The 57,671-nt window shown below is 37.7% G+C and carries 55 protein-coding genes (2 of these 55 cut by a window edge); 35 read left to right on the top strand and 20 right to left on the bottom strand.

What is annotated here, in order from left to right; all coding sequences use genetic code 11:
* From AAV97_RS16465 to AAV97_RS16455, 3 genes are all read right to left on the bottom strand, one after another.
* Positions 1–370, bottom strand: the beginning of a protein-coding gene (locus AAV97_RS16465) for an AMP-binding protein (protein WP_046761124.1). The gene continues 1,277 nt to the left of window position 1, outside the view; the window shows 370 of its 1,647 coding nt (coding positions 1–370); the start codon lies at positions 368–370; its stop codon lies beyond the left edge, outside the window.
* A gap of 264 nt (positions 371–634) precedes the next feature.
* The gene (locus AAV97_RS16460) at positions 635–1,768 is read right to left on the bottom strand and encodes an acyl-CoA dehydrogenase (protein WP_046761123.1); all 1,134 of its coding nucleotides are present in this window, start codon (positions 1,766–1,768) and stop codon (positions 635–637) included.
* A gap of 212 nt (positions 1,769–1,980) precedes the next feature.
* The gene (locus tag AAV97_RS16455) at positions 1,981–2,751 is read right to left on the bottom strand and encodes a 3-hydroxyacyl-CoA dehydrogenase (protein WP_004824374.1); all 771 of its coding nucleotides are present in this window, start codon (positions 2,749–2,751) and stop codon (positions 1,981–1,983) included.
* 190 nt (positions 2,752–2,941) lie between these two features.
* Here AAV97_RS16455 and AAV97_RS16450 point away from each other — a divergent pair, with 190 nt between their 5' ends.
* The 5 genes from AAV97_RS16450 (at position 2,942) to AAV97_RS16430 (ending at position 7,652) form a co-directional block, all read left to right on the top strand.
* Complete coding sequence (locus AAV97_RS16450) at positions 2,942–3,979, top strand: AraC family transcriptional regulator (RefSeq protein ID WP_046761122.1); 1,038 nt, start codon at positions 2,942–2,944, stop codon at positions 3,977–3,979.
* A gap of 237 nt (positions 3,980–4,216) precedes the next feature.
* Complete coding sequence (locus tag AAV97_RS16445) at positions 4,217–4,564, top strand: hypothetical protein (protein WP_004824377.1); 348 nt, start codon at positions 4,217–4,219, stop codon at positions 4,562–4,564.
* Between the two features lie 279 nt (positions 4,565–4,843).
* Positions 4,844–5,815, top strand: coding sequence for an aliphatic sulfonate ABC transporter substrate-binding protein (locus tag AAV97_RS16440; RefSeq protein ID WP_046761121.1), 972 nt, complete (start codon positions 4,844–4,846; stop codon positions 5,813–5,815).
* On the top strand, positions 5,815–6,630 hold the full coding sequence (locus AAV97_RS16435) for an ABC transporter permease (RefSeq protein ID WP_005032182.1): 816 nt from the start codon (positions 5,815–5,817) through the stop codon (positions 6,628–6,630). The genes AAV97_RS16440 and AAV97_RS16435 overlap by 1 nt, the downstream gene beginning before the upstream one ends.
* A gap of 110 nt (positions 6,631–6,740) precedes the next feature.
* Positions 6,741–7,652 carry a bestrophin family protein gene (locus AAV97_RS16430; protein ID WP_046761120.1) on the top strand — a complete coding sequence of 304 codons (912 nt, stop codon included), beginning with the start codon at positions 6,741–6,743 and terminating at the stop codon, positions 7,650–7,652.
* Positions 7,653–8,216: 564 nt separating this feature from the next.
* On the opposite strand, the gene prmC is transcribed toward AAV97_RS16430, so the two are convergent.
* Together prmC and prfA are read right to left on the bottom strand one after the other, a co-directional pair.
* A complete protein-coding gene (gene prmC, locus AAV97_RS16425) occupies positions 8,217–9,035 on the bottom strand; it encodes a peptide chain release factor N(5)-glutamine methyltransferase (RefSeq protein WP_046761119.1) in 819 nt (272 codons plus the stop codon).
* Positions 9,035–10,123 (bottom strand): peptide chain release factor 1, encoded by a 1,089-nt coding sequence (gene prfA / locus AAV97_RS16420; protein ID WP_005032188.1) that lies wholly within the window; start codon positions 10,121–10,123, stop codon positions 9,035–9,037. Before prfA ends, prmC begins: the two co-directional genes overlap by 1 nt.
* A gap of 391 nt (positions 10,124–10,514) precedes the next feature.
* Between prfA and AAV97_RS16410 the strand changes: the two genes are divergently transcribed.
* The 5 genes from AAV97_RS16410 (at position 10,515) to AAV97_RS16390 (ending at position 15,510) form a co-directional block, all read left to right on the top strand.
* The gene (locus AAV97_RS16410; RefSeq protein WP_004824395.1) at positions 10,515–10,946 is read left to right on the top strand and encodes a hypothetical protein; all 432 of its coding nucleotides are present in this window, start codon (positions 10,515–10,517) and stop codon (positions 10,944–10,946) included.
* 606 nt (positions 10,947–11,552) lie between these two features.
* On the top strand, positions 11,553–12,071 hold the full coding sequence (locus tag AAV97_RS16405) for a glycine zipper domain-containing protein (protein WP_004824397.1): 519 nt from the start codon (positions 11,553–11,555) through the stop codon (positions 12,069–12,071).
* A 176-nt stretch (positions 12,072–12,247) separates the two neighbouring features.
* A complete protein-coding gene (locus tag AAV97_RS16400) occupies positions 12,248–13,261 on the top strand; it encodes an LLM class flavin-dependent oxidoreductase (RefSeq protein ID WP_046761117.1) in 1,014 nt (337 codons plus the stop codon).
* A gap of 227 nt (positions 13,262–13,488) precedes the next feature.
* Positions 13,489–13,968: an inner membrane protein YiaA gene (gene yiaA, locus AAV97_RS16395; protein ID WP_042089671.1), complete on the top strand. Its 480-nt coding sequence runs from the start codon at positions 13,489–13,491 to the stop codon at positions 13,966–13,968.
* Positions 13,969–14,949: 981 nt separating this feature from the next.
* A complete protein-coding gene (locus AAV97_RS16390; RefSeq protein ID WP_046761116.1) occupies positions 14,950–15,510 on the top strand; it encodes a hypothetical protein in 561 nt (186 codons plus the stop codon).
* Between the two features lie 43 nt (positions 15,511–15,553).
* Here AAV97_RS16390 and AAV97_RS16385 read toward each other — a convergent pair whose 3' ends face one another.
* Together AAV97_RS16385 and AAV97_RS16380 are read right to left on the bottom strand one after the other, a co-directional pair.
* Positions 15,554–16,306, bottom strand: a complete 753-nt coding sequence (locus tag AAV97_RS16385) for a hypothetical protein (RefSeq protein WP_046761115.1) — start codon at positions 16,304–16,306, stop codon at positions 15,554–15,556.
* Between the two features lie 112 nt (positions 16,307–16,418).
* A complete protein-coding gene (locus AAV97_RS16380; protein ID WP_004824407.1) occupies positions 16,419–17,255 on the bottom strand; it encodes a pyruvate, water dikinase regulatory protein in 837 nt (278 codons plus the stop codon).
* Between the two features lie 154 nt (positions 17,256–17,409).
* Between AAV97_RS16380 and ppsA the strand changes: the two genes are divergently transcribed.
* The 7 genes from ppsA (at position 17,410) to cyoE (ending at position 26,090) form a co-directional block, all read left to right on the top strand.
* Positions 17,410–19,788, top strand: coding sequence for a phosphoenolpyruvate synthase (gene ppsA, locus AAV97_RS16375; RefSeq protein ID WP_046761114.1), 2,379 nt, complete (start codon positions 17,410–17,412; stop codon positions 19,786–19,788).
* Between the two features lie 338 nt (positions 19,789–20,126).
* Complete coding sequence (locus tag AAV97_RS16370; RefSeq protein ID WP_005032196.1) at positions 20,127–20,903, top strand: RDD family protein; 777 nt, start codon at positions 20,127–20,129, stop codon at positions 20,901–20,903.
* 294 nt (positions 20,904–21,197) lie between these two features.
* The gene (gene cyoA, locus AAV97_RS16365) at positions 21,198–22,262 is read left to right on the top strand and encodes a ubiquinol oxidase subunit II (RefSeq protein WP_004824413.1); all 1,065 of its coding nucleotides are present in this window, start codon (positions 21,198–21,200) and stop codon (positions 22,260–22,262) included.
* A gap of 3 nt (positions 22,263–22,265) precedes the next feature.
* Entirely contained in the window at positions 22,266–24,257 is a 1,992-nt protein-coding gene (cyoB, locus tag AAV97_RS16360; protein WP_004824415.1) for a cytochrome o ubiquinol oxidase subunit I, read from the top strand.
* Between the two features lie 4 nt (positions 24,258–24,261).
* Positions 24,262–24,882: a cytochrome o ubiquinol oxidase subunit III gene (gene cyoC, locus AAV97_RS16355; RefSeq protein ID WP_004824417.1), complete on the top strand. Its 621-nt coding sequence runs from the start codon at positions 24,262–24,264 to the stop codon at positions 24,880–24,882.
* Positions 24,879–25,205, top strand: a complete 327-nt coding sequence (gene cyoD / locus AAV97_RS16350; RefSeq protein ID WP_026040388.1) for a cytochrome o ubiquinol oxidase subunit IV — start codon at positions 24,879–24,881, stop codon at positions 25,203–25,205. The genes cyoC and cyoD overlap by 4 nt, the downstream gene beginning before the upstream one ends.
* A gap of 6 nt (positions 25,206–25,211) precedes the next feature.
* A complete protein-coding gene (cyoE, locus tag AAV97_RS16345) occupies positions 25,212–26,090 on the top strand; it encodes a heme o synthase (protein WP_046761113.1) in 879 nt (292 codons plus the stop codon).
* A 225-nt stretch (positions 26,091–26,315) separates the two neighbouring features.
* On the opposite strand, the gene AAV97_RS16340 is transcribed toward cyoE, so the two are convergent.
* On the bottom strand, positions 26,316–26,954 hold the full coding sequence (locus tag AAV97_RS16340; RefSeq protein ID WP_046761112.1) for an HD domain-containing protein: 639 nt from the start codon (positions 26,952–26,954) through the stop codon (positions 26,316–26,318).
* A 109-nt stretch (positions 26,955–27,063) separates the two neighbouring features.
* Between AAV97_RS16340 and AAV97_RS16335 the strand changes: the two genes are divergently transcribed.
* Positions 27,064–28,029, top strand: a complete 966-nt coding sequence (locus tag AAV97_RS16335; RefSeq protein ID WP_046761111.1) for a GlxA family transcriptional regulator — start codon at positions 27,064–27,066, stop codon at positions 28,027–28,029.
* A 419-nt stretch (positions 28,030–28,448) separates the two neighbouring features.
* On the opposite strand, the gene AAV97_RS16330 is transcribed toward AAV97_RS16335, so the two are convergent.
* Complete coding sequence (locus tag AAV97_RS16330; RefSeq protein ID WP_046761110.1) at positions 28,449–28,934, bottom strand: hypothetical protein; 486 nt, start codon at positions 28,932–28,934, stop codon at positions 28,449–28,451.
* Positions 28,935–29,192: 258 nt separating this feature from the next.
* Here AAV97_RS16330 and rpsF point away from each other — a divergent pair, with 258 nt between their 5' ends.
* The 4 genes from rpsF (at position 29,193) to dnaB (ending at position 31,940) form a co-directional block, all read left to right on the top strand.
* Entirely contained in the window at positions 29,193–29,579 is a 387-nt protein-coding gene (rpsF, locus tag AAV97_RS16325; protein WP_004824425.1) for a 30S ribosomal protein S6, read from the top strand.
* A gap of 11 nt (positions 29,580–29,590) precedes the next feature.
* Positions 29,591–29,818: a 30S ribosomal protein S18 gene (rpsR, locus tag AAV97_RS16320; RefSeq protein ID WP_004719336.1), complete on the top strand. Its 228-nt coding sequence runs from the start codon at positions 29,591–29,593 to the stop codon at positions 29,816–29,818.
* A gap of 9 nt (positions 29,819–29,827) precedes the next feature.
* Positions 29,828–30,274, top strand: coding sequence for a 50S ribosomal protein L9 (gene rplI, locus AAV97_RS16315; protein ID WP_004824427.1), 447 nt, complete (start codon positions 29,828–29,830; stop codon positions 30,272–30,274).
* A 220-nt stretch (positions 30,275–30,494) separates the two neighbouring features.
* Entirely contained in the window at positions 30,495–31,940 is a 1,446-nt protein-coding gene (gene dnaB / locus AAV97_RS16310; RefSeq protein WP_004824429.1) for a replicative DNA helicase, read from the top strand.
* 36 nt (positions 31,941–31,976) lie between these two features.
* Here the strand turns inward: dnaB and AAV97_RS16305 are convergent, their stop codons facing one another.
* Entirely contained in the window at positions 31,977–32,399 is a 423-nt protein-coding gene (locus tag AAV97_RS16305) for a DUF4259 domain-containing protein (protein ID WP_004824431.1), read from the bottom strand.
* Positions 32,400–32,692: 293 nt separating this feature from the next.
* Between AAV97_RS16305 and alr the strand changes: the two genes are divergently transcribed.
* Entirely contained in the window at positions 32,693–33,766 is a 1,074-nt protein-coding gene (gene alr, locus AAV97_RS16300; protein ID WP_046761109.1) for an alanine racemase, read from the top strand.
* Positions 33,767–34,033: 267 nt separating this feature from the next.
* Here the strand turns inward: alr and AAV97_RS16295 are convergent, their stop codons facing one another.
* From AAV97_RS16295 to AAV97_RS16270, 6 genes are all read right to left on the bottom strand, one after another.
* Positions 34,034–34,474 carry a BLUF domain-containing protein gene (locus AAV97_RS16295; RefSeq protein ID WP_046761108.1) on the bottom strand — a complete coding sequence of 147 codons (441 nt, stop codon included), beginning with the start codon at positions 34,472–34,474 and terminating at the stop codon, positions 34,034–34,036.
* Between the two features lie 89 nt (positions 34,475–34,563).
* On the bottom strand, positions 34,564–34,983 hold the full coding sequence (locus AAV97_RS16290; protein ID WP_046761107.1) for a BLUF domain-containing protein: 420 nt from the start codon (positions 34,981–34,983) through the stop codon (positions 34,564–34,566).
* A 90-nt stretch (positions 34,984–35,073) separates the two neighbouring features.
* The gene (locus AAV97_RS16285; RefSeq protein WP_004824440.1) at positions 35,074–35,808 is read right to left on the bottom strand and encodes a proteasome-type protease; all 735 of its coding nucleotides are present in this window, start codon (positions 35,806–35,808) and stop codon (positions 35,074–35,076) included.
* A gap of 70 nt (positions 35,809–35,878) precedes the next feature.
* Entirely contained in the window at positions 35,879–36,658 is a 780-nt protein-coding gene (locus AAV97_RS16280) for a transglutaminase family protein (RefSeq protein ID WP_046761106.1), read from the bottom strand.
* Entirely contained in the window at positions 36,655–37,263 is a 609-nt protein-coding gene (locus AAV97_RS16275; protein ID WP_046761105.1) for an alpha-E domain-containing protein, read from the bottom strand. The genes AAV97_RS16280 and AAV97_RS16275 overlap by 4 nt, the downstream gene beginning before the upstream one ends.
* A gap of 36 nt (positions 37,264–37,299) precedes the next feature.
* On the bottom strand, positions 37,300–38,901 hold the full coding sequence (locus tag AAV97_RS16270) for a circularly permuted type 2 ATP-grasp protein (RefSeq protein ID WP_046761104.1): 1,602 nt from the start codon (positions 38,899–38,901) through the stop codon (positions 37,300–37,302).
* A 304-nt stretch (positions 38,902–39,205) separates the two neighbouring features.
* Here AAV97_RS16270 and AAV97_RS16265 point away from each other — a divergent pair, with 304 nt between their 5' ends.
* Positions 39,206–40,201 (top strand): helix-turn-helix transcriptional regulator, encoded by a 996-nt coding sequence (locus AAV97_RS16265; protein ID WP_004824446.1) that lies wholly within the window; start codon positions 39,206–39,208, stop codon positions 40,199–40,201.
* Between the two features lie 499 nt (positions 40,202–40,700).
* Here AAV97_RS16265 and AAV97_RS16260 read toward each other — a convergent pair whose 3' ends face one another.
* The 3 genes from AAV97_RS16260 to mnmG form a co-directional block, all read right to left on the bottom strand.
* Positions 40,701–41,645, bottom strand: a complete 945-nt coding sequence (locus AAV97_RS16260) for an ADP-ribosylglycohydrolase family protein (protein ID WP_046761103.1) — start codon at positions 41,643–41,645, stop codon at positions 40,701–40,703.
* 275 nt (positions 41,646–41,920) lie between these two features.
* Positions 41,921–42,367, bottom strand: coding sequence for a ribbon-helix-helix domain-containing protein (locus AAV97_RS16255; RefSeq protein WP_151780070.1), 447 nt, complete (start codon positions 42,365–42,367; stop codon positions 41,921–41,923).
* 668 nt (positions 42,368–43,035) lie between these two features.
* Positions 43,036–44,916, bottom strand: a complete 1,881-nt coding sequence (gene mnmG / locus AAV97_RS16250) for a tRNA uridine-5-carboxymethylaminomethyl(34) synthesis enzyme MnmG (RefSeq protein ID WP_004824451.1) — start codon at positions 44,914–44,916, stop codon at positions 43,036–43,038.
* 255 nt (positions 44,917–45,171) lie between these two features.
* On the opposite strand from mnmG, the gene AAV97_RS16245 reads away from it, so the two are divergent.
* The 7 genes from AAV97_RS16245 (at position 45,172) to purD (ending at position 52,609) form a co-directional block, all read left to right on the top strand.
* Positions 45,172–45,597 (top strand): hypothetical protein, encoded by a 426-nt coding sequence (locus tag AAV97_RS16245; RefSeq protein ID WP_046761101.1) that lies wholly within the window; start codon positions 45,172–45,174, stop codon positions 45,595–45,597.
* Between the two features lie 493 nt (positions 45,598–46,090).
* Positions 46,091–46,969, top strand: a complete 879-nt coding sequence (locus tag AAV97_RS16240; RefSeq protein ID WP_046761100.1) for a bile acid:sodium symporter family protein — start codon at positions 46,091–46,093, stop codon at positions 46,967–46,969.
* Between the two features lie 125 nt (positions 46,970–47,094).
* Entirely contained in the window at positions 47,095–47,997 is a 903-nt protein-coding gene (prmA, locus tag AAV97_RS16235) for a 50S ribosomal protein L11 methyltransferase (RefSeq protein ID WP_004824454.1), read from the top strand.
* Between the two features lie 21 nt (positions 47,998–48,018).
* Positions 48,019–48,876: a zinc-ribbon and DUF3426 domain-containing protein gene (locus AAV97_RS16230; protein ID WP_046761099.1), complete on the top strand. Its 858-nt coding sequence runs from the start codon at positions 48,019–48,021 to the stop codon at positions 48,874–48,876.
* 374 nt (positions 48,877–49,250) lie between these two features.
* A complete protein-coding gene (fis, locus tag AAV97_RS16225; protein ID WP_001086304.1) occupies positions 49,251–49,520 on the top strand; it encodes a DNA-binding transcriptional regulator Fis in 270 nt (89 codons plus the stop codon).
* A 94-nt stretch (positions 49,521–49,614) separates the two neighbouring features.
* Positions 49,615–51,189 (top strand): bifunctional phosphoribosylaminoimidazolecarboxamide formyltransferase/IMP cyclohydrolase, encoded by a 1,575-nt coding sequence (gene purH, locus AAV97_RS16220; RefSeq protein WP_004824458.1) that lies wholly within the window; start codon positions 49,615–49,617, stop codon positions 51,187–51,189.
* A 136-nt stretch (positions 51,190–51,325) separates the two neighbouring features.
* Positions 51,326–52,609, top strand: a complete 1,284-nt coding sequence (gene purD, locus AAV97_RS16215; RefSeq protein ID WP_005032218.1) for a phosphoribosylamine--glycine ligase — start codon at positions 51,326–51,328, stop codon at positions 52,607–52,609.
* A gap of 156 nt (positions 52,610–52,765) precedes the next feature.
* On the opposite strand, the gene AAV97_RS16210 is transcribed toward purD, so the two are convergent.
* On the bottom strand, positions 52,766–53,386 hold the full coding sequence (locus AAV97_RS16210) for an RBBP9/YdeN family alpha/beta hydrolase (RefSeq protein ID WP_046761174.1): 621 nt from the start codon (positions 53,384–53,386) through the stop codon (positions 52,766–52,768).
* 1,034 nt (positions 53,387–54,420) lie between these two features.
* Here AAV97_RS16210 and AAV97_RS16205 point away from each other — a divergent pair.
* The 4 genes from AAV97_RS16205 to AAV97_RS16190 all read left to right on the top strand — a co-directional run.
* A complete protein-coding gene (locus tag AAV97_RS16205) occupies positions 54,421–55,293 on the top strand; it encodes a MetQ/NlpA family ABC transporter substrate-binding protein (protein ID WP_004824470.1) in 873 nt (290 codons plus the stop codon).
* A gap of 75 nt (positions 55,294–55,368) precedes the next feature.
* Positions 55,369–56,394 carry a methionine ABC transporter ATP-binding protein gene (locus tag AAV97_RS16200; RefSeq protein WP_004824471.1) on the top strand — a complete coding sequence of 342 codons (1,026 nt, stop codon included), beginning with the start codon at positions 55,369–55,371 and terminating at the stop codon, positions 56,392–56,394.
* Positions 56,391–57,086 carry a methionine ABC transporter permease gene (locus AAV97_RS16195; protein WP_004824474.1) on the top strand — a complete coding sequence of 232 codons (696 nt, stop codon included), beginning with the start codon at positions 56,391–56,393 and terminating at the stop codon, positions 57,084–57,086. Before AAV97_RS16200 ends, AAV97_RS16195 begins: the two co-directional genes overlap by 4 nt.
* A 159-nt stretch (positions 57,087–57,245) precedes the next feature.
* Positions 57,246–57,671: the 5' portion of a hypothetical protein gene (locus AAV97_RS16190; protein WP_052945874.1), read on the top strand. Its footprint extends 207 nt past the window's final position; 426 of the gene's 633 nt are visible here — the first part of the coding sequence; it begins with the start codon at positions 57,246–57,248; its stop codon lies beyond the right edge, outside the window.

Below are 57,671 nucleotides of genomic sequence, written 5' to 3'. Positions count from 1 at the left end.
GATGTTCAATTGCCTTAGATTCAAATGCAGTAAATAAAGGTTGATAGATTGCACCAATTCGCCATGTTGCCAAAATAGTAATGAGTAATTCTGGTGTACGTGGCAATAATCCAGCAATACAATCTCCTGGTTTTAAACCAATCGATTGAAAATAATTTGCCAGCTGTCCAGAAGCTTCTGCAAGTTGCTCAAACGTCCATTGTGCTGATTCACCATTTTTTCCTTCCCAGATCAAAGCAACTTTATTTAAACCAACAAAGCGCCCACAACACTCTTCATAGGCATTGATTGATTGAGGGGTTCCAGCCAGTTGTTCGTCGATCAACTTTGCATAGTCGAATTCGAGATAAGCTTGTTGCAATGTTTTCATGGCAATATCCTTGTATTTGTTACACACATCATCTCGATGTGCAATTCCATATATCTGCGTTCTAGCTCTTATTAAAATGCCGAATCATTCAGCATTTGTTCCTATGCGTATAGATAAACATGATTAGAAATCATACACAATTTCCAAATACCTCAATCATTCTGCGGTGTTTGGACACTACTACTTGCGTTCCAAACAACAATAGAAAGACCAGCATTTAGCTGGTCTATATTTGCTTTTAAAAGGAGTTTTCTCAGTTGTGTGTTATTGAATCACAGCACGTGCAATGACCAAACGCTGGATATCTGATGCACCTTCATAAATCTGACTAACACGCACATCTCGATAAATCCGCTCAACAGGAAAGTCAGAAACATAGCCATAGCCACCATGTATCTGTATGGCATCTGAACAGACTTTTTCAGCGATTTCCGATGCAAAAAGTTTTGCCATCGATGCTTCTTTTAAACAAGGCAAGCCAGCATCTTTCAAACTTGCGGCATGGTAAATCAATTGACGTGCTGCCTCGATTTGAGTTGCCATGTCAGCCAGTCGGAATGCCACCGCTTGATGCTGAACCAGTTCCACACCGAAAGCTTTACGCGCATTGGCATATTCAACGGCGGCATCCAATGCTGCACGAGCCATACCTACACATTGCGATGCAATGCCAATTCGTCCTGACTCTAAATTGGATAAGGCAATTTTGTAGCCCTCACCCTCATTTCCCAATAAATTTTCAGCAGGAATCCGACAGTTTTCAAAAACAATCGTCGCAGTATCAGAACAATGTTGCCCCATTTTGTCTTCGATACGGGAAACAATATATCCCTCCGTATCAGTTGGAACAATAAAGCAAGAAATTCCCTTTTTTCCGGCTGTCTTATCCGTCATGGCGAATACAATTGCAACTTGGGCATTTTGTCCCGAAGTGATGAACTGCTTGGTGCCATTAATGACCCATGTATCTCCATCCCGTTCAGCTTTACATAATAGAGCATCAGCATCTGAACCTGCTTGTGGCTCTGTTAAACAAAAACAACCAAGCCATTGCCCTGTTGCCAAAGGGATTAAATAATCGTGTTTTTGCTGCTCTGAGCCATATTTTTGGATAATCCCACACGGTAATGAGTTTTGTACACTCACAATGGTAGAAATCGCACCATCACCAGCCGCAATCTCTTCAATTGCAACGACCAAGGACATATAGTCCAAACCTGCACCACCCCATTGTTCTGATACAGTCATTCCTAATGCACCCAAATCTCCCAATGCTGCTAATTGCTGTTTCGGAAATTGTGAATGCTTATCTCGTTCAGCAGCAGTTGGCTTGAGTTCATTTTGAGCATAATTCCGCATCATTTCTTGAACCATCTTTTGATCATCAGTGAGTATCATTGAGCTTCCCTTTTAGTTCGTTTTTAACAATTTTGAATATTTAAATTCCTATCTCAAAATCAAGCACAGGAACGGATCAATAAAATAAAGTCAAATTTGCCCAATACCGCCTTTTAAGCAGTATGGGACATTATTTTTCAGGTGTTTTGCTTTATAAATGGCATAATCAACAGTTGAAGCTAATCCCATCTAAAAGCATAAAGGGATGTGACTTACTTGGGTTGCATACGAATCGCGCCATCTAAACGAATTGTTTCTCCGTTTAAATAACTATTTTCACAAATATGCCCAACGAGTTGTGCAAATTCTTCAGGTTTAGCAAGACGCTTAGGAAAAGGCACCATTTCCCCTAAAGCATCTTGAACGTTTTGTGGCAAAGCTTTCAACATCGGTGTCTCCATAATGCCGGGAGCAATGGTCATGACACGAATTGCATGTTGCGACAACTCTCTTGCCAAAGGTAAAGTCATTGCGACAACAGCACCTTTGGACGCAGCGTATGCAGTTTGCCCAATTTGTCCATCAAAAGCCGCCACTGAAGCTGTGTTGATAATGACTCCACGATCTTCTTCACCAGCTGCAAGTTCATAACGTGAGATAACATCTGCCGCAAAACGAAGCATATTAAATGTACCTGATACATTAATATTTAAAACCTTCTGAAATGCATCCAAAGCATGGATACCGTTTTTCCCTAATACCTTTGCAGAAGGACCAATACCTGCACAGTTAATTAAACCGTTAAGTTGTCCATAATCTTGTTCGAGTTGTTTAAAGAATTGTTCTACCGCAATTTCATTGGTCACATCCAATGGTACAAATTTGGACTTCTCACCAAGACGTTTTTGCATTTCTTCACCCAGTTCATGGTTCATATCTACCATGATCACGCTTGCGCCTTGAGCCACCAAATGTGTTGCCGTTGCAGCACCGAGTCCAGATGCACCACCTGTTACCACAAAGACTTTTCCTTCAATTTTCATTTTTCTTCCTTAATTCAGTGTTTTAATAAATAACTATAGATTTTAAATTAAACCCATTTTCGACTTAAGATGAAGAGTAAACATAGTCAAGCTTGAGTACAATTTCCAAAAGTTGCATCCTGTATGATGGATTTGGACAATTTAGAATTTTTGGGTCACTTAACCACGTCTTAAATGCGCTCACAAGATAATGGAATATACTGTGAACAATCAACACTTCATTGAAAGTAAAGGAACCATCTCAATTGCACTCGTACATGAGGCGTTGATTGGTGCAAAAAACAAAGGCTTCGATATTGAAAAAATCTTAGTCAATGCCGAGATTCCGCTTGAACTTTTCAATGCGCCTAAAGCGAGAATTGCTGTTTCAAGCTATGCAAAACTTTGGACTGAAATTGCAGATCAAATGAATGATGAATTCTTTGGTATGGATTCTCATCAAATGCGCCGTGGCTGCTATAAATTACTCACGAAGATGGTGATGCAAGCCGATACACTTCACATTGCCATCGAACAAATCCTACAATTTTTTAATCTTGTTCTTGATGATTTTTCCAGTAAATTGGTAATTGATGAAAATTATGCCTACATTGTCATTACAGATAAATTACAAACCAAAGCCATGTTCTGTTATGCCACCTACATTATGCTGATTCATAGTTTGATTTGTTGGTTAGCTGATCAACGTATTCTACTCAAACAATTACAATTAAAATGCACAGCTCCAGAAGACGATCAAGATTATCGCGTTCGCTTTTGTGAACATATCACTTATCAAACAGACGAAAACTATCTGCAATTCGATGCAAATTACTTAAGTATCCCGATTAAACGTGACCAAAAATCTTGGTATACATTTATCAAAAACAGTCCTGAAAACTTGCTATTAAGGTTTAAAAATCCTTTGGCATTGAGCTCTATGGTACGAAAAAAATTACTTTCTCTTTCACCTTGTGTGTGGTTGGAGTTAGGTGATTTAGCTGAACAACTGAATATTTCTGAAGCAACAATTCAGCGTCGTTTAAAAAGCGAAGGTACAAGCTATCAACAGCTTAAAAATGATATTCGCTGTGATATGGCAATTGATCTTTTAACCAAAACAACGCATACCTTACAAGACATCAGCGAATTATTAAACTTTCAAGATGCAAGTGCATTTCACCGTGCTTTTAAAAAATGGACTGGTGTAAGCCCTGGTGCTTATCGCGAACATAAACATTTAGGTTAAAAGAATAAGCTTAAATGGCTTTGCAAAAATGATTTCATGTTCTTACTCAAGTATGTATTGAAGGTATTTTAATTTTATTCTTATAAATTTGAAAAGCTTGTATAAAGATTTACAGCTTATCTGAACATGGTTGCAAATTCGCCATTATTAGTATATTTTTCACTCAATTCAAAGCAGTCTTTCTGCTTACTTCCTGTGGTACCCTCCTCCCCTTTAATCAGCTTTCAGGTCACTAACATGATTAAGATGATTGATGTACTAGAGCAAAATCTAGTTCAAAATTTTATCCATTCCCTTTCTGCTCAAACTGAACATTTAGATGAGTTGATAGAAGGAATTTTAAAAGCTTCAGATCGTGATGTTGCAGATGCGATCAATGACTTTCTGAACATCAACAATGCTTCAGATCTTGCTCAAGCACTTGATATCCAGCAAGAGCGTATTGAAGCGATCCAATCTGGTTTGGCAATGAAAAAAGAAAATATTGCAGATACAGCGAAAATTGTAGCACTGTGTCTTGCACTTGAAACCAATGCCTTAGACCAAGTTGAAATTGCAGATAGCCTCGAAGATTATCCAATATAAAAGTAGTTCAATAAAAAACGGTTTGAAATCAAGCCGTTTTTTTATGTTTAAATCGCAAAAAGTGCTAAGAATTTTTTTTACTATCGCTTTCTACTAATCTACTAAATACATCAAAAACGGATTAGGATAATTATTGTATATAAAAATCAATTAATTAATCGCAAAAAAAATGATAATTCTGTTTTATTGAAGTGCTTATCTATTATTCTTTTTTGTACTGATGCCATAAAAACTATACATATCTACTCTGTTTTTCTCTTTGACTTTTATGGGGTATTTATGAAATCTTTTGGTCAAAAAATAACAGCTTTAGTGTCTGGCGTTGCTCTTAGCTTAACAGTTACAGCATCTTTCGCTGCTATCCCAACAATATTAAAACTCGACTATGCTTATTATGCTCCAACAAGTTTAGTCGTCAAAGAGCAAAAACTCTTAGAAAAAGCCTTGCCAAAAACAGAGATCAAATGGGTGTTCAGCCAAGGGAGTAACCGTTCGCTCGAATATCTAAACAGTGGCAGTATCGACTTTGCATCAACAGCTGGGCTGGCTGCAGTATTAAGTCGTGCCAATGGAAGCCCAATTAAAACTGTTTATATTCAAAGCCAACCTGAATGGACAGCGTTGGTGGTGGCTAAAAACTCAGCCATCAAATCACTAAAGGACTTAAAGGGTAAGAAAATAGCGGCAACCAAAGGGACTGATCCATTCCTTTTCACTCTCCAAGCACTTGAAACAGTTGGCTTAAGTAAACGCGATGTACAACTGGTACATTTACAACATCCAGATGGTAAAACTGCTTTAGAACGAGGACAGGTCGATGCTTGGGCTGGGCTTGATCCACTTATGGCTTCTGCACAGTTACAATCAGGTGCTAAGCTGCTTTATCGTAATATTTCATTTAATAGCTATAGTGTTTTGAGTGTTAAAGATCAGTTTGCAACACAAAACCCTGAGGCTATAGATGCCGTAATCAAAGCTTATGAACAAGCACGTAAATGGGCAAAAGCCAACCCTGACAAAGTTGCTGAACTGTTAGCACGTGAAGCAAAATTACCACTTGAAGTTGCTAAACTTCAACTTAGCCGAACCAATCTCGATCAAAATATTCCAACCACAAAACATTTGAATGCCTTAAAGAAGGCAGGAGCGATTTTGAATGAAGAGGAGTTAGTACGTAAAGGTACCAATGTTAACCAAGTCATCGATCAATTATTTGACAGTAAATACGCGCAAAAGGTTGTAGGGAAATAATGAACAAAATTTCTGCTTCAGCATCACATACAAATGTGCCTACTGTTGTTAAAAACCCTGTAATTAAAGCTCATTTATTGAAGTGGCTAAAAGCAATCACCCTCCCTGTTTTGATCATACTCCTATGCGAATACCTTGTTCGCACAGGGTGGATTGAACCCTATTTACTGCCAGCACCCAGCAGTTTACTCGCATCATTTCGAGATTTGGCACAGGGTGATTTATTCACGCATGTATATACCAGTACATGGCGAGTTTTCTTTGGCTTTTTTGTAGGAAGTGCACTTGGGCTTATCTTTGCAATCGCTGTTGGTTTAAACCAACATATTGAAGCATTTTTAGAACCGACATTTTCTGCAATTAAATCAATCCCGAGCCTTGCATGGATTCCACTACTGCTATTGTGGTTAGGAATTGATGAAGCTTCAAAAATTACTTTAATTGCCATCGGTGCATTCTTCCCCACCTATACCAATACAGTCTCAGCCATTCATAATGTAGATAAAAAATTATTTGAAGTCGCAAAAGTCTATCGACTAAGCCATATGCAAATAATTTTTCAAATCGTTCTTCCTGCAGCATCACCAGGAATTTTAGTGGGGCTAAGAAATAGTTTAAGCTTGGCTTGGATGTTTATGATTGCAGCCGAACTGATTGCAGCAACACAAGGGATTGGTTATTTACTCAGTGATGGTCGCGAAACGTCACGACCAGATATTGTAATTATCGCGATTATTTTATTGGCTGTTCTTGGTAAATTAACAGACACCATGATGAAATGGATTGAAAACTGGTTGTTACGTTGGCGGACGTAAATCAATCAAATACGGCTTTTCTAAGCCGTATTTTTTAATTTCCCTATCTGAAACTTGCATTTAGGGTTTTTCCTATGGAACACTGTTGCCGTTACATTTAGGTAGACAGTATGATCATTCGCGATAAAAGTAATAGCTTTGCCCTACTTTTTGCTTGGCATGGCACCATTCTTCCCAAAGTCTTGCCTGCATTGGCATTCGTTGTGCTGATCTCTACAATTTTAGTCTATTTATCTTCCCATCATTATTTTACCTTTCCTGCCGTACCCGCAATTGGATTTACTGTATTTGGTATTATCCTGTCTATCTTCTTAAGCTTTAGAAATACTGCTTGTTATGACCGCTGGTGGGAAGGTCGTAAATTGTGGGGTGCATTGATCGCCACATCTCGCCATATTTCACGAGACAGTCATGTTTTACCTGAACAGCAACGTCAAGTGCTGATGTATCGTGTCATGCTTTTTACTTGCTTGCTCAGAAATCGCCTACGCAATCAGAATCAAGCCATTGAGTTTTATAAAAACAAAGTTGCCTTAGATGATTCTATATTCGATCAACTGCCTCATCACATCAATGCCTCACAATATGTTTTAGAGCATATTCAAAAATCCTTAGTATCATCTCTTCATCAAGGTGAAATTTCAGATATTATTTACCAAGGTTTAAATCAACATATTGTTGCTTTGGGAAATATTCAGGCTGGTTGCGATCGTATTTTGAGTACGCCATTACCTTATTCTTACTCAGTCTTGCTACATCGTACGGTGTATTGCTTCTGCTTAATTCTACCTTTTAGTTTAGAAGCCAGTCTGGGTATCTGGACACCTGTGATTGTTAGCTTAATTGCGTATTTATTTTTAGGCTTGGATGCATTGAGTGCGCAACTTGAAGAACCTTTTGGCTTACAAGAAAATGATTTGCCATTAGATGCAATTACCCGTTTAATCGAAAGAGAAATGCTGAGTTCACTGGGCGAGGAATTGCTCGAACCGATCCAATTGGTTAAAAGTAATTTGACTTAATATGGATTTTTTAATTGATCCGATTTTTAACTTCATAGCATTTTAATATATGCAGATCATCAGTAATATAATTGGCTTGAACTTATCAAAATGAGTGTGCAAAACTTTTTAAGAAAAATAAAACTGCTTTTGGCACTCACTTTAATATTTATAGTCAAACCGCCTGATTATTCACATAAGTGATTTGGCTGATTCATTTATTTTGTACTTTTGAATCATAAACAGTCTTGCTATCACGAGGCGACATGGATGTCGCCATGTTGAGCGGGGGTACTAGGATGTACCCCTCGCTCAACGGAAGATTTTTGTTACTTTTCATCTCTGAAAAGTAAAGTATCGCCTACGCAAAACAATTTAAACTCTAGAGCTAAAGCGTGGCAGTGCAAGGCTTATATCATCGAACAATATATTGATCGCTTTAATTTTATTGATCAAGAGAAATGATATTCTACTGTATGAATTTTTCAACAGATTGACTATAGAATAAAAAACAAGAATAAATAAAAAGGCTTTACCATCTGTCTACCCAAACACCTAGTAAAGCCTTATTGATACAGCAAGAAATTAATTGGGCCACTGACCTAAAGTCACACGATCATTACCGCCATAATCTTTTACAGTTCGAACCTGTTTAAAACCTGCACCTTTAAATATCTGTTGTACCGCCTCAGCTTGATCATAACCATGTTCAAGCACGATCCAACCTTGTGTTGCAAGCCACTTTTTACCCTGCTGAACAATATGTTCAATGTCTGCTAAACCATGTTTATCGGCAACTAAAGCACGTTCAGGTTCAGAAGCAAGCTGTGGCATATGCTCATCCTCAGCATCAATATAAGGAGGATTGGAAACAATCACATCAAAATATTGCCGATTTAAGGCATTGAACCAACTGCCCAAATAAAACTTCACCTGTGGTAAATCATGTTTTTCAGCATTGTGTAGTGCAACCTCTAAAGTTGGCTCATAAACATCTGTCGCTGTTACAGACCAATTCGGACGTTCACTTGCCAATGATAAAGCAATCGCTCCAGTCCCTGTCCCCAGATCTACAATACGACAATCTTCTGGTAAATCTAAATGCAGTACAGTTTCCACCAAAACTTCGGTATCAGGACGAGGAACTAAAGTATCTTTGCTCACTGTTAAATCCAATGTCCAGAACGGCTGTGAACCCGTCACATAAGCCAAAGGTTCACCAGCTTGAATACGTGCTAAACCATCCGTATATTGCTGTTCTTGTTCAGTGGTTAATTCCTGGGCTGATTTAAGTGACAAATCAAAAGCATCAATTTTTAGAATATGCTCAAGTAACCAAGCATTCTCTTGACGCTCATAACTTTCTGGCTCTCCACGTAAGGCTAATGCCTGTGCAATATTCATTATCCACCGTTTTGTTGAGCAAGCATTGCCAGCTGATCAGCTTGATATTCACGATGCAAGCTATCTAAAAGTTCAGTCAAATCACCTTCCATAACAGCATCCAACTTATATAAGGTTAAATTGATACGGTGATCTGTCATACGACCTTGTGGATAGTTATATGTACGGATTCGTTCTGAACGGTCACCAGAACCGACCAAGTCACGGCGCATTTCAGAAGTTGCAGCATCTGCCGCAGCACGTTTTGCATTTTCTAAACGTGATGCCAATAACGCCATCGCTTTGGCTTTGTTTTTATGCTGTGAACGCTCATCCTGACATTCAACAACTGTTCCCGTTGGAATATGAGTAATACGGACTGCTGAATCAGTTTTGTTAATGTGCTGACCACCTGCACCAGATGCGCGGTATGTATCGATACGCAGATCAGCAGGATTAATATCAACCGTTGTATCTACATCAACTTCTGGAAGAATTGCAACTGTACATGCAGAAGTATGTACTCGCCCTTGCGACTCTGTGGCAGGTACACGTTGTACACGATGCGCACCACTTTCAAACTTTAAGCGCCCATAAACGCCCTCACCATTGACGAGACAAATGATTTCTTTATAGCCACCATGCTCACCCTCGTTTTCAGATAAGATTTCAATACGCCAATTTTGTGACTCAGCATATTTGCTATACATACGGAATAAATCACCTGAAAAGATCGCCGCTTCATCACCACCTGTGCCAGCGCGAATCTCCAAATATGCCGAGTTCGCATCGTTTGGGTCTTTTGGAATCATGAGAATATTCAACTCAGATTCGAGTTGCTCAATTAAAGCTTTATTCTCTTTGATTTCCTCAACAGCCATATCCTTAAAATCTGGATCGGTTAACATCACTTCAGCTGTTTCAATATCTTCTTCAGCTTGCTTATATTTTTTCCAAACTTCAGTAATTTCTGATAAATCATTATGCTCACGTGATAAATTACGAAAGCGCTTATTGTCAGAGATGACTTCAACGTCTGCCAATAATGCCTCTAATTCCTCATGCCGATCACAAAGTTGATCTAATCGTAAACGTAACGATTCTTTCATTTTAAATACATTCTCAAGCTAAGCCTTAACCACATTTTAAGATTTAAAATACAACCTCAATCACATGGCTAAGAAAATTCTAAAATTGTGCATAGTTTACCGATTCTGCCATTTAAATGACACATTTATATAGGCGCTCTGCCGTGAACTTAACGAATTTATCTGCCAATTTACGAGCTTTATGCGTATTCATAACTTTATTATCTTCATCATTTCTCCTTTTTGTCCCAGCGTTTGCATGTTTTAAAATCACTTTTAATAGAAAACATACATTCAGATACCAAACGTTATCAATTTTAGGGTTCATCTCCACATTTTTTGAAAAAACTTTTGTTACATTTGCTTCATCGAATACAGATAGAGCTGTCCATCTAAGGACATGGAGCAACAGATGAAATTTAATACAATCTTATTTAGTACTGCCTTAGCAGTAACTTCGATGTTTACAGTAAGTGCCCATGCTGACAACTCAACACGTATTGCAGCAACTTCGGCTTTAGGAAGTGTTGTTGGTACAGCTGTAGGTAAACAAATTGGCGGTAACACTGGTGCAATGATTGGTTCAGCCGTTGGTGGTGCTGGTGGTGCAGCAGCTTCAACCAATAGAAGAGATCGTACTGCTGCTGCAATCGGTGGCGGTTTAGGTGGCGTGGGTGGTTATACTGTTGGTAAAAATATGGGTGGCACTACTGGCGGCTATATTGGTGCAGCAGCAGGTGCAGCGGGTGGTTCCGTTTTAGGTAAAAAAGTATCTCAAGACCGTCATGCAGATCAACGCAAGTACAATAAAAAGTACTACAAAAAACATCGTCGTCATCACTAATTGATCCGTCAATGACATCAAGCACCTTCGGGTGCTTTTTATTTATTATATAAGCCTTTTACACTCAATATTTAAAAATGATTCCATCTCGCCTTTAATGGTCGGCTGTATCCATACCACTCAACATGATCGTGGTATCAACTAAAATTACCGATGGAAAAAGCAAAGAATATTTCATCTATATTGAATCAATAATATTGTTACTAGCTAAGCCCTATATGATTAATTTAACAAGTTATTTAGCTGATTGAGATAACAACAATCTTCACGAACTCATGTTAAATTTTCATCTAATTTTAAATCTAACTGACGGCTCACCCGACTTATTTTTTGCTATGAGGTGCTAGGCTGTGATAGTCGCATTTAGAGTTCAATCTTCTATTTTGTCTCGCTTGTTGCATAATTTTAATATGAATGCTCTCTGATCAATCGCGCTGAGAATAAAGTTCAACATTCACATAATATGAACCAATTAAAGAGCAAGAAATACAATCTAGAAACAAAACACAGAAATTGCTTACATCCACATCCATAATTATTGCTAATTGTTTCGTTATTCTAAACTCAAGTTAAATAATTTGAAGAAGCTTCGACAAGGAGTTTGAAATGAAACTACAAGCAATACTTGGTGCAACTGTTCTTGCAGCAACTCTAGTCACAACTGCACATGCAGGTAACTCAACCAATACAGCCTTAACATCTGCACTTGGTGGTGTTGTAGGTGCAGCAATTGGTCAACAAATGGGTGGCTCCACTGGAGCAATGATTGGTTCAGCGATCGGTGGTGGTGTTGGTGCGGGTGCTGCATCGAATAAACGCGATAGAAATGGTGCAATCATTGGTGGCGCTTTAGGTAGCGCAGGTGGTTATACTGTTGGTCGTAATGTGACAGGTACATCCACAGGTGGATATATCGGTGCAGGTCTTGGTGCTGCTGGTGGTTCAGCTTTAGGTAAAAAAGTCAGTGAAGATCGTCGTTATGATGACCGTTATGACAACCGCTATGGACGTTATAATGACCGTTATGATCGTAACGGATACCGCAATGTAGACTATCGATATAATAATCGTAATTATCGCCATGACAACGGGCATCACTATGGTCAATATAAAAACCGTTGGTAGAGTTAATTTCCCGCTTCTACTGATATAACAATATATTCAATCAAGCATTTACCGATGCTTGATTTTTTTTATCCGTCGTATTTTCTCAGCTTCAAATACAAATATCGACAATTTTCGATATACATTACTCAACATATATCGTAGTATTTCGATATATGGTTATATCGAGTTAAAAAATGACATCTATAGTAGATTCGGCATTAAAAAATACCAAGTTTTCTATTTTAGAGCTTGCGCCTGTACGTGAAGATCAAACGGTTGAGTTTTCTCTTAAACATAGCTTAGAACTTGCTCAACATGCTGAAACGTTAGGATTCGATCGTCTTTGGTTAGCTGAACATCATAATATGGATGGCATTGCCAGTTCTGCAACAGCTGTACTCTTGGGTTATATTTTGGCAAATACGCATAGCATCAAAGTTGGTTCAGGTGGGATCATGCTGCCCAATCATGCACCACTGGTGGTTGCTGAACAATTTGGTACTTTGGCAACACTTTATCCGAATCGCGTTGAATTAGGTTTAGGACGTGCACCCGGTACAGATCCTCTGACTATGCGTGCATTAAGACGTGGTCGTCAAGAAACTGAAGATCAATTTCCACAAGATGTCTTAGAGATATTGAGTTATTTTGCAGATGCTCATTCAAACCAAAGAATTAAGGCAACACCTGGACAAGGCACGCATGTTCCAGTTTGGCTTTTAGGTTCAAGTTTATTCAGCGCTCAGCTTGCAGCAAAATTAGGGCTTCCCTATTCATTTGCCTCACATTTTGCACCGAGAATGTTGGGACAAGCCATCCAACTTTATCGTGAAAACTTTCAACCTTCTGAATATTTGGATCAACCTTTTGTCTCTATGGGTGTACCTACTGTCGTCGCTCAAACAGATGAAGAAGCTGAATATCTTGCAACCAGTGTCTATTTGCGAATTCAAGCTTTGCTGACAGGGCAAAGTTTAAAACTCAAACCACCTGTTGAAAGTATGGAAGGTCGCTGGTCTGTTTCAGAAAAAATGGCTGTGCAAAATTTCCTCGCAATGGCGCAAATTGGCTCACCAGAAACAGTGAAAAAAGGTTTGAATCGACTGCTTGAACAATATCAAGTGGATGAATTTATTTTCACTTGTGACATCTATGACACATCGAAACGTTTAGATAACTTTAGTTTATTAATGGATTTAAAAAAATAATACAAACCCATTATCTTTTCCTCTTTACCAAAATGAAATATGAATTTTCATTTTGGTTTTTTTTGATTTCAATATTACTAAATCATTAATTTAAATATAAATTTAAAGTAATTTATGATTTAAAACATAGATTAATACAACAGAAAAAATGAAAAGATTTGCCATCTCTTTTCAAATCAGCATAATAGAACATATAAAAATCAGTAGAATATCAACTAGGAACAACAATGAATCAATATATCAATAAGCCAACACCTGCTTTTGTTGCAGTGAGCTGGGTGGCATTACTTGCTGGCGCTGCCGCCTACTGTGTGGGTCTGTTTAATGCACAAATTCTCTTAAACGAAAAAGGCTATTACCTCATCTTGATTCTTTATGGATTATTTTCTGCTGTTTCATTGCAAAAAATTGTTCGAGATAAGTTAGAAGGACAACAAGTTACCGCTATTTACTATGGCTTATGTTGGGTCTCAGTGGTGATTTGTGTTGTACTTTTAGCACTAGGTTTATGGAATGCCAACATGACTTTGAGCGAAAAAGGCTTTTATATTATGGCATTTTTACTCAGCCTATTCGGAGCTGTTGCAGTACAGAAAAACATTCGTGATTTAGAGTATTTGAGAACGCATACACAACCTGAATTAACCCATTCTCTTCCATCCCAAGTGGAAATAAAAGAGATCGAAACACAGGATGATAAATTATAATTTGTTCAAGGCACTGATAATTTAGGTATTGATCAATTAATCAGATTGAGGGACAACGCGATTCAATTTCAACAGATAAAATGATGGAAAACGCTTAGCCTAACTTTTGTTGGGCTTTTTTAATGCATGAAAATACAGAAGAAATTACCGAAATGTGCCTCCAAAAAAGTACCTCGTCTAGCCCTATGATCAAACCATCTAATGATTCATACAAGTACTTTGTTATTAATCATTGATATTCAATAAACTATATATTCCTTAGAAGATTTTGATCATTCATATATTTTGCCCTTTTGAATCATAGATGGTCTTGCTATCGTGAAGCGACATGTATATCGCCATGTTGAGCGGGGGTATATGAGCAAAAACAAAACACTGCTTTGTTTGCAGCGCAAATAATGCTATTGGATAAAAAATGGGTTGGGCAAAGTAAAGCCTCGCCTACGCAAAGCGATTTAAACTTTAGAGCTAAAACGTGGCAGTGCAAACTTTAAATCATCAAACAATCTATTGATTTTATTGATCAAAAGAAATGATATTTCACTGTATGGATTTTTCATCAGGATGACTATATGTCTCAACAATCTTTTCATATGACAAATAATTCACTGAGCTGTTATCGAATTGATATTTTCATCTCTTGATAATGAATAATTTCGCCAATCTTTTCAAAATGAGATGAAATAGAATAAACAACAATATTAACCATTCATCACGCAGAAGAATTCAGTTCAACTCTGGTGTTATTGACTAAAATCTTGACGAATATGAATATTCAAGCACATCAGAAATAGAATTTTTTTTAAACTTTAAATTGTAAAGTCATGTTTTTTATACAGTTTGTGTGTTTTTTCATTACAGCCTTACATTTATAAAATATGACTGGTGAGATTTTGAAAAGACTTTACCTGTGTGATTAAGTTGGTTATATCAATAAATGTCGCGATTCTCAGCGACCTATAAATAAAAAAAGGAATAAATATGCTCACCAGGAACAAGAGCCAAAACGAAGGTTTTTTTCAAAACCAATCCGAGTTTTTTAAGCCATATACAGGTAAAATCATTGCGTCCACAGACATGAAACTGCATGACTTTTCTGGTTTAAAAGTTGCAATTATTGGGGTTGATCAATTTACTGTAATGCAACTTGATCAGCTATTAAAGCAAGCTGAACTGGTCAAAGTTTTTCAGATTTCGCCTGTTTTTGTATTACCACAAACAGAACGTGGCATACACAAACTCATTTCGCATCCATTAATTATTAAAAATCGTCGTTTGTTTAATCATCGAATTAAAGCAATGTTGGCGATTCGATATTTAGATGCTCAAGTCCAAGACCAGTGGCTTAAACGCCAACTTACCCCTAATCTGGCAATGAAAAATAAAGTCTTTTTGAAATCCGATAATTATTATTCAGTCTTGCAACATCCTCGATGCAAGCACATTGCTTGGCCAATTGTTAAAATTACATCCAATTCAATACACGGTATGGATGGAACAGAGTATGTCGTTGATGTTATTATTAGTACCTATACATCATAGATTTGAATAAAATTTAATTGAAGGAGGCATGTATTGCCTCCTTTTATTTTGTCTGTCCGATATAGCGATAACTATTGGCAGTCTTTTGATAGCGCAAGTAATTGTTCGTCAGTTTTCCAGCGTTATTGATCAGCATAATATCGATATTCTTTAAATCTTTAGAAATACGGATAAAATCTTCCAATGGACGTTCCCAGTCCTGACAATCGTTTGCAACGTCTATTGAGTCCAAATTTTTCGTTTTCGTTTCAAAAATCGATTCTGGAGAGAACTTATCACTATTTAGGACAAAAGAATTTATACGATAGCTTCTTGAACACGTACTACCAATAAAAACACTAGTGATTAAATATACATCTCGATTTTTTATTTTAACTTGCTCAATTTTATCGATAAATCCAACTGTGGTTAAATCTTGAGTGATTGGACCTTTTTTGCCTTTCAATTGAATCAAATTCGTGGAGTCTCGCATCGTACCGCCAGCAGAAATATCCATTGTATAAGATTTAATTTTGTGATCTGGGCTGTAATGAATTTTCAACATATTCTTTTCGGTTAGTTTAGGAAAAGAATAAGTGAAACTTGCAGGGTCCTTTTTTATTTTTGTTTCAATCGCGTTAGAAATATTTTCATTGTATTGATCACATTCATTTCGCGACGTACAACTATCTTGATAATATTTCTGAATCAATGTTGTTTCGAAATCCTTTAAGGATTCGGCATGCAACTGCGTTAGTATCATGCCCTGCGCACAAAAAAACATCGAAAATGAACTTATTTTTAATATCTTTTTCATATAACAACTCAACATTATCATAATCATCCATACATATTTTATAAGAGCAAAATGTGCATTCTGCTCTTAGCAGTCATTCCATCATATTCGCAAGATCAAAGCTAAGGACAATTTATCCAATTCTGCGTTTTAAGCCTGTCATTTGTAGGACGCGTGTTGAAATTTCTTCAATCGACATTTCAGAAACATTGAGATATTTGATTCCTTCAGAAATATAAATACCCTCTACAGCGCGAAGTTCCATCTGGCATTGTGAAAAACTTGCATAGCGACTATTGGCTTTTCGTTCTGAGCGAATTGCAACCAAACGCTCAGCATCAATCATTAAACCAAATAGTTTATGTTTATGTTCTTTGAGTACAGCAGGTAAACGATTATCGTCCAAGTCTTCTTCAGTGAGCGGATAGTTAGCAACACGAATTCCAAATTGTAATGACAAATAAATAGACGTCGGTGTTTTACCTGAACGAGAAACCCCAATCAAAATCAAATCCGCTTTATCATAATGTCGAGTACGCGCACCATCGTCATTGTCTAAAGCAAAATGTACAGCATCAATACGTGCTTTATAAGACTCAGAATCGGTTACAGCATGGGTTTGTCCGACTAAAGTTGTAGGCTGAGTTCCTAAAACATCAGACAACTTACTAATAAGCCCTTCAAAAACATCAAGATTCACTGCATTTGCAGTATTAATAATGTCACGCACATAAGGGTCAACCAAAGTATCGAATACCAATGGTTGCTGACCATCTTTATCAGCTCTTCGATTGATTTCTTCGACCACATTCATCGCCGCTTCTTCAGATGTAATGTAGGGAATGATATGAATATCAAACTTTACATGAGGAAATTGCGCTAATAATGAATGCCCAAGGGTTTCAGCTGTGATCGCCGTACCATCAGAAATAAAAAATACGCTCCGCTTTATTTGGTTACTTTCTGACATTAAAAATCTCCTCAAACATTTGTCTTAGCGATGTATAATCTTTATAGTAAGCCCATCTTACATGACTATCACTTAGTTGAATCAAAATGCTAAGTTTTTTGTTATAATTTCATGCCAAGATAGTGATTAATACTGCATAAGTGGAGTAACAACTTTGGAAGCACGCGTAATCGGTCTGGAAAAATTAGGTAAACACGACGTTGAGATCGTGGGTGGTAAAAACTCTTCACTTGGGGAAATGATCAGTCATTTAGCAAATGCTGGCGTATCTGTACCAGGTGGATTTGCAACGACTGCTGATGCATATCGCGAATTCCTAGAGCAAAGTGGCTTAAATGCTAAAATTAATGCAGAACTTGCAGCATTAAATGTTGATGATGTGATTGCACTTGCTGAAACTGGCGCAAAAATCCGCCAATGGATTGTAGAAACTCCACTTACTACAGGTCTAGAGGCTGAAGTTCGCGAAGCATTTGCTGCACTTTCTAATGGCAATCCTGACATTGCAGTTGCTGTTCGTTCTTCTGCGACTGCTGAAGATTTACCTGATGCTTCATTTGCTGGTCAACAAGAAACTTTCTTGAACATTCGTGGTATCGATAATGTTTTGATCGCAATTAAAGAAGTTTTTGCTTCTCTTTATAATGACCGTGCGATTGCTTACCGTGTACACCAAAACTTTGCACATGACATCGTTGCCCTTTCTGCTGGCGTTCAACGTATGGTTCGCTCTGAAACTGGTGCTGCGGGTGTAATGTTTACACTCGATACAGAATCTGGTTTCCGTGATGCAGTATTTATTACTGCTTCTTATGGTTTAGGTGAAATGGTTGTTCAGGGTGCAGTCAATCCTGACGAATTCTATATTTCAAAGCCACTTCTCAAAAATGGCAAACATGCTGTTATCCGTCGTAACCTTGGCTCTAAACACCAAAAAATGATTTATGGCGAAGAAGGTGCTGCAGGTAAATCTGTCGTTGTGGTTGATGTTGAAAAAGCAGATCGCCAACAATTTGCTCTTAATGATTTAGAGCTTCAAGAGCTTGCTAAACAAGCATTGATTATTGAAGAACATTATCAAGCGCCTATGGACATTGAATGGGCAAAAGATGGTGATGATGGTCAAATCTATATCGTTCAAGCACGTCCTGAAACAGTAAAAAGCCGTGAAAATGTTGGCACAATGGAACGTTACCTTCTTAAACAAAAAGGTACGGTTCTTTGTGAAGGACGTTCAATCGGTCAACGTATCGGTTCAGGTAAAGTCCGTATCGTGACATCGATTAAAGAAATGGACAAAGTACAAGAAGGCGATGTACTCGTTTCAGACATGACTGACCCAGACTGGGAACCAGTAATGAAACGTGCAGCAGCAATCGTGACTAACCGTGGTGGTCGTACTTGTCACGCAGCCATTATTGCTCGTGAATTAGGTGTTCCTGCAATTGTTGGTTGTGGTAATGCCACAGAAGTGCTTGTCGATGGACAGGAAGTGACTGTCTCTTGTGCTGAGGGTGATACTGGCTTTATTTATGAAGGTTCGTTAGATTTTGAAATCCAACGTAATTCTATTGAATCTATGCCTAAACTTCCGTTCAAAATCATGATGAACGTTGGTAACCCTGATCGCGCATTTGACTTTGCTCAAATTCCAAACGAAGGTATTGGTCTTGCACGTTTAGAGTTCATTATCAACCGTATGATCGGTGTACACCCTAAAGCATTACTCAACATTGACAGCCTGCCACGCGAAACTCGTGCTGCTGTTATGGCGCGTACTGCAGGTTATGCATCTCCAATTGAATTCTATGTTGAAAAATTGGTTGAAGGTATTTCTACGCTTGCAGCTGCATTTGCAGATAAACCAGTGATTGTTCGTATGTCTGACTTTAAGTCAAATGAATATGCGAACTTAATCGGTGGTAAGCTCTATGAGCCTGAAGAAGAAAACCCAATGCTTGGTTTCCGTGGTGCAAGCCGTTATGTCTCTGACAACTTCCGTGACTGTTTTGAACTTGAATGCCGCGCATTGAAAAAAGCACGTGATGAAATGGGCTTAACCAACATTCAAATCATGATTCCTTTCGTACGTACTGTATCTGAAGCGAAGCGTGTTATTGAGTTATTGGCTCAAAACGGTCTGAAACGTGGTGAGAATGGTCTTAAAGTCATCATGATGTGCGAATTGCCAACCAATGCATTATTGGCTGAACAATTCCTTGAACATTTCGACGGTTTCTCAATCGGTTCAAATGACTTAACACAATTAACTCTTGGTTTAGACCGTGACTCTGGTATTGTCTCTCACCTATTTGATGAGCGTGATGCTGCGGTTAAAGCCCTCCTCTCTATGGCGATTCATGCATGCCGCAAAGCTGGGAAATATGTCGGTATTTGTGGTCAAGGTCCTTCTGACCATCCAGATCTTGCAAAATGGTTAATGGAACAAGGTATTGAGTCTGTGTCTTTAAATCCTGACTCAGTGTTAGATACTTGGTTCTTCCTTGCAGAAGAAAAAACCAAACAAGCTTAATTTTTATGCTCTAAAAAAGACCCTCATGTAGGGTCTTTTTTATTTTTAAAATAATATTTATAACTTCAATTCATTTGAACTCAACTGCTGAATACGCAGTTATGTATTAAAATTTCCACCGCTAGGTTTTAAAGTTAAACACATTTTCACGATATTAATTCCTTATAAAAGCAACCTGATATTGCTTCATATTTTAAGATTTCGTGTAAATTTAATATTAATATGTGCAAAAATCGAGTATACATAGTGGATTACAATGTAGATGAATATTGATGATAACGCTATCGTTGATTATCTACGCTTTTTGTATTTTAGATTTATTTTGAGAATTGAGTTTTATGCAAATTTACTTGGCGAGAAATAACCAACAAGCTGGACCCTATTCCATAGAACAACTGAATCAAATGCTTGCGAGTCAGCAAGTCTTATTAACTGATTTAGCTTGGCATCAAGGAATGACTGAATGGAAAGCACTTGGTGAACTTACACAAGGTAAACTTGTCTATGAACCTGTTGGTTATATTACACCGACAACATTTACCCCTGAACATCCCACTCAACAAAACCAAGCAATCACCAACATAAAAGTTGAAAGATCTACTAAAAAAGCAATTAAAGCTGCACCTGTAGGTAAACGTATTTCAGCAAAACTCGTCGATTTTGCAGTATTGTTTTTACCGCAAATTCTTGCTATTGCTTATTTTATGCCTGAAAGTGCAGTCAACATTGCTGAAGGTGGATTTTCTAGAGAAAGCCAAATGCAGATCGCTGAAATAATCAGTAAAAGCATACCAAACTACGTCAATATTGGTTTAATGGTATTCGTATTGGCAATCTTGATTATTCAATGTTTTATGATTACCAAGTCGGGGCAGTCGATTGGTAAAAAAATATTCAAACTTCAAATCGTTGATGTGAATACCAATCAACTACCGGGGTCATTCAGAGGCTTTTTTGTACGTTCGTTTTTATTTCTGATTCTCTCTCAGTTGATGAGCATTGTTCCGCTTATTGCAATTGTATTTATTGTTGATTTATTTATGTTTTTTTCAAAAAACAACTATGCACTCCATGATCGCCTGGCAAAAACCAAAGTGATTGATCTTGCAGAATAAATGAAATGGCGGTGACCCCGCCATTTTTGATACTAAATCACGAAAAAATAATAATTTATGTTTTTGTTTTTTTTATAATTCCGACTAAAAATATCAGGTATTTTTACATTAATATATTCATGCCCTATCTATAGCTAAGTTTGCCGATATGAGGCATAATGCCCTACAACGTAGCGGTGTCAGATCATTGAGAATGTTTTCTATTTGTAAACAATAGTCATTTTCAATCATGCGACACTTTAATCGCTATCCCATATTTATATAGGGAATGGGACTCTTCACCGAGGTTGTAAAATGAGACAAACGACTTTAGCTGTATTGTCTTTATCTGCGATGGCTGCACTCTTAACTGGGTGTGGTGGTGATTTAGTACTTCTAAACTCGAAAGGTCCAGTTGCTGAAGGTCAAAGTAGCCTGATGATGACTGCGATCTATTTAATGCTTTTGGTCGTAATTCCTTCGATCTTAATGGCATTGTGGTTTGGTTGGAAATATCGCGCGTCGAATAAAGATGCAGACTATAAACCTACATGGGCACACTCAACTGCAATTGAAATTGTAGTATGGGGTATCCCGTGTATTATTATTGCTATTCTTGCGTATTTAACATGGTGGGGTTCACATAAGTATGATCCTTACAGACCATTAACAAATACTCAAGGTCAGATGGAAGAACATTTAAAAATTCAAGCTGTCGCTGAACAATTTAAATGGGTATTTATCTATCCTGAACAACAGATAGCTACAATTAACGAAGTTCGTTTCCCAGTCAATAAACCAATTGAATTTCAAATCACTTCTAACTTTACGATGAACTCTTTCTTCATTCCTAAGTTAGCAGGTCAGGTTTATGCAATGGCAGGTATGCAAACTAAGTTACATATGCTTGCAGAACATCCAAGTCCAGCAGAAGGCTACCGTGGATTCTCAGCGAACTATAGCGGCTATGGCTTTACGCAAATGCGTTTCCGTGCGCACGCTGTTTCTGATGCTGATTTCAACGCATGGGTAGACGCAATCAAAGCAGGTAAAGGAACTTCAATTAATCCTGAAGCAATCCAAAAAACCACGCTTGATGCGACTGAATTTGCTACGCTCAAAGATGGTGACCGTTCTAAACACCAAATTGAAGCAATGCTGAACAATGCGCATACGCCAGAAGAAATTAAAGCTGCACACGAAGCTGAACGTAAAGGTCCATTCCCTACTAAGCCTCATCCTGTGACTTATTATTCTTCAGTTACGCCTGACTTGTTCAAGAGCATTATCAACACTTACATGAGCAACTATCATGGTGCAGACCATGCAGGTGCTGAACATGCAGGTGCTGAACATGCAACTGCTTCTGTAGGGGAATAAGACATGTCTTTGTTATTAGGTAAACTCAATTGGGACGCGATCCCTAAAGAGCCTATTGTACTTGTGACAATGGTCGTTATGGCCCTTGGCGCAATTGCAGTTTTAGGCGGTATCACCTATTTCAAAAAATGGGGATATCTCTGGAATGTATGGTTTAAATCAGTAGACCATAAAAAAATCGGTATCATGTATATCCTTGTATCTGTAGTGATGCTACTTCGTGGCTTCGCTGATGCAATCATGATGCGTCTTCAACTGTTCCTTGCAAAAGGTGGCGGTGAAGGTTATTTACATCCAGACCACTACGATCAGATCTTCACCGCACACGGTGTAATTATGATCTTCTTCGTAGCCATGGGTCTTGTAGTAGGTATGATGAACATTACTGTACCACTTCAAATTGGTGCACGTGACGTTGCATTCCCATTATTGAACTCTGTAAGTTTCTGGTTATTTGCTGGTGCTGCTGGTTTGATGATGGTTTCACTTGTATTAGGTGAATTTGCTGCGACTGGTTGGATGGCTTACCCTCCACTTTCAGGCATTCAATATTCTCCTGGTGTTGGTGTTGACTACTATATCTGGGCACTCCAGGTTTCGGGTCTAGGTACGCTTCTGACAGGTGTTAACTTCTTTGTTACCATCATTAAAATGCGTGCGCCTGGTATGAAACTTATGGACATGCCGATCTTTACTTGGACTGCACTTTGTACAGCCGTTTTGATCATCGCATCGTTCCCAGTATTAACAGCAACTATTGCAATGTTAACACTTGACCGTTACTTCGATTTCCACTTCTTCACCAACGAGCTTGGCGGTAGCCCAATGCTTTACGTGAACTTGATTTGGACTTGGGGTCACCCAGAAGTTTATATCTTGGTATTGCCTGCTTTTGGTCTTTACTCAGAAATCGTTTCAACGTTCTCTCGTAAAACGTTATTCGGTTACAAATCTATGGTGTATGCAACAATTGCAATTACTGTACTGGCATTTGTCGTATGGTTACACCACTTCTTTACCATGGGTGCTGGTGCCAACGTTAACGCGTTCTTCGGTATCATGACCATGATTATTGCGATTCCTACTGGTGTGAAAATCTTCTCTTGGTTATTCACCATGTATAAGGGTCGTATTACATTTACATCACCAATGTACTGGACACTTGGTTTCCTTGTGACTTTCGGTATCGGTGGTTTAACTGGTGTATTAATGGCTGTTCCACCAGCTGACTTCTTAGTACACAACTCATTATTCTTGATTGCTCACTTCCATAACGTAATTATTGGTGGTGTTGTATTCGGTATGTTCGCAGGTATCACTTTCTACTGGCCAAAAATGTTTGGTTGGAAGTTAAATGAGACTTGGGGTAAAGCATCTTTCTGGTTCTGGTTCTTTGGTTTCTATTTTGCATTCATGCCACTTTATATCCTTGGTTTCATGGGTATGACTCGTCGTCTGAATACATATGACAACCCTGAATGGGATCCATACCTAGCTATCGCTTTATTCGGTGCTGTACTTGTCGCTATCGGTATTGCTTGTTTCTTAATGCAAGTGATCGTAGGTTTCTTACAACGTCATGACAACATGGACCACACTGGCGATCCATGGGATGGTCGTGTACTTGAATGGTCTACTTCTTCCCCTGCTCCGTTCTATAACTTTGCTGAAATTCCAAAAATCAATGGTATTGATACTTTCTGGAATGACAAAGAGAATGGTGTTGCATATGCGCGTCCTGAGAAATATGAAGATATTCATATGCCAACCGACCGTGCTGCAGGCTTTGTTATTGCGTTGTTCATTACATCAATGGGCTTTGCTTTAATCTGGCATATCTGGTGGTTAGTCGTTGTAACTTTCCTTGGTGCTGTTATTAGCTTCATCGTAAGTTCATTCACGAAGAAAGTGGATTACTATGTACCTGCTGCTGAAGTAGAACGTATCGAAAATGAGCGTTATGCTTTACTTGAAAAACACTTGAAGAAGGACTAAGGATATGGCTGAAGTACTTCATCACGACAACCATGGACACGATGAGCATCATCATCACGATGATACTGACATCACAGTCTTTGGTTTCTGGACATACTTGATGAGTGACTTGATTTTATTCGGTACACTCTTCATCGCGTTCGCTGTATTAAGCAGTCATATTCCGCCTGGTACTCCAAGTCCAAAAGAGTTATTTGGTGAGTCTTTAGGTTTCGTACTTGTAGAAACTTTCGCTCTCTTGATTTCTTCTGTGACTTTTGGTTTCGCGGTTCTTGCTTCATACAAGAAAAATGTCAACCAAGTGCTGATGTGGTTAATTATCACTTGGCTCTTTGGTGCAACATTCATCGGCATGGAACTTTATGAATTTCATCATTTAGTTCTTGAGGGTCATGGTCCTAGCCACAGTGCGTTTTTATCTGCGTTCTTTACTCTAGTTGGTACGCATGGTATCCACGTAACTTCTGGTTTAGTCTGGATGATCGTGTTAATGGTTCAAATCAAGAAATATGGTTTGACATTACCAAACACGCGTCGTCTTGCTTGCCTAAGCTTGTTCTGGCACTTCCTTGACATCGTTTGGATCTGTGTATTCAGCGTAGTTTATTTACTGGGAGCTTTATAATGAGTCATGATCATAATGCTGCTGGTGCGTCGCACGGAAACATCAAACAATACTCTATCGGCTTCATCCTTTCTGTCGTTTTGACCATCATCCCATTTGGGATGGTGATGAAAGGCATGACTGGTGGTGCTGTTGTTGCAACGATTGCGATCACTGCTGTTGCTCAGGTTCTTGTACAGTTGATTTTCTTCTTGCACATGAATTCATCTTCTGAACAACGCTGGAACGTCATTGCATTCATCTATACGATTCTGACGATTGCCGTTCTCTTAATTGGTTCTGTATGGATCATGAACTACTTACATTCAAACATGATGCTCTAGGGTGTCATGTTGAAAAAATATCTATTCCTGACTAAGCCAGGAATTCTCTTTGGTAACTTCGTTACCACTTTGGGCGGCTTTTTCTTAGCCGCTCAAGGTTCAGTAGATTTCCTTTTACTTCTCATCACACTCATCGGTACAACACTTGTTGTTGCTTCTGGCTGTGTTGTGAATAACGTCATTGACCAAGACATTGACCAAAAAATGCAACGCACAATGAATCGTGCGCTTGTCAAAAAGACCATCAGTCCAACAGTCGCTTTAATATTTTCTGCTGTGCTTGGTTTAATTGGCTTTGCTTTGTTGTGGTTTTTTGTCAACGCCTACGCATTTGGCTTCGCTGTACTCGGCTTTGTTGTGTATGTGATTTTTTATAGTCTTTGGAGTAAACGTACTACCATTCATCAAACTTTGATTGGAAGTATTTCTGGCGCAAGCCCTCCTGTGATTGGTTATACTGCTGTTTCCAATGAATTTGATATTGCTGCTTTGCTGATTTTTTTAGCATATGCACTTTGGCAAATGCCACATTCTTGGGGAATTGCAATCTATCGTTTCGATGACTATAAAAATGCAGATATTCCTATTTTGCCTGTAGCACGTTCAATTCTTCGAACTAAAGTTGAAAGTTTGATTTATGTTGTACTTTTTGCTGCAGTTTTAAATGGGTTATATTGTTTTGGCTATACCAACATTTTCTTTTTAATTACCTTTAATGCTTTGTGTGCCTATTGGTTATATTTGTCCATTATTGGCTTTAAAGCAGAGAATGATCAGGTTTGGGCAAGAAAATATTTTTTGTATTCAGTAATTCTAATTACAGCGCTCAGTTTTAGCTTTAGTTTTAGTTACGTCTCCCCTGCACCACATTTGCCACTGTTTTAAAAAGATAGAGTTTACTCTATCTTTTTTTTGATCATTTAATTCTCAACAATTGCTTTCTCGAAAATAATTCAAATCTCATTTGTTCTTGAAAATATGGATGCTGTAAAAAGCTTTACCACAAGCAAAATTTTAACTTTTAACACAGCAATTATTTTCAAAAAATACTGCCTTGTTCATTTCTCCCACCTTGATAAAGTAAAAAAGATGTGAGCATATAAGATATATTTAAGATGACCATTTAGAGTTTCTGATGATTGAACAAAAATTAATAGCATCGAACTCTGGCTGCTTGTCGGCAATAACATCTGCTTTTACATTACCGAAAGTGCTCTCAGGCTTATTTTTTATACCCTCGTAAAATGCTTGAATGATTTTTTCTTTAAATCCTATTTCACGAGGATGCAGTTGGATGACTTGATCACGTTCCTGTTGACTATATTGATCAAACTTGATTCCCAACACATCCATTTCAACGCCTGCACTGACCATTGCAATTTCTGCTGCCATAAATTCAGGAATTCCAGGTGTTGTATGCAATGCAATCGCTGTCCAAACTTTATCAATCTCTTGCTGAGAAAAGCTACGACTTTTCATAAAGTCTGCAGCAGCATTTGCCCCGTCTACTTCAAAACGATGATCACAGCTACAATATTGTTGTGTAAGTCCAAGATCATGAAACATACATGCGATATAAAGTAATTCATGATCAACTTTGATATTTTTACGTTGAGCAGCGAAAGCCCCCCAGTGATATACCCGACTTGAATGGTGAAACAAAAGATCTGATTCACAGTCACGTATCAGTTCCTGCACATCCTGTACTACTTTGCTATCAGGTATAAATAAGTGGTCTAAGGTTTCCATAAAAGTTTTCCTTTGAAGATATTGATATTCAATATAGATGGAAATACCAATGTCTTAAATTTATTAAAAGCGTAAAATTAGGACATTTTCATTAGATTATGGATATGAGATGACAGCGAAAACCGTCGCACTCTTTGCATTACCTGAAGTGCAATTACTCGATATTGCTGGTCCAATGGATGTTTTTTCAGAGGCGAATCGGCAGATCGGTCAGGAAATTTATAAACCTATTTTAATTGCAGCCACAGCTGAACCCTTAAAGACGTCTTGTGGTATTAAATTATTGCCTGATTATTGTATGTCTGGTGATTTAGATGCTATCGATACCTTTTTAATTGCAGGTTCACCTTTCATGGCGGATGTGCAAGTCAATAAAAACTTGATTGAGCAATTAACAAAATTATGTCAAAGCTCAAAACGTTACGGGGCGATTTGCACAGGTACTTTTTTATTAGCACAGACTGGCTTGTTAGATGGCAAACACGTTACAACGCATTGGGCATTCATAGAACAGTTAAAAATTCAATTTCCTAAATTAAATGTAAACAATCAGGCATTTTGTATACAAGATAGAAATTTATTTACCTCAGCTGGTGTTAGCGCAGGATTGGATTTAGCCTTGACAATCGTAGAGCATGATCTTGGTGCTGAAATAGCTAGAAAAACTGCAATGCATTTGGTCACGCTATTTAAAAGAAAAGGTACTCAACAACAGTTTAGTGATGATATTGAACTCAGTAATCATGGCAGAGCGGTATTAAATGATTTACAAGTATGGGTAAAATCTAATCTCAAACAACAAATTAATGCACAAATCTTAGCTGACAAATTTGGCATTACCCCACGTCACCTGTCACGAATTTTTTCAAAAGAATTCGGACTTTCTCCAGCAAAATGGCTAGAAGGCATTCGACTCGAATATGCTAAAAAACTTCTTAGAGAAAATCAGTTGGCTGTTAAACAAGTTGCAATGGAATGTGGTTTAAATCATGAACAAGTTTTAAGGCAGTTATTTATGAGAAATTTAGGTATGAGTCCTGTTGAATATAAAAAACTCTATCAATATCGAGTATAAATACAATGATTTAATTATAGCCTCAAAAATAACGATTTGATCAAATCTCCATCTTCTAAAAAAGTTTGTGCGCTAACACTGTTTGTATTTACTCGACTTGGTGATTTAATTATTCAATATTACTTTTCAGCCTAAAAAGGCAACATGTAAAAACAAAGAAACAGCAATGCAGTTCTAACACATAGCTTACTAAAAATTAGTGACTATAATTTAAAAAGCGACATACTTATTTCAAAGCGAACAATGAACATTTTTTCCAAAAGCATATATAAAAACATCTACATTCCATCCTAAAAACTTGTTTTTAATTGGATTTTATTCAACTTCAATTCTAAAGACTATTTAACATGTTCAATATTCAAGCAACATCCAAATTAACCGATCCTTTGATCAGTTTAATGGCTGATTTAAAGATTAAACTAACTTCCAAAAAATACAGAATCATGCTCAAACCGAGCAAACAAATCATCCATTTTTTCAGCATATTTGAGATCTAATTGATGCCATATTTTTAGGGGAAGTGGGATAAACTCTAATGTGTCTGAACCATCAGAAGCTTTACAGAAACGGATTTCATAGTCTGGATGTAAAATTTCATTGAGTGCTCGTAAAGTTGTATCACGATCAGCACCCTCACCTTGATAAGGAATCAGTAATGTTTTTTCCCCCAACTGAATCGTAATGGTAAAACCTTGTTTATTATCGGCAGCTTCAAATTTTGCAGACAGTTGTCCAGTTTCTAGAATTTTTTCACAATATGTGATGATTGCATCATCCTCCTCACCCCAATCCACCACCATGACAATGTCATAACGACCATCAAATACCTCAAAGTAAAACTCTTGTGTTGGATTTTCAATATAAGATTCAATGGTTTCAAGTTTCTCAATACGGTAGTTTGTCATTGTTGCTATCCTTTTTTATTCAGTTTTAATCTTAATAGTGACAATACAAAATTCAATTCACCCTCTGTAAAAATTTAGTGGCTTTTCCAATAAATAATTGAATATTAAATTGTGTTTGCTCATAAACTTTCCTATAATAGGCGCTCGCAATTTTTGCGGCATAATCTATTGCTTTTAACTCTTGTTTAAAGCATTACAGATTGTGACTCCTTGCTTCATTTTTTTGAATGGGGCTGTATAAACCGTAAGGAGCTGACAATGCGTCACTACGAAATCGTAATTCTGGTACACCCAGACCAAAGCGATCAAGTTGTGGGAATGGTAGAACGCTACATTTCTCACATCAAAGATGCTGAAGGTCAAATTCACCGTCTTGAAGATTGGGGCCGTCGCCAATTGGCTTACCCAATTAACAAAATTCATAAAGCGCACTACATTTTGATGAACATCGAATGTAACCAAACTACGCTTAATGAATTAGAAGAATTGTTCCGTTATAACGATGCAATCCTTCGTAACGTGATTATCCGTCGTGAACACGCAATCACTGAAGAATCATTACTTGCTAAGAGTGCTGAAGAAAAACGTGCGCGTAAAGCTCAACGTGAAGAAGCACAACAAGCTCAAGATTCTGTTGAAGCATAAGGAGAACATCAATGGCACGTTTTTACCGTCGTCGCAAGTTCTGCCGCTTTACAGCTGAGAACGTTACGTACATCGACTACAAAGATATCGACACTTTAAAACAGTACATCACTGAAAATGGCAAGATTGTTCCTAGCCGTATTACAGGTACTAAAGCTCGTTACCAACGTCAATTAGCGCTTGCTATTAAACAAGCTCGCTATTTAGCGTTGATTCCTTACACTGACAATCATAAGTGAGGTTGAGCCGTGGATATTATCTTATTACAACGCATTAAAAACCTTGGTAAATTAGGCGATAAAGTATCAGTTAAAGCTGGTTACGGTCGTAACTATTTGATCCCTCAAGGTAAAGCAGTTGCTGCGACTGAAGCAAACACTGCTGCTTTTGAAGCTCGTCGTGCTGAACTTGAGAAAGCTGAAGCTGAAGTTTTAGCTGCTGCTCAAGCACGTGCTGATCAATTGAACGAAGTAAATATCGTTATCACTGCGAAAGCTGGTGATGAAGGTAAACTATTTGGTTCAATCGGTACTCGTGACATCGCTGACGCGTTAACAAATGCTGGTCTTGTTGTAGACCGTGCAGAAGTTCGTTTACCGAACGGTGCGCTTCGTCACACTGGTGAATTCAACATCGCAATCCAATTGCATCATGATGTTGTTGCTGAAGTTCTCGTTACTATCGTATCTGAGTAATTTTCAAGCAAAAAAAAGAGCATACTTTTGTATGCTCTTTTTTTATCTCTAAACTTTTAGTTTCACACTTTACAGTTGTTTTTTTCACTTCATTAAGTCTCTACTTATCGGTATTACTGTTAGAAACTTTCTAAATTTTGCATTAAGATAAGTAAGTACTGAAGTGTCTCCATACATTATTTTAAGTAATGTTTTCGCAAGATTTAAAACAAGGTCTTCTATGTCTCAGGCAACCGCCACTGCTCAACAAAACTCTTTCAATGCTGATGCAAAAAATAAAGACAATGCGCAGTTAAAAGAGTTTCGTACGCCACCCCACAATTTGGCAATTGAACAAGCTGTACTTGCTGCGTTAATGACTGTCGCTGAATCTTTTGAACAAGTGAGCGATACTTTAAGTGAAAATGATTTTTACGCAACGCGTCATAAATATATCTTTCGTGCAATTGAAAAACTTGCTCAAGAAAGCTCACCTTATGATGCGGTATTGGTCAATGACTGGCTGATAAAGCAAAATTTACTCGATGCAATTGGTGGTGAAGAGTATCTAATGCAATTGATGGCAGACTCCCCTTCAAGTTTCTATAATTTAGAAACTTACGCTGGAAAAATCAAAGAGTTTGCGACTTTGAGAAATATGATTAAAGTCGGCAATGAAATTTTGCAGAATGCCTATGACACCAAAGGTCGTGATGTCAGTGAGATTTTAGATCTTGCTGAAACCAATATTTTCTCTATTGCAGAGCAACACAATAATAATGCGAAGGCACAAGGTCCTAAAGCAATTACTTCCGTGGTTGCTGACGTTTTTGATAAATTAAATGAATTATCTCAGCTAGATGGCAATATCACTGGCTTAACCACAGGTTTTATGGAATTGGACAATAAAACCTCAGGTATGCAAGCAGGTGATATGATTATTGTTGCAGCACGTCCGTCCATGGGTAAAACGACCTTCGCAATGAATTTAGTCGAAAGCGTTTTATTCAACTGTGACCTACCCGCACTGGTTTTCTCCATGGAAATGCCAGCAGACTCTATTGCAATGCGTTTAATCTCTGCCTACGGTAAAGTTCATCAAGGACATCTACGTTCTGGAAAACTGGATGGTGATGAATGGTCTAAAGTAACTGGTACGATTTTACAACTTCAAGAAAAGCATCTTTATATCGACGACTCCTCTGCACTTCCTCCAACAGAGGTACGTGCACGCGCACGGCGTATTGCCAAACAACATGGTGGTAAATTGGGGTGTATCATGATCGATTATCTCCAATTAATGAAAGTCCCTGGTATGGGTGACAACCGTGTGGGTGAGATCGGTGAAATTTCACGAAGCTTAAAAGCGCTTGCAAAAGAAATGATGTGTCCTGTTATTGCATTGTCTCAGCTTAACCGTTCTTTGGAGAATCGACCAAATAAACGTCCTGTTATGTCAGACTTACGTGAATCTGGTGCGATTGAGCAGGATGCCGATTTAATTATGTTTATTTACCGTGATGAAGTTTATAACAAAGAATCAAAAGAAGCTGGCACTGCCGAAATTATCATTGGTAAACAACGTAATGGACCTATTGGTACAGTACGTCTAGCCTTTGAAGGTCAATACACCCGATTCAGTAATTTATCTCCTGAGTACTATGCTCAATACGAAGACGAAGAATAAGCTTTATCACCAATAAATAATGAAGAGACTTTGGACTCAGATCTTTGATTTTAAAGTCTCTTTCAATTCATCAATATTTCTGATCCAGTCTTCATAATCATCTGAATCTTGCCATAGCTCATCCAATTCAGAGCTTTCAGAAGTCAATAAGTTTAATGCAAGTAGGGCTTTTGGAATCAATGCATAATTTTGCTTATTTCTATTCTGCTCTAGCCATTTTTCTACAGGTTCAGGATAATATTCGTTGTCAGCTATACTCGCTGTAAAAGATTTTGCCAAAACCTCTGCTGCCGCATGCGCAATACATCCCAAATCAGCGTCAATAAACTCTTCTGTGGTCATATCAATGATTTGATCAAATGCATCCTCAATCACGTCATAACCGTTATGTTCTTCGAATTCATATGCCCAATCACTGGCTGTATCATTGCCAAAAGGTTCATGAGACCATGTTCCCATACACGTACACCTTAATCATGAAATTGAATATAAAATGTACGATTTTGTAAAAAAAATAAAGATCAATATTTTTACAAATTATGTTTAAGCAAAAATACAAGAATTTTATCGATACAAAATCAATAACTCATTAAAAACACAAATGTTCATGTCCATTTAGCCTTGATCGGACTACAATAATCTTGGTTCTTGATCATGATCTTTTTAAGACAATATAGAACCATCATTACATTTCTAACCGCATAATTTCATCAATTTTATGCTGTATTTGCCATTCCCAAGGAGTAACGAGGGTGCGCCAAGCAACAGTTTATATTGACAGCGAAGCGCTGCAATATAATTTAAACCGTGTCAAACAACTTGCCCCAACCGCAAAAATTGTCAGTATGGTAAAAGCCAATGCATATGGTCATGGCGTCAAGGATTGCTTAGCCGCCTTAAGTTCAACTGATGCTTTCGGTGTCGCCTGCCTTGAAGAAGCTTTGGAAATTCGTGAATTAGGTTATCAACAACCGATTACACTGATTGAAGGTATTTTCAATGCAGATGAAATGCCAATTGTTCTAGACAGTAACTTTGAGCTAATGATTCACCATCAACAGCAGCTTGATTGGTTAAGCGCCTACAAAGACCAATATATCCAAAAAGGACTGAAAGTTTGGGTCAAACTCAACAGTGGCATGAATCGCTTAGGCTTTAAAATGGCTGAGATTATTGAAGTGATCCATTCATTACAAGCTGAAGGTTTTACTTGTGTACTTGCTATGCACTTCGCAAACGCTGATGTCGATCATCACCCCTTAAATGAATTGCAAAAGCAACAATTTTTGCAAGTTAAAGAAGCATGTTCACCTATTTTGGCGTCGTGCTGTAACTCAGCCGCTATTTTTAAATGGCCTGAACTAAATTTTGATTTTGTGCGACCAGGAATCATGCTCTATGGTGCGTCACCATTTGCAGACCAATCTGCACATGATCTCGATATTCGTCCTGTAATGACATTTACCGCTGAAATTATTGCTTTAAATCATATTCAAGCAGGTGAATCTGTCGGTTACGGTTCAACTTTCGTTTCAGACCAAGAGATGGATATCGCAATCGTTTCTATTGGTTATGGAGATGGTTATCCTCGTGCATACCTCTCGCAGAATTATGTCTCTATTCATGGGCAAGCAACCCGTGTTATTGGTCGTGTTGCAATGGATATGATTGCCATTGATGTCACTGGATTGAATGCACCAATCGGGACGGTCGTAGAACTCTGGGGTAAAAACCGTTTAGTTGATGAAGTTGCGACAGCAAATGGTACGATTGGCTATGAATTATTATGTCGTATGACAGGTCGTCCAAAACGTAAAAAGATTTAAATCTTTTTATGCCAAATTGTACCCATCGTGCAGAATAAAAGCCATGTATATGATAGAGATACACTTAATATCTCTATCATTTTTAGAAAAAATACTCTCGGAAGTATAGGCAAAAAAGTCAGATAAGATTCACTCAATATCTGCGATTGTCTATTTAACTGTGAACACAAAAGCAAGGATTGAATGTTTAATTTTATCATCTTAAAAAAACTCATACTCAAAGCACAGCCCACAAAAGTACTTTTTAAATAGCATTAAAAAATGGCTTTAAACAAAATCATCCACAATATCTTCAAATTGTTCGATCTCATAAAGTAATTTGAGTAAATTGGGTATATCTTGCTTATCTAAATTTAATGGCTGAAAACGCAGAAAACCTTTGTGCTCAAAAAACTGCTGAATTTTACTGTTTCGCCTGACATACTTCATCGACCACTGAGAAAAATACCCTCTTTCTACCTGTAAAGCTCTAAATAGCTTTATCTGATGATGTCTAGGATCTTTATATAATTTCTCCAACAGATGTAAAATTACCGACTGTTCACCTTCAAGGCATTGAAAAAAATGCTCATCGGCAAAATAAAGTACGCCTCGAACTTGATGCAGTACATTAAAGTCTCTCGCTTCACCAAGAATTTCTCTTAGATCATTCAGTAATTGATGATGAGGTGATGTTGTTTTACTTGCACAGCATAATTGAAAAGTCATGTAATTCTTCTATTTTTATCTTTATATTGTTATAAACAATTATCATTTAATGTACAAGCCTTAACTTTTTATTATTTAGATATTTAATTCTATTTTGATACTGTTCTAACAGACACTATTTGCATAAGTTCGTCGATTTGTTGATCAGTTAAACTCATGGGTTTAAAATGATTTAAGCCACATTTTTTACAGAAAATACTGACCACTCCATTACGATCGACATACTTCATTTGCCAAGCTTCAAAGTGAAATTCTTGAATATTGTTGAGGAAACAAAAACGATAATTCTGATCTTGATGATTTAAAATATGCTGATAAATTAAATCTATCGATTTAGCCTCACCCTCAAAACAATGTAAGAAGTGTTCATTTGCATAAAATGAAACACCATGTATATGCTGCTCAGTAAAAAAAGTGGCTGCACGATGCATCGCATTCCTAAATTCAGCCATTAAACGCAAATCTTTTAAATTTATGCTTGATACATAACAAAGTTGAACTAATTCCATGTTCTTTACATTTAAAAAATTAGAGTACTTATTAAAATAATGAATGGAGATTAAATTTTAATTAATGCTCGTTTCAATCTATTGAGAAGTTTACTCAAAATAGTCCACAGTAGGTTTTGGCAAATCCTGTAATCCTTTTTTTAAGGTTTCCGACCATTGCTTACTGATATGCTGAAAATATGGATCATCTTCAACAATACGCTTTCCTTTAGGAATTTTTAAGCTGTCTTTATCATAAATCATGGCATCTAATGGCATACCGACTGAAACATTCGAACGTAGTGTGGAGTCAAATGAAATCAAACTACAGCGTAAAGCTTCATCCAAAGGCATATCATAACTCAATGCCCGATCTAAAATCGGCTTACCATACTTACTTTCTCCAATCTGGAAATACGGCGTATCACTGGTTGCAGAAATAAAGTTCCCTTGTGGATAGATATTATAAAGCTGCATTTCTTCACCACTGATTTGTCCACCCACCAACAAACTGCAGTAATAATTACTTTGCTCTTGGGTATCTTCAGTCACATCAGCAATCACTTTTCGTAAAGTCTGACCAATTAAGCCAGCAACTTCAAACATGGTGTTGACGCTATATAGATTGGGTTCTTGTTTTAGAGCTAAATGATTTTCCAAATGCCCAATCACGGCTTGAGTCGTCGCCAGATTACCCGAAGTTTGTATACAGATAAAACGTTCGCCTTCGATCCCGAAAGTATAGAGCTTTCGATATACCGAAATGTGATCGACTCCAGCGTTGGTTCGAGTATCACTAATAAATACTAAACCTTGTTTGAGTCTTAAAGCACAGCAATACGTCATGGAGCTACCTATACAACTAAAATTCGAAATTAATCATTTTGCAATGCATGACACTATTGATCATTCTGCATCAGCATGCAAGTACCTGAACGATAGAATACATTGTTTCTGCCCCCCCTTTTTCACGTATACCTCGAACTGGAGCAACATCCCAATAATCTCGACCAACAGCGACATAGACATGTGATTGTGGGCTAAAAAGCTGATTACTGACATCAATCATATGCCATTGTCCTTCTAAGTAGACTTCTGTCCAAGCATGGCTTGCCAAATGTGACTGATTATTGACATACAAATACCCTGAGACATAGCGTGCAGGAATACCCAAAGCTTTTGCCATTGCAATCAATACATGACTATGGTCCTGACAAACCCCTTGTTGTGCTGAAAAGGATGCTATAGCCGTATGCGTAACCGTTGTGCTTGCGGTGATATATGGCATGTACTGTAGCAATGCTTCGGCTAATTTTTGAAAATTAGCCCAGCTTTTTTGCGGTAAATAGTATTCTGCAAATGCAATCATTTCATCATTACACAGCGTTGCAGTTGTAGGTTGTAAAAATACGGCTGGAGCAAGTGCATCCTGTAAACCAAGTTGATTGTCTGTATTAATTTCAACAATCCCTTGCGCCATAATCAACATTTGTTGATAAGGTTCTGTTTGCGAGCTGGTCAACCAAATATTATTGAAAGCATCTTTTTTATATTGTTTTTCTCCAGGAATACTAATTTGCCACCCCGTCACTTGTTGATGTAAATTCGATTGCGGGGTCATTTTTATATATTGAATGCTGTTTTTTGCCCAGTCAGAATATTGATAATGGGTTTGATGATTAATCATGAGTTTCATAAGCGATCCAATTCAAATAAAGAATCAATATGATCGCTAAAATGATAATAATTCATTCGATTAGGCTGTTTTTTTAGCTCCTCCCACACTTCTGGCAAGCTACACATCCCATGTTGATTCAAACTACTGATCACCGCATTTAATTGGGTCAATGTTAGCGATTTATCTTGGCTTAGCCGTAACTGACGGTCGAACTGTTCCATTTTTTGCCCAAGACTAAAGAATAAGAACAATAACTCATCATCTTCTGCTTCAAGAACATCATTACACTCCTCACAGACATCACAGATAAAACTGGCATTTTGTTCGGCTTGGTGTAAAAGCTGATTCAACTCAGCAAATGATTTCGCAGAAATAACCCCACGCAAGTCATGAATATTATTTTTGGCACATAAAAACTGTTGGTGAAATGAAGCAGGCTGCTCAGAGTCCAAAATGAGTTCATTCAAGGAACTGGCATCGAATGCAGGTAAGCAAAATGCATTTGCATAATCTAATGCCAATTCATTGGTTTTAAAAGGGAACTGGCTACATAAATATTGTATGCGGGTCAAATAACGCCCTAACCAAAATATATTTTGTGCATTTGTACTGAGTAAAATCATCTTTTCTCTCCTTTGGTTGGGATTGCTAAGGACTGATTAAATTGAATATTCATCAATCACCCATGTATCCTTAATTCCACCACCTTGTGATGAGTTAACCACCAATGAACCTTGTTGCATTGCAACTCGGGTCAAACCACCAGGAACGATTTCTATACGTTCAGGTGAGGTTAAAATGAATGGTCGTAAATCAATATGACGTTCAGCAATTCCTTGTGAGGTTAAAGTTGGCGCTACTGATAAATCTAATGTCGGTTGCGCAATATATGCTGAAGGTGAAGCCATTAATTTAATTCTAAATAAATCAATTTCTTGTTCTGTTGCTTTAGGACCGATCAGCATCCCATAACCACCAGAACCTTGAGCTTCTTTTACGACCAATTGATCGAGATTTGCCAACACATAATCCAATGTATCAGCCTCTCGACATTGATAAGTGGGTACATTTGATAAAATTGGCTTTTCATTCAGATAATAAGCAATCATTTGATCCACATAAGGATAAATGGACTTATCATCAGCAACCCCTGTACCTGGTGCATTTGCAATGACCACATTGCCACTCAAATAAGCCGACATCAGCCCTGCAACACCTAAAGTACTGTCTGGTCTAAAACACAAAGGGTCTAAAAAACCATCATCTAAACGTCTATAAATTACATCAACCTGCTGACGTCCTCGGATGGTTTTCACATAAACCTTGTCGTTTTCAACAAAAAGGTCACGAGATGTCACCAAGGGTACACCCATCTCTCTTGCTAAAAATGAATGCTCATAATATGCACTATTGTAACGACCCGGCGTCAGCACCACGATTGTGGGTGTAGTGACCCTTGAATTTTCAGCGAGAATTTCACGCAAAAGCTGAGGATATTGCTCGATACTTGCAACTTGCTGATTGCATAATTCAGGCATCAATTTTTGACTCATCTTACGACTTTCAATCATGTAAGACACACCAGAAGGAGTACGTAAGTTATCTTCTAAGACAAAGAACTCCCCGTGTCGATCACGGACAATGTCGATACCACTGATTTGACTATAAATATTTCCATTTAAACTGTGATTCATCATGATCGGTTGATACGCTTCATGTGAAAGCACTGGTAACTCAGGAATAAAACCTTCTCTTAAAATATTTTGCTCATGATAAATATCAGCAAGAAATAGATTTAAAGCTTTGATACGTTGCGTACATCCTGCCTCGATTTTGTTCCATTGTTGTTTGGCAATCACTCGGGGAATCAAATCAAAAGGAATGGTGCGATCAATCCCAGATTTTTCTCCATATACAGCAAAGGTAATTCCTTGATATAAAAAATGCGCTTTAGCTGTTTCATTTAGTTTTTCAAGCTCATAAATACTATGTTGAGATAACCAATGCTCAACTTTTTCCGCAGTTTCAGGTGAAAGAACATGATCATCGGTCATTTCATTAAAGAAAATAGAATCGAGTTGTTTAAGTAAATGCACTGCTGGTTGCTGCATCTCAATATTTAAATGAACAGCTGCCTGAATATTTTTTATCTCTTTTAATTCACCTGTATTCGACTGAGTCTGCTCTTCAATCATTGACACAGCAAAACGTTCTGCATAATTTTCATTACTTGAATTTGTATCCATCGTTTCTTTTAGCATACAAACCTCTTCTTATGTTCTCTGGTGGCAGGATGAATCAAGCAATATCAATGCCAACAATCATTGAGTCTTAAAATGTTTTTTTAGCATCAGGTTTGAAATCTTTTAACCAGCTTTTATTAATTCATTGTTTATTGTTTAGCTCAATGTGAGTTTTGATCGAACTTGTTTCAAAATTTTTTAGTGAGTGTTTTCAAGGTCTAACAAATTAATTTAAGGATAGAACTTGCAGAAAGTTTTTTATTTTTCTATTGTGTAGCAGATTTATTTCCCTTAAACCTTCACGATTTCAACGATATTTGACATGTCTGCACAAGAAAAAGAAACCTCCAACAGCCTCTATCGCCAATGGCAAATTTTGTCCCGACTTTCTACGGGTAAATGGATGGGCACACGTGAGTTACAAGAAGTCTTAGAACGTGAAGGAATTGAGATCAGTTTGCGTACTATTCAACGTGATCTCAATCAAATTGCGCAACGCTTTCCCATCGAAAGCAACAAGACTGTGCCTCAAGGTTGGCGTTGGCGCTCAGATGCACCAATTCAAAGCTTGCCTCATATGACCAGCTCTCAGGCAGTCACATTTATGATGGTTGAGGAACATTTAAAGCACCTGTTACCACCAAGTTTGATTGATGAAATGAATCCTTGGTTTGATCTAGCTCGTCGCAGTTTGTCAACACAGAATAATGTTCGACAATGGATTAATCGAGTTCGTATTGTTCCTGCTAGTCAGCCTGTAATCCCTCCTTTGGTTGAAAGACAGGCGCAACAGGCAATCTATGAAGGATTACTCCAAGACAAGCAAATTGAATGTATTTACCGTTCACGTGGTCATCAAGGTGAGGAAAAAACTTATATTCTCAATCCTTTAGGCTTGGTGCAAAAAGGTGCGATCATTTATTTGATTTGTACCAGACATGATAAAACCGAAGTCCAAACTTTTGCTTTACATCGTTTTAAATCAGCAACAGTCTTAGACTTGCGAGCATTACATCCTGTTAAATTTGATATTGATGAGTATATTGATTCAGGTGCACTTGGTTTTAGAGTTGATTTTTCTCAACCAACCAAGAATGTTGAATTAAAACTGGTGATGCACGAAGATGATGCGCAGTACTTTACAGAAAGTCAGCTCAGCAAAGAGCAAAAAGTTGAACAATTAAATGAACAACTGTATCAAGTGAGTGCAGTAGTTCCCTTTACCTCACAATTGGTATGGTGGCTGAGAAGCTTCGGTAAAAAGATTGTTCGAATCGAACCTGTAGAAGTTTTTAATGCAGTTCATGAAATTGAATAATCAATATTAACTAGCATAGATACAAGTTTTACATACAAGCCCCAATAAAAAAGAGCCTCTCGGCTCTGATATCTTATTGTTTTTGTTTTTAAATTTTATTATTTTGCGCTGATTAAAACTCATGTCACATTTTTACATGTCCACAAGACATGAGTTTTCATTGGAGTAAGTTGAACATCACATCAGACAGCACGCGAGTTCAGCATTGTTGTAACGGATTGATTTCATCGTCATAGTAACCACCTCTCGTTTGAATGTAGATTGACTATAACCACGATTTTTCAAACTGAAAAATAATTAAAACTGCTTTGTTTTTCACCAATTCTGTTTAAGCGTTATTTGTATAACCTTAGGTTGAATCTAATTATTTAGAATTTATCGCAAACAAAAACCAATAAGATGCGCAACTAAAATCTTTATCAAGATATGCTTAGTTGATGATTGTAGTGATAAAATCAAAGCTTCATCATTCAAATGACTTTTCGATTGATATAAATATTCATTTTGAAGATGCGATGTAAATACTGAGTTTTTCCAATAAAGGTTCCACCAATGCTTTGCCTCTTAATTGATTCAACCATAGCTGAGGAATGGCATGATAACCAAAATACAATCCAGCTATACCACCAGCCACACATGCAGTTGTATCGGTGTCTCTGCCTAATGCAATCGAGCTTTTAATCACATCTTGATATGACTTTTTTTGGAGGGCATATCTTGCTGAATTTAAACAATCAACCACATAACCACTCCCCGTTCCCTGAACTAATTCATCAGGACGAATATATAACTCAAGCTGTTGCAAATCTTCTGGTCGATCTTGTAAACATTGGCGAAGTCTTGCAACTGCATCCGACCACGCAGGTTCAATATCCAATCCGTTCAGAATTGATCTAGCCCATAAGCAATACAAAGCACAACATACCTTTGATCTTAGATGTGCATGGGTAATATGGGACTGAGTATACGCATCCTCAATCAACTGTTGATCTGAACCTTGATGCCACAACGCTAAAGGCAATACACGCATAAGTGAACCATTACCATTGGCATGTTCATCATTTTTAGCAACCTGAGATAGAGGGACACCCATTAAATACTTTCTTATCGATTCAGCAGTTTGCACACCGACATCGAAAACTTGATAGTCAACTGCCATATATCCATACTGATACCAATTACACAACCGCTTCATGAGATCTTCTGCATCCATTTTATGCTTATACAGGAGTGAATCGAGCAAACTTAGCGCTTGTGCACCATCGTCCGACCATGTCCCTAGTGGAATTTCTGGATAAGTCTTAGAAAAATAAGCAGGTGGGAGCATATCAATTTGATTATATTCAGGTAACTGTTCAGGCAGATTAAACTCATAAGGCACACCGACTGCATCTCCAATCAATAGCCCATAAATTGCACCTTTAATTCGATCTTGCTTGTTCATGTTATTCTCAGAACTACTCAATTTATTTTATATTGTCATAAAGACCATATATTTTCAACAAGCAACTATACATTCTTTGGGTTATAAAAAAGCCCGCAATAAGCGTAATACTGATCAGTTAAGACAAAAAAGTTAAAAATAAGCTCAATAAGAGGTAAATTTAGCTAAATTAAAATCCAAATATAAGAGAATTTAGGTTAACAAATAACATAGATTCTCTTAACTGATCAGCGTTAGATAGGATATCGAGGGCTTTAATACAATTACACATTGTATTAAAGAACACCTTGTTCCTTTAAATGCGAGACTGCAGCAAGAATATATGATGAGTTAAACGTTACATCTGTATATGTTGATGGAGACCGACTCCCTGTTTCTTTAAAAACTTTATAAAAATTATCAACTTCTTCTATGCCTAATGGGCGAATATTATCTTTATTGTTATGAACAAATAGCTTTCCATCTTCACTAAAGATACGAAATTTTGATTTCCTTGATTCAGTTTCTAAATTAACTGGTATAGAAAAAGACTTAACTAAAGTTTCATATAAATTAATATTCATATCACTTAATCCTTTGTTTTCAATTGTGTATTTTTTTTCTAAGATATCAAGACTCAACAAAATTGCTTCTCTCGCTAAAAATGATTTCGTTCGTTGAGTCTTTTCTGCTATTTCATCTAACCGCTTTTCAAGTTCTACAGGTAATCGGAGCATTAACATTCTAAGGGACCAAATCTAAACGTATATCAATTAGAGTATATCATTAAGATTTAATCTGCAATTCCTTTTTCAAAAACAATTAGTCAATAAAAAGACTCTACTTAGAGCCTTTCGTATAAGGCGTATTATGTTAATTTTAGATATTTTAAAACATTAAGACATAGAGAGCAGGATGCTCCAGATAATAATAACAAGATCAGATACAAGGAATGTGAGGAACGACAGAAGTTATACTACCGCATCAAATATATAAAAAACCCAACAGGATGTAGTAATGCTGATCAGTTAAGACAAAAGTTAAAATACGATAAAAATGAGTGTATATAAATATGCTAATTTTTTATGATTCTATCTCAAAATCTAGAACTTATCTCACAACAATCTTATTTAACATTAGCTCATTTTAGTGAGTTGATTGATTTAAACTGGATTGAACAGAGCCTGCAACAGACAGGGAAAGCATCTATCCATTAGAATCAACGGGCAATTTACCAAAACATTTAGAGCATTTACTAGAAATCTCAAAAATCTATGTTTTACCTGTAAGGAGGTAGAGACACTATCCCCGGGTAGTTAAGGCAAGAACCCAAAAATATCCAAAGAAAAATGCCAATCAGCTTAACTGATTGGCATTACGAAATAAGCGGACTTTTTTTAAGGATTCGAACTTAAGCAGATTTTTTCATTTGGTTATGTTTACGAATCGTAATCATCACCAATTGAACAGCCGCAGGTGTTACCCCTGGAATACGACTCGCTTGTGCAAGCGTTTCTGGCAATACATTTTTAAGTTTCATGGTAATTTCACGAGAAAGACCTGAAACAGCGTCATAGTCAAAATCAGCAGGAATTTTGGTATCTTCCAAACGCTTCATTTGAGCAACATCTTCTTGCTGACGGTTGATATAGCCTGCATATTTCACCGCAATTTCGATTTGCTCACCCACAAATGCAGATACTTCAGAGCCTGTCAATTCCGCAATTTGAGAGAAATTGATATTTGGACGTTTAAGCAAATCAATCGCAGAACACTCTTTGGAAAGATCTGCACCAGTCATTTCAACGAATTTTTTACCCATCGGGTTATTTGGTGCCGCCCATAGATGTTGCAAACGACCTGTTTCTTTTTCAACTGCTTCCATTTTTTCACAATATGCAGCCCAGCGCTCATCGTCAACCAAGCCCATTTCACGACCAATCGCTGTTAAACGCTGATCTGCATTGTCTTCTCGAAGCATCAAACGGTATTCTGCACGCGAGGTAAACATACGGTACGGTTCTTTAGTCCCTAAAGTAATCAAGTCATCAACTAAAACACCCATATATGCTTCATCACGCTTAGGTGTCCATTGCTCTTGATCCCAAGCACGACGAGCAGCATTTAAACCTGCCAATAAACCTTGTGCACCAGCTTCTTCATAGCCTGTTGTACCATTGATCTGACCAGCAAAATACAAGTTATTGATGGATTTTGTTTCTAACGAGAATTTCAACGATTGCGGATTGAAATAATCATATTCAATTGCATAGCCTGGACGAAGGATATGTGCATTTTCCATACCGCGAATTGAACGTACCAACTCAAACTGAACATCAAAAGGTAATGATGTAGAAATACCATTTGGATAAAGCTCATGGGTGTCCAAGCCTTCAGGCTCTAAGAAAACCTGATGCGAGTCTTTATCAGCAAATTTATGAATTTTGTCTTCAATAGATGGACAATAACGTGGACCAACCCCTTCAATCACACCTGTATACATCGGTGAGCGATCCAAACCACCACGAATGATTTCATGGGTGCGTTCGTTGGTATGCGTAATATAGCAATTCACCTGTTCTGGATGCATAGACACATCTCCCATGAATGACATGGTTGGAGATGGAAAATCACCCGGTTGTGGGATCATCACAGAAAAGTCAACTGAACGAGCATCAATACGTGGTGGCGTACCTGTTTTTAAACGCCCCACTGGTAAGTTTAATTCACGTAAACGCGCAGCTAAAGAAATAGAAGGAGGATCACCTGCACGACCGCCCGACGAATTATTCAATCCAACGTGAATAACACCACCCAAGAATGTACCTGTTGTCAACACAACTGTTTTCGCATCGAAGCGAATACCCATTTGAGTGACGACCCCCTTCACCGTATCGCCTTCAACGATAAGATCATCAGCGGCTTGTTGGAAAATGTCTAAGTTGGCTTGATTTTCCAAAGTATGACGAATTGCAGCTTTATAACGAATACGGTCAGCTTGAGCACGTGTTGCACGGACAGCAGCGCCTTTACGCGAATTCAGGATACGGAATTGGATACCACCTTTATCAGCAGCGAGAGCCATTGCTCCACCCAACGCATCGATTTCGCGAACCAGATGAGATTTACCAATCCCACCAATAGCAGGGTTACAGCTCATCTGCCCTAAAGTCTCAATGTTATGAGTCAAAAGCAGAGTCTGTCGACCCATACGCGCCGCAGCAAGTGCTGCTTCCGTACCTGCGTGACCGCCACCGATAACAATGACATCGTAAACTTTAGGATAATGCATAGTGATAAATGAGAGATAAAAAGAATGACAGGAAATTATAGCAAAAATTTACGCTCAGTTTTAGGCGGTTTTACAAAAATTTATCTCACAAATCACACTTATTTCCAATTAAACATTTAGATACATAGGCAACATAAATTGACACTTCGTTTCAGTAAGTCCCTACAAATCAAATTTAACTTAGCAAAAAACCGCTATACCATGAGAATCACTCAGATAATTAAATTTTCCATCATGAATACAAGGAATACGATTATGAAAAATACATTGTCTAAGATGATGACGGCTTCATTGTTGAGTTGTATGGCAATTGGTTTTGCTCATGCTGCTGAGGAAAACACCAGTAAAGCTGAAGTGAAAAAGCAAATTCAGGTTTGTGCTAAGAAAAAGCAAGGTGATTGGGTCACTTATGCCAATAAAGGTGTAACTTTTAATGGTACGTGTGAACCGAATGAAAATGGTAAGCTTCAATTTAGCTTCCCTGCACCACCAGCAGGCAGTAACACAACAGGTGCTGCTGCAGCGCCAGAACCTGCGATGGAAAATCATCCTGCTGTAGAACAAGCTGCTCCTGCAAGTGCTGATGCACCTGCAACCAATGACGCCTCTCAAGCGGAACAGCCAGCGGTTGAACAACCTAGCCAAGCTGTACCAAGTGAAGACCCAATTCAAGCTCAATAATTTCCTCTAACTCAACACTTCTTCTTATCTTGATGGAGTGAGTGATAATTTCATTCATCTATGTTGAAAAATGGATAAATGTTGAGATTAAAAGAGATTCCGTTTAACGGGATCTCTTTTTTATATTCAGGGATCCTATAGTTAAACCACCTGATTATTCATACAAGTGATTTAATTTCAATCATGTATATCCAATGAACTTTATGCTTTATACAAATTGTTAGGAGTTTTGGTGATTCATTTATTTTTTGGGATTTAAAATTAGGGATAGTCTTTGAATGACCACTTGAATCCACTCCACTTATTCTAAATATAAAATATTGTATTTATTAATTTTTTAATAAAATTTATTATTCTCCAAAAGAGTATTTTTTTTAATTATTCATCAGTCATGTTTTTTATTTTTATATTTTGATTGTTTCGATTACACTCAATTTTGAGTAAGGAATATTCACCTGTTTAAATGATTTAAAACAACAAAAAGGATGAAACTATGGATTCAGGAATAATCACCATCATGCTTCCACTCGCCCTCGCCATCATTATGATTGGTTTGGGCTTAGAGCTCACTCCGAAAGATTTCGCTCGGGTATCAAAACATCCGAAAGCGGTTTTGATTGCATTATTTTGTCAATTGGTACTTTTGGTCGGTATCGCTTTTGTCATCTGTAAAGTACTCGCCCTACCGCCTTTACTCGCAGTTGGATTAATGTTACTCGCTGCATCACCAGGTGGAAGTACCGCAAATTTATTTAGCTATTTATTTAAAGGTGACATTGCACTGAATATTACCTTGACTGCAATTAATTCTGTGATCGCAGCTTTTACCCTCCCCCTGATTGTTAACTTCTCCATTCAATACTTTATGAATGATGGACAGCAAATCAGTATGCAGTTCAGCAAAATTCTTCAGGTTTTTGCAATTATTTTAATTCCTGTCTGTATCGGTATGCTGATTCGACATTATGCACCTCATTTTACGGAAAAATTAAATAAACCATTGCGCATTTTCTCAGTGGTCTTCTTGATACTCATCATTATCGGAGCAATTGCTAAAGAGCGCGCACATATTCTGGAATATCTCACCCAAGTCGGTTTAGCCACAATGATTTTCTGTATTTGTAGTTTGCTCATCGGTTATTTTGTCCCAAGATTATTAGGCATTAATAGTGCACAAGCACGCGCTTGCGCTTTTGAAATAGGTATTCATAACAGTACCTTGGCAATGACCATCGCATTGACGGTCATGGCAAATTCAACAGTGGCAATGCCTGCCGCAGTTTATTCGATATTTATGTATATTTTTGCAGCGATATTTGGTGCATTGATTTCAAGACATGCCACGCAAGAATCTGTAATTGAACGTGCATGAAAGATGATCCTATAAAACCGAAGTGGATGTTGATACATCCACTTTTTTATTTTGGCTGAAGCTAGGCGCACCTTGACAGTTTCCGTTACAATATTGGCTTTAAGAAAACGATTTAGGTCTTTCCCGTGAAGTGGTTACAAATTCATATTACAGTTGAACAAGCTCAAGTTGATTTTACTGAAACTTTATTAAGTTCTTTAGGTGCAGTAAGTGTGACGCTCGATGATGCTGAAAATCAAGACTTGCTTGAGCCTCTTCCAGGTGAAACACCTTTATGGAATAAAGTCATTGTTACAGGCATTTACGCTCAAGAAGACCATGAAGAAATCGATGTAGCGGCTTTAGAGACATTTATTCGCACTCAACTCCCGACTGCCCCAATGAAAAGTGAGTTCCTAGAAGACCAAGTTTGGGAACGCTCTTGGATGGACTACTATGAACCTATTCAAATTGGTGAAAAATACTGGATCGTACCTGAGTGGTTAGAGCCTCCTGAAGCTGATGCTGTCAATATCAAACTTGATCCGGGCTTAGCCTTTGGTACAGGCAACCATGCATCCACCTTCCTTTGCTTGCAATGGCTGGGTAAAACTGATGTTAAAGACAAAATTGTGATTGATTATGGTTGTGGCTCAGGCATTTTGGGTGTTGCAGCATTGTTATTAGGTGCAAAAAAAGTCTATGCAACTGATATCGACCCACAAGCAGTCTTAGCGACAAAACAAAATGCTGAGTTGAATGGTGTACTTGAAAATCTTTATGTCGGGCTTCCAGAAGAATTTAACGAAACGTTTAAGGCTCAACAAGCAGATGTACTGGTTGCAAATATTCTTGCTGGTCCATTGATGTCCCTTGCCGAAGAATTCTCAACTTTAATTAAATCTGAGGGCGAGTTCGCACTTGCAGGTGTAATTGAAGAGCAAGTTGCTGATGTTTCTAGTGTTTATTCTGAATTTTTTGATATAGTAGAGGTAGAGAAACGCGAAGAAAACTGGTGCAGAATTTCTGGTTCGCGTAAGAAATTTTAATCGATGAATATTTAACTATCTATGGCTGAAAAACAAACCCGCTGCCCTAATTGTGCTTCAATTTATAAAGTGTCAGTTACACAGCTTACTGTTGCGCAAGGTATGGTTTGTTGTCCAAAATGTGGCGATAACTTTAATGCACTGGTTCATCTTCAGCCCTCTCCTTCTGACCAGCAAGCGATAAATACCCCTGAAACAGAACACAAATTGAATCAGGAGTCTTTTGATAATCGTCGGAATGAAACCAGCGTGCTGGATATATTCAATCGTAAAGTTGAACATTCCAATATAGATCTGAGAACCTACTTAAATAATTTGAACTACTTTAATAATGAACCTGTTCATAATATTCCCAGTTTAAATCTATCGAAGGGACTCAATCACAAAGGCGATGATCTGCTCAAACCGAAAAGTACTTTGTATTATCTGGCTTGGAGTTTCATTAATCTTTCATTGCTTAGCATTTTAATGTTCCAAATTGTTTGGTTTAACCCAAACTTGACTGACCGCTATCCTGCAATCAATACTGTTTTCACCAAAGCATGTTCAGTTTTTCATTGTGATACTGTTGATCAACGTTACAAACATATCGTGATTAGTAATCTCAGAGTAAAGGCAATTGATTCACAACAAACTCAATTTTCAGGTCAAATCAATAATCAGTACTCTAAAAGTTTAGAGCTCCCGATAATAAAGGTCACACTCAAAGCAAATGATAAAATAGTCAAAACTTATTCAATCCCAGCTGAAGACTATCTCATCAAGAGTTTGATAGGAATTAAACGAATTCCACAAAATAGCCCATATCCTTTTAAATTTGTCATTACAGAGCCTAGAAAAAGTTTTGATGACTATCAATTAGACGTCATTCATCCATAAAATTAAAAAAAACTACAAAAAAATGAAAAAAAATGTAGTTTTCTTGCTCATTTTTTCTGAGACAATGCTATCATACGCGCCACGAAAGCTTTGTCCTGCAAACTCCTCGCAATTTTTCACAAAAACTACTGTTTTGTTATGTGCTTTATATCCAATATCGCGCAAGTAGAACATTTTTTTGTTTAAAAGAGTGTAGTAACAAATATTAATCTATTGTTACGCTTATTTTTCACTCAACTCGACGATTTGTGGCAAGCTAATTGTTCTTGTTTTAGAGCCAACCGTTTTAGGATCTAAAACGGGGCTCAGATTTTTTTAGACCACATTTATATTGCTTTACCCAAGCAATATTTTGATTTTTCGGATTAACTCGCATGAATAGCAAATCTCCTATTTTTACTGCACAATCTGATGTCGCTCTTCGTATTCACGTAGATCGCGCAGTTCGTCACTATTTTGCACAATTGCAAGGTGAGCAACCATCTCAAGTGTACGATATGGTGCTAGCAGAAATGGAGAAACCTCTTTTATCTGTCGTTCTAGAATATACGCGCGGGAATCAGACACGCGCTGCTGAAATTCTCGGACTAAACCGCGGAACTTTACGCAAAAAGTTAAAAGCTCACGGTTTAATGAGTGAATAAATGATAAAATGCTCACGGCTTGCGTGGGCATTTTTTTTACCTACGTTTTGCCTACCTGTTCAATCTCTAGACTTAAAAACTGTTGACGAAGATCATGACTATTAAACGCGCTTTAATCTCTGTTTCTGATAAAACCGGGATCGTTGAATTTGCCCAGAACCTTGTTGCTCTTGGGGTAGAAATTTTATCTACTGGTGGTACATATAAGTTGCTTAAAGACAACAATGTCGCTGTAGTTGAAGTTTCAGAGCACACTGGCTTCCCTGAAATGATGGATGGTCGCGTAAAAACATTACATCCTAAAATTCATGGTGGCATCTTGGCTCGTCGTGGACTAGACGAAGCTGTCATGGCTGAACACAATATTGATGCGATTGATCTTGTTGTTGTAAACCTTTATCCATTTGCCGCAACTGTTGCTAAACCAAATTGTTCTCTTGCTGATGCAATTGAAAATATTGATATTGGTGGTCCAACAATGGTTCGTGCTGCTGCAAAAAATCATGCATCTGTGGGTATTGTGGTAAACGCAGCCGATTATGCAACGGTGATCAATGAACTCAAAACTGAGGGTGCGCTATCTTATGCAACTCGTTTTGATTTGGCAGTAAAAGCTTTTGAACATACTGCACAATATGATGGCATGATTGCATCTTACTTAGGCGCTCGAGTAGGTAAAGAAGAAGGTCAAGCAGATAAATTTGCACGTACTTTCAATACACAATTAAATAAAGTACAAGACCTGCGTTATGGTGAAAATCCTCACCAGTCTGCTGCTTTCTATGTTGAAGCAACTGCAACTGAAGCATCAGTTTCTACTGCAAAACAGTTACAGGGTAAAGAACTCTCTTATAACAATATCGCTGATACAGATGCAGCTTTAGAATGTGTGAAATCATTTGCTAAACCAGCTTGCGTGATCGTAAAACATGCCAACCCTTGTGGTGTTGCTGTATCACTTGATGGGATTCAAACAGCTTATGATCTTGCTTATGCAACAGATCCAGAATCAGCTTTTGGCGGCATCATTGCATTTAACCGCGAACTTGATGTAGCAACTGCTCAAGCGATTGTCGATCGTCAGTTCGTTGAAGTGATCATTGCACCAAGCATTGCAGATGGCGTTCTTGAAGTGACTGGTGCCAAGAAAAACGTTCGTGTCTTAGTTTGTGGCGAATTGCCAAAAATTGATGAACGTGCTGCACAATATGACTATAAACGTGTTAATGGCGGTTTACTTGTTCAAGACCAAGATCTTGGCATGATCACCAAGGATGATCTTAAAGTCGTAACAAAACGTGCTCCTACTGAAGCTGAAATTGATGATTTGATCTTCGCATGGAAAGTTGCGAAATATGTTAAATCAAATGCAATTGTCTATGCTAAAGGTCGTCAAACTATCGGTGTAGGTGCAGGTCAAATGAGCCGTGTCAACTCAGCACGTATTGCGGCTATTAAAGCTGAGCATGCTGGCTTAGTGGTTGAAGGTGCGGTAATGGCATCTGATGCATTCTTCCCATTCCGTGATGGTATTGATAATGCTGCAAAAGCAGGTATTAAATGTATTATTCAACCAGGCGGTTCTATGCGTGATGAAGAAACCATTGCAGCAGCTGATGAAGCTGGAATCGCTATGGTCTTTACAGGTATGCGTCATTTCCGTCATTAATTTACGATAAATCAAATTAGAAAATTCACCCAAATCCTCCTTTATAAAAAGGGGGATTTGTTACGAAATATAGGACGCTTTAAATTCATCCCCTCACTAATAAATGAGAGGAAAGAATTTAAAAAGGATACATTCAATGAACATTTTAGTTTTGGGTAATGGCGGTCGTGAACATGCACTTGCATGGAAAATCGCTCAAGATGAAAAAGTCACAAAAGTGTTTGTTGCACCTGGCAATGCAGGTACAGCTACAGAACATAAATGTGAAAATGTTGCGCTCGACATCCTCGACAACCCTGCAATTATTCACTTTGCTAAGAATAATGCAGTCGATTTAATTGTTGTTGGTCCAGAAGCACCACTTGTAAATGGTGTTGTAGATGCAGGTCGAGCTGCTGGACTTAAAATTTGGGGACCTACTCAATTCGCTGCTCAGCTTGAGGGTTCAAAAGCTTTTGCTAAGCATTTCTTAAAACGCCACAATATTCCAACCGCCTTCTATGATGTGTTCACAGAAGTAGATGCTGCGAAAGCATTCGTAGAAAAAAATGGCGCGCCGATAGTGATTAAAGCTGACGGTCTTGCTGCAGGTAAAGGCGTTATTGTTGCAATGACCAATCAAGAAGCATTTGATGCGATTGATGACATGCTTGCAGGCAATAAGTTCGGCGATGCAGGTTCTCGTGTTGTGATTGAACAATTCCTTGCAGGTGAAGAAGCGTCTTTCATCTGTATGATTGATGGTGAAAACATTCTTCCAATGGCAACATCACAAGACCATAAGCGTATTTTTGAAGGCGATCAAGGACCAAATACTGGTGGTATGGGGGCGTACTCTCCTGCCCCTGTGGTCACAGCTGAAGTCTTTGATAAAGTGATGAAAGAAGTGATGCGTCCAACTGTAGATGGCATGAAAGCAGATGGTCATGTTTATACAGGCTTCCTCTATGCAGGTTTAATGATTGATGATGAAGGTCAACCACGTGTGATTGAATTCAACTGTCGTTTTGGTGATCCTGAAACACAACCGATCATGATGCGTTTAAAATCATCTTTGGTTGATTTGGTTGAAGCGGGTATCGACGGTCAACTTCCGGCAGAAGCTGAATGGGATGAGCGTAAAACTGTAGGGATCGTTCTCGCATCGAAAGGTTATCCTGAAACTTCGAGCAAAGATGATGTCATTTCTGGTTTAGATACAGAAATGGCTGATGCAAAAGTATTCCACGCAGGCACAGCTAAAAATGCCAATGGTGAGATTGTCACTGCGGGTGGTCGAGTACTTTGCGTGACTGCTTTAGGCAACACAATCGGTGAAGCGCAAGCGAAAGCTTTAGAACTTTGCCAAAAAGTAACTTTTGATGGTGTTCAATATCGTAAAGATATTGGTTACCGCGCAATTGCACGTGAAAATGCCTAAAATCTTTTGATACTTCACAAATGCCTGCGGCAGCAGACAGTTTTAAGTGTCGTCGCTTTTAATCTCAAAGAAGTTTAAAACCCGCTTCAATGCGGGTTTTTTATTACTCATTCAAGCACAAATTTTAATTTCGTTTATTAAATTAGCCCCCTCAAATTAATCATGAGCTTCAGTTGCATTTCTTAACCAATCTAGCAATTGTGGAAATTCAATATAACCATCACTGGCAAGGAAGTGTCCAGCATTGGGTATCACTGTATAAGCAAAGTTAAGTTCTTGGGCCAACGCTAGACTTAATTCTTTGGGGACATATTGATCATGATCAGAAATAAACATCTGCCCATACAGAATTTTATTTTTAAAAGAAAAGTCTTTTTTCGTAGCAAGAATATATCCATCCAACTGAGGTAAGGCTTTCAATCGTTCAGAAAATCCTGACACACAAACCACCCCACCGATTTGCTGAAAGTTTGATTGTGCAAGATAATCAAGTAAGGTGATACAGCCCAAACTATGTGCAACGAAAAATGTATGTTTATCAATTCGAGGAATATTGTCTTTTAACGTTTTATTCCACGCTAAAAGATGAGGACGACTTGAATCAGGTAAAGCAATTTTTATAACACGGTTATTTTGATCGCTTATGTTACGCTCAATATAACCAAACCAATGATCATTCACATTTGCACCGTAGCCATGAATAATATAAATATTATTTTGCGCAAATGCTGCATTGGTCAATAGAAAAAAACTGAATACAACAATGATAAATCTCATAAGTTTAGCACTCTGTTGAAAGGACATTCATCATGCTAAAGTATGACAGTAGTGTGAGTGTCAAGTGAATTCATACCGCATTGAGAACATCACACTAACAAATTAATTCACATCAGAAATAAACTCATTCCGAGCCAGCGAAAAAGCTAAATCATGAAATATATGCCCAACTGACGTTATGATCTAAAATAACGTGAGTTCGATGTAACCACATCTTTAACTTATTGAAAAACATTAAGTCTCGGCGGAGTCTTGCTGAGTTTTCACCCAATTTCAGGATCAGCCTGCGGCTCGCCATACTTTTGTTTTGGCATGAGGAGCGAAGCTCCGCAAGGGCAACCATCTTGCGCAGCGGTATCGCTGCTCACCGCAAAACTCGTCAACCACCAGCAACATATTTAATCAATCGCAGAAACAATACCTTGTAGAAGTAGTCCTGCCTCAAACAGTTGCGGATGACGTTTCCGAGTATCAAATTTCATCAAGAGTTTTTATCGAACTCAGGTTAAAATATTCAATGAGACAAGCCAGTCAATAGATTCAAACTGATATTTTTATGAGACTAACTAAGCACGAGATATAAAAATATCTTGAATACTCCCTTTGTTTTGGCTATCCCTATCAAATTCCCATATCTAAAATTGAGATAAAAAATCCTAAAAAATTTATATATAATGAATAAGCATAAAATTTAAACAACGTTATGAAAAAATTCAACAAAAGCGATTGTTTTACCTCATAAATTAATAAAAACATTGATATTCAATCTGATGCAGCATGATACATTGTTAAAAAACAACCACTATGTATAACATTGATTTATTGATATGATAAATAAATCTTTAGGGGCAGTTTTAAACAATTAAAATTCATTTAAAACTTCACTCTAATTCCCAAATGTAAAGATCATAGATAGCGCAATACGACATGTACGTCAGCGCATTATTTATTTTCAAAGATGTTAAAAATTCGATTTAAACCATCGAGAATGCAAGGGACTCTATTCGATTGCATTTCCTACTTAGGACTGATTCATGAAAAAGCTGTTTGGCGTTTTACTCAGCGCATCTGTGCTTACCCTTTCTGCTTGTGGAAAACAAGAAGCTCCAAAAAATGACACTGCTCAAGCAGATGCAGGAAAAGAACAAGTCGTAACTATGGCTTCAACGGGTTCGGATGCAGATATTTGGCGTTATATCGCAACACTCCCTGAAACCAAACAAGCAGGAATTAAGCTTGAAGTTAAAAATTTCACTGACTATGTTGCAATGAACACTGCTGTTGCCAACAAAGAAGTCGATATTAATGCTTTTCAATCGTACGCTTACCTTGTGGCTTTCAATGATTCTAACAAAGAAAAAATTGCACCGATCTCTACAACATATTTAGAACCTATGGGTATCTACTCTAGCAAAGTTAAAAAAGTTGAAGCGTTCGCAAATGGTGCAACGATTGCGATTCCTAACGATGGTGCAAACGAATCACGTGCCTTATTGCTGCTTCAATCTGCTGGGTTAATCAAATTAAAAGATGGCTTTGATCTTGTTAAAGGTACACCTGCTGACATTACAGAAAATACTAAAAAAATCGTGATCAAACCGATTCAAATGGCAACTGCGGTTCGTGCTAAAGATGAAGTTGATGCGATTGTTTTAGGCAACACGCTCGCAATGGAAGGTGGTTTAAATGTACTTAAAGATTCAATTTACTATGAACCAGTAGACCAAACCACCAAAATGAATGTCAATGTATTAGCGGTAGCTGATGCGCGTAAAGACGATCCTATCTTGAAAAAAGTGGGTGAGTTATATCATGTTGCAGCTGTTGGTAAATATGTTCAAGAACACTTTGGTGGTACTAAAGTGGATGTGAATAAACCAGTAAGCTACCTTACAGAAGCAAAATAGCCTTATAATGGCTTATAAACAAAACAGGCAAAGCGACTTTGCCTGTTTTTTCTTTTTAGTATAGTTTTTGACGATATGATTGAATTTAAAAACATTTCAAAACACTATGAGTTAAAAGGTCAGACCATACGTGCGCTGGATCAGATTAATCTGGAAATTCCTGCGGGCAGTATTTTTGGCATTATTGGCTATAGTGGCGCTGGTAAAAGTACCTTAATCCGCTTGATTAACCTGCTTGAGCGCCCCAATGAAGGTCAGGTCATTATCAATCAAAAAGACTTTACAGCACTTGATGCACGTACATTACGTCAAGAACGTGCAAACATCGGGATGATCTTTCAGCATTTTAATTTACTACAAACCAAAACAGTAGCAGACAACATTGAAATGCCTCTGAAATTATTGGGCGTAAACAAGTCTGAACGTGAAAAACGCCTAAATGAGTTGCTTGAGTTTATTGACTTAAAGCATAAAAAAGATGCGTATCCCGATGAGCTTTCAGGTGGTCAAAAACAACGTGTCGGTATTGCTCGTGCGTTGGCAAATCATCCAAAAATTTTGCTTTGTGATGAGGCAACTTCTGCACTCGATCCACAAACCACAAAATCTGTGCTTGCTTTGCTTAAAAAAATTAATCAGGAACAAGGAATTACTGTGGTAATGGTTACCCACGAAATGGATGTCATCGAATCAGTTTGTGACTATGTGGCTGTCATGGAACAAGGGAAAGTCATCGAAACGGGTTCAACTCTTGAAATCTTTAGCCAACCACAACATCCTACGACAAAAAACTTCATACAGACTGTTTTACAGCAACAATTGCCTGTAAATATTTTAAATAATTTAGAAAATCAAAATCATAAAAGTATTTACAGCCTACAATTCCTTGGCACGTCTGCTCAAGAAACTGTCGTTCAAGCTGCAATTAAACAATTTGATGTCAGTTTGAATATATTATTTGCCAATATGACTGAAATTAATGGTTCAGTGATCGGTCAAATGTTTATCCAGCTTCTCGGTGATGCAGAAAATATTCGTCAGACGATTGAATTTTTTGAAAGAAATGGTGTAAAAGTTGAACAGTCAGGAGTGCGAGTATGAGAGAGCTCATTGTACAGTGGCTAACAACTTTGACCGCTCCCTTTTGGAAAAGTTCACTCAGCATTGACCAATTTGTTACAGCAATGCAAGAAACCCTACAAATGGTTTTCTTTGCGATGTTGTTCGGTACAATCTGGGGCTTTATTCAAGCCATTATCTTATTGGTCACTCGCCCAAATGGTATTCTGCCGAATCGTGCCGTTTATCAAATTCTGAACCCGATCGTAAATGCTTTACGCTCACTACCCTTCATTATCCTGCTTATTGCTGTATTCCCACTGACAAAAGCACTGGTGGGTACTACCATCGGAACATGGGCAGCAATCGTTCCGTTAACGATTTATGTTGGTCCATATATTGGACGCTTAGTGGAGACGTCGCTACTCGAAGTGAATGAAGGAATTATTGAATCAGCTCAAGCAATGGGTGCATCTCCTTGGCAGATTATTTTTAAATTTATCATTCCAGAATCACGCAGTTCTCTGATCCTAAGTCTAACCACAGCGACGATCAGTTTGATTGGTGCAACTGCTATGGCAGGGGCCGTTGGTGCTGGCGGTATTGGTGATTTAGCTATTTCTTATGGTTATCAACGCTTTGACCAAAGTGTGGTCTATCTCACTGTTATTGTATTGTTGGTTCTAGTCCAAATTGTTCAAAGCTTAGGAAATTGGTTATCTAAACTGAGATAATCGTGATTCTGAAATCATACCCTCTACCTTGAGGGTATTTTTTTGATTGCACTCAGTATAATTTGAATTGACCCCTATAAAACTTAGTCCTTACTCGCTACTCTCTTGATCAAACACTCATAACTAAGTAAGTTATGGAAAAATTGAGGCATCTTTAAAATGAATAAACTTAACCAAATATTTAATCGAACACTTATTATATCAACACTTTTTCTTTTTACGATGGGAAGTTTTGCACATGGTTCCGAAGATTACACCACAACAGTAAAAGTAAATGGAATAGAACTCAATCAAGCAATAAGTGCAGTACAAGTTGAAAAATTATTGGGGAAAAATAGTCAAAAGATCACCAAAGAGTACGCAGAATGTACAGGAAACTATGAATATTCAACCTCTACACCATCTGGAAAAAATTTGAAATTTGAAATATTTGCTGAAGACAACCCACAAATTAAATCTGACAGTTTTTATAAAAATAAACAAAACTTTCAACAACTGGGAACAACCAAAGGGCGTGTTTGGTTAGCTTGGTCAAATAGTCAGAACATCAATGACAGTATTTTCGTGAATAACCAAGCCATCACC

It is taken from the genome of Acinetobacter sp. Ag2 (genome assembly GCF_001005515.1).
GTDB lineage: Bacteria > Pseudomonadota > Gammaproteobacteria > Pseudomonadales > Moraxellaceae > Acinetobacter > Acinetobacter bereziniae.
This window is presented reverse-complemented; position numbering and strand designations above follow the sequence as displayed.

Excerpts from the sequence above, each read along its gene's own strand:
- AAV97_RS16460 (WP_046761123.1), bottom strand. The coding sequence starts at position 1,768 with ATGATACTCACTGATGATCAAAAGATGGTTCAAGAAATGATGCGGAAT.
- AAV97_RS16455 (WP_004824374.1), bottom strand. The coding sequence starts at position 2,751 with ATGAAAATTGAAGGAAAAGTCTTTGTGGTAACAGGTGGTGCATCTGGA.
- AAV97_RS16450 (WP_046761122.1), top strand. The coding sequence starts at position 2,942 with ATGGAATATACTGTGAACAATCAACACTTCATTGAAAGTAAAGGAACC.
- AAV97_RS16445 (WP_004824377.1), top strand. The coding sequence starts at position 4,217 with ATGATTAAGATGATTGATGTACTAGAGCAAAATCTAGTTCAAAATTTT.
- AAV97_RS16440 (WP_046761121.1), top strand. The coding sequence starts at position 4,844 with ATGAAATCTTTTGGTCAAAAAATAACAGCTTTAGTGTCTGGCGTTGCT.
- AAV97_RS16435 (WP_005032182.1), top strand. The coding sequence starts at position 5,815 with ATGAACAAAATTTCTGCTTCAGCATCACATACAAATGTGCCTACTGTT.
- AAV97_RS16430 (WP_046761120.1), top strand. The coding sequence starts at position 6,741 with ATGATCATTCGCGATAAAAGTAATAGCTTTGCCCTACTTTTTGCTTGG.
- prmC (WP_046761119.1), bottom strand. The coding sequence starts at position 9,035 with ATGAATATTGCACAGGCATTAGCCTTACGTGGAGAGCCAGAAAGTTAT.
- prfA (WP_005032188.1), bottom strand. The coding sequence starts at position 10,123 with ATGAAAGAATCGTTACGTTTACGATTAGATCAACTTTGTGATCGGCAT.
- AAV97_RS16410 (WP_004824395.1), top strand. The coding sequence starts at position 10,515 with ATGAAATTTAATACAATCTTATTTAGTACTGCCTTAGCAGTAACTTCG.
- AAV97_RS16405 (WP_004824397.1), top strand. The coding sequence starts at position 11,553 with ATGAAACTACAAGCAATACTTGGTGCAACTGTTCTTGCAGCAACTCTA.
- AAV97_RS16400 (WP_046761117.1), top strand. The coding sequence starts at position 12,248 with ATGACATCTATAGTAGATTCGGCATTAAAAAATACCAAGTTTTCTATT.
- yiaA (WP_042089671.1), top strand. The coding sequence starts at position 13,489 with ATGAATCAATATATCAATAAGCCAACACCTGCTTTTGTTGCAGTGAGC.
- AAV97_RS16390 (WP_046761116.1), top strand. The coding sequence starts at position 14,950 with ATGCTCACCAGGAACAAGAGCCAAAACGAAGGTTTTTTTCAAAACCAA.
- AAV97_RS16385 (WP_046761115.1), bottom strand. The coding sequence starts at position 16,306 with ATGAAAAAGATATTAAAAATAAGTTCATTTTCGATGTTTTTTTGTGCG.
- AAV97_RS16380 (WP_004824407.1), bottom strand. The coding sequence starts at position 17,255 with ATGTCAGAAAGTAACCAAATAAAGCGGAGCGTATTTTTTATTTCTGAT.
- AAV97_RS16370 (WP_005032196.1), top strand. The coding sequence starts at position 20,127 with ATGCAAATTTACTTGGCGAGAAATAACCAACAAGCTGGACCCTATTCC.
- cyoA (WP_004824413.1), top strand. The coding sequence starts at position 21,198 with ATGAGACAAACGACTTTAGCTGTATTGTCTTTATCTGCGATGGCTGCA.
- cyoB (WP_004824415.1), top strand. The coding sequence starts at position 22,266 with ATGTCTTTGTTATTAGGTAAACTCAATTGGGACGCGATCCCTAAAGAG.
- cyoC (WP_004824417.1), top strand. The coding sequence starts at position 24,262 with ATGGCTGAAGTACTTCATCACGACAACCATGGACACGATGAGCATCAT.
- cyoE (WP_046761113.1), top strand. The coding sequence starts at position 25,212 with ATGTTGAAAAAATATCTATTCCTGACTAAGCCAGGAATTCTCTTTGGT.
- AAV97_RS16340 (WP_046761112.1), bottom strand. The coding sequence starts at position 26,954 with ATGGAAACCTTAGACCACTTATTTATACCTGATAGCAAAGTAGTACAG.
- AAV97_RS16335 (WP_046761111.1), top strand. The coding sequence starts at position 27,064 with ATGACAGCGAAAACCGTCGCACTCTTTGCATTACCTGAAGTGCAATTA.
- AAV97_RS16330 (WP_046761110.1), bottom strand. The coding sequence starts at position 28,934 with ATGACAAACTACCGTATTGAGAAACTTGAAACCATTGAATCTTATATT.
- rpsF (WP_004824425.1), top strand. The coding sequence starts at position 29,193 with ATGCGTCACTACGAAATCGTAATTCTGGTACACCCAGACCAAAGCGAT.
- rpsR (WP_004719336.1), top strand. The coding sequence starts at position 29,591 with ATGGCACGTTTTTACCGTCGTCGCAAGTTCTGCCGCTTTACAGCTGAG.
- dnaB (WP_004824429.1), top strand. The coding sequence starts at position 30,495 with ATGTCTCAGGCAACCGCCACTGCTCAACAAAACTCTTTCAATGCTGAT.
- AAV97_RS16305 (WP_004824431.1), bottom strand. The coding sequence starts at position 32,399 with ATGGGAACATGGTCTCATGAACCTTTTGGCAATGATACAGCCAGTGAT.
- AAV97_RS16295 (WP_046761108.1), bottom strand. The coding sequence starts at position 34,474 with ATGACTTTTCAATTATGCTGTGCAAGTAAAACAACATCACCTCATCAT.
- AAV97_RS16290 (WP_046761107.1), bottom strand. The coding sequence starts at position 34,983 with ATGGAATTAGTTCAACTTTGTTATGTATCAAGCATAAATTTAAAAGAT.
- AAV97_RS16285 (WP_004824440.1), bottom strand. The coding sequence starts at position 35,808 with ATGACGTATTGCTGTGCTTTAAGACTCAAACAAGGTTTAGTATTTATT.
- AAV97_RS16280 (WP_046761106.1), bottom strand. The coding sequence starts at position 36,658 with ATGAAACTCATGATTAATCATCAAACCCATTATCAATATTCTGACTGG.
- AAV97_RS16275 (WP_046761105.1), bottom strand. The coding sequence starts at position 37,263 with ATGATTTTACTCAGTACAAATGCACAAAATATATTTTGGTTAGGGCGT.
- AAV97_RS16270 (WP_046761104.1), bottom strand. The coding sequence starts at position 38,901 with ATGCTAAAAGAAACGATGGATACAAATTCAAGTAATGAAAATTATGCA.
- AAV97_RS16265 (WP_004824446.1), top strand. The coding sequence starts at position 39,206 with ATGTCTGCACAAGAAAAAGAAACCTCCAACAGCCTCTATCGCCAATGG.
- AAV97_RS16260 (WP_046761103.1), bottom strand. The coding sequence starts at position 41,645 with ATGAACAAGCAAGATCGAATTAAAGGTGCAATTTATGGGCTATTGATT.
- AAV97_RS16255 (WP_151780070.1), bottom strand. The coding sequence starts at position 42,367 with ATGTTAATGCTCCGATTACCTGTAGAACTTGAAAAGCGGTTAGATGAA.
- mnmG (WP_004824451.1), bottom strand. The coding sequence starts at position 44,916 with ATGCATTATCCTAAAGTTTACGATGTCATTGTTATCGGTGGCGGTCAC.
- AAV97_RS16245 (WP_046761101.1), top strand. The coding sequence starts at position 45,172 with ATGAAAAATACATTGTCTAAGATGATGACGGCTTCATTGTTGAGTTGT.
- AAV97_RS16240 (WP_046761100.1), top strand. The coding sequence starts at position 46,091 with ATGGATTCAGGAATAATCACCATCATGCTTCCACTCGCCCTCGCCATC.
- AAV97_RS16230 (WP_046761099.1), top strand. The coding sequence starts at position 48,019 with ATGGCTGAAAAACAAACCCGCTGCCCTAATTGTGCTTCAATTTATAAA.
- fis (WP_001086304.1), top strand. The coding sequence starts at position 49,251 with ATGAATAGCAAATCTCCTATTTTTACTGCACAATCTGATGTCGCTCTT.
- purH (WP_004824458.1), top strand. The coding sequence starts at position 49,615 with ATGACTATTAAACGCGCTTTAATCTCTGTTTCTGATAAAACCGGGATC.
- purD (WP_005032218.1), top strand. The coding sequence starts at position 51,326 with ATGAACATTTTAGTTTTGGGTAATGGCGGTCGTGAACATGCACTTGCA.
- AAV97_RS16210 (WP_046761174.1), bottom strand. The coding sequence starts at position 53,386 with ATGAGATTTATCATTGTTGTATTCAGTTTTTTTCTATTGACCAATGCA.
- AAV97_RS16205 (WP_004824470.1), top strand. The coding sequence starts at position 54,421 with ATGAAAAAGCTGTTTGGCGTTTTACTCAGCGCATCTGTGCTTACCCTT.
- AAV97_RS16200 (WP_004824471.1), top strand. The coding sequence starts at position 55,369 with ATGATTGAATTTAAAAACATTTCAAAACACTATGAGTTAAAAGGTCAG.
- AAV97_RS16195 (WP_004824474.1), top strand. The coding sequence starts at position 56,391 with ATGAGAGAGCTCATTGTACAGTGGCTAACAACTTTGACCGCTCCCTTT.